The organism is Methanoculleus horonobensis (assembly GCF_001602375.1).
In the GTDB taxonomy this organism is placed as follows: domain Archaea; phylum Halobacteriota; class Methanomicrobia; order Methanomicrobiales; family Methanoculleaceae; genus Methanoculleus; species Methanoculleus horonobensis.
Window position 1 is genome coordinate 55,679 of the sequence record NZ_BCNY01000013.1, and the last position, 56,529, is coordinate 112,207.

Here is a 56,529-nt window from a genome sequence, read left to right on the forward strand (position 1 = left end):
CATGCATACCCCACACCGAGGATCCCGAACTGCAGCATCAAGGCATAGCTGGATCCCAGAAGCAGGATGAAGACGATGGCGCTGATAGCGATCAGGCTTTTCAGCCCGTACTGGACTTTCTTGATTGCAATAAATACCTCCGAAAACGAGACGAAAAAACTTGAAATCGCCAGAACCTTGACTAATTCGAGCCCTGCTACATAATCCGGACCGATCAAACCGAGGATATACTCTCCGAATACGAAGAGGCCCACAACCGCCGGAATGAGCAGCGCAAAAATCCCGGCGAGCGATTTCAGCACGTTTTTCTTCAGTGCTCCGCCGTGACTCCCCTCGACAAAGAGCGATGTCGTAAAAGACGTGGGGATGAGGAACAAGAACATGACAACTGCATACGCAATGAAGTACTGAGCGGCTTGTTCTGCACCGAGAATGTTCAACACGAGAATCGGGAGGAGCGTGCCCGGAGCCGCAATGAGTAATCCGGAAACGTAGTTCCCTGCAGAGAAGCGAAACGAATCGACCAAAAATTCCTGATCAAGGCCGGATAGACGAATTCCTGACCTGTAAAGCAGGAAGACCGAAACTATGAGAGCAATGACGAATGAGAGACCCAGCGAACAGAAGATTCCAAGTGCTCCGAGGAAGATCAGAGGAATGAGAATAAGGAGCCTTGAACCAAAAAGGAGGCTCTGAAGGAAGTAAAATTCGGATTTTCGCAGTGCAATGAACGCTGCGCCGATGAAGGCCGTTACGGAGTTGGCTATAAGAAAGGCGATGTAGAGGAGTGCATAGTCCTTGACCTGGTGCAACCCTGGCGACCAGATATCCACCGTAACTATGAACAGAACTCCCAGGACAAACCCGAATAGCGTCGTGACGATTATTGCCGTCCCGAGGACTTTGGATTTATCCCGTGTCGGAAAAAACCGTATGATCGATTGATCGAATCCGAGCTTCGATAAGAGGATCAGCATCCCCATGGATGAGATAAGGGCCGTCGCAACTCCTACGTCTTCTTGCGGGTAGAACCGTGCTGCAAGCATCCAGAAGATGAAACCAAAGCCTGCACTTGAGACTGATGTGATGATAATGAAAAACGTATTCCTGTACAGCGGGTCTACAAGATAGGCTTTCAGCTCAATGGGGCTTTTCGGGAACGCGTGCATTACCCCCCAATGGATGTATCGCATATATCAAATTATCCGTCCTGACGGCTCTCCTGCATCGGTATCGCCGTGTCAAGGGGTCTATTCTGGCAAAAGAAGGATCCAGAATGGTTGGCGTGCCCACGCATCCTTCTGTTCTGCGATAGGCGCGAAGTGCGGTTTCGCCGTAGCCCAAAAGAGAATAGGCCGTTACTGGCGACGGATCCGGGCATCCCCGGCTCAGGTGGAAAAACCCGTCCATAGTATGATCACGTACTGTACAGGTGTTACGGGGCGGCACCTGTGGCAAAACCCGGAGGAGAGGAGGGATCAACCACCCCTCCAGGTAGACGCTTTAGAGAGAAGAGGTTCTGCCGAAGAAGAAGTCGGCGAGCAGGGCAACATCCTTCCAGTCCACAGTGCTGTCTCCATTAATGTCGGCAGCGGGGTCGGACGGCGTTGTTTTCTGCGCCATCTCGGCGGCAATCGTCACGTCGGCCCAGTCGACGCTGCCGTCTCCGTTAAGGTCGCCCCTGACGGGAACCGGCAGACTTCCAACGACGATCTCTTTGCTCATGATGTTGTTTGCCTCATTCGACTCAGCGATCCGGTTGACGTCGTCGACGTGCGCCTTCACGGTGTGCGTGCCTTCCGCGGCCTTCCAGGTTGCACCGGCCGAGCCGCCGTTCGCGGTCACGGTGACCGATGCACCGGGGGCGAGGGCCGTGGCGTGAGTGTCGGACCAGACGCCGGGGCCGGCGGCACCGTCATCGAACGTGAAGAGGACGCCGTGCTTTGTGCCCGCAGGTGTGGGAGCGGTACCCTGGTTCTTGATCGTGGCCTTCACCGTCACCGCATCACCGGTGGCGGGGTTCGCCGGCGTCCAGGAGATGCCGGTCACCACGAGATCGGGCTTCCCGGCGGGTGTCGGTGTCGGGGTGGGGGTCGGGGTAGGCCCCGCCGCCGCCTTCGACACCTTGATCTGCTCGCTTCTGACGTTGTTTGCCTCGTTCGACTCAGCAATCCGGTTGACGTCGTCGACGTGCGCCTTCACGGTGTGCGTGCCTTCGACGGCCTTCCAGGTTGCACCGGCCGATCCGCCGTTCGCGGTCAGGGTGACCCATTCACCCGGAGCAATCGATGCCGTGTGGGCGTCGGCCCAGATGCCGGAGCCTGCCGCACCGTCATCGAACGTGAAGAGGACGCCGTGCTTTGTGCCCGCAGGCGTCGGGGCGTCGCCCTGGTTCTTGATCGTGGCCTTCACCGTCACCGCACTTCCGGGAGCCGGGTTTGCCGGCGTCCAGGCGATGTCGGTCACCACGAGATCGGGTTTCCCGGAGGGAACCGGGGTGGTGGGGACCGGTGTCGGGAGCGGAGTGCTGCCGGGCCTGACGACTGTACAGTCGGTGATCCTGACTGCTCCCGAGTTGACGCTGCTCGTCGTGATTCCCGACGAACCCACCGGAAGTGTATTCGAAACCGTCTTGATGCCTTCAACGACGACGTTGTTGGTTCCTCCTCCCGCTACGGTGAACGGCGTCGCCACATCGGATACAATGCTCCCGGTGAATTTCGAGTTGGAAGCACTGTTCACCGTGACAAGTTTGGACGCGCTGTTCCCTGAGGCATGGATGTCGAGGTTTGAAGAGACGAAACCCACTCCCAGTGCCGGGTCTCCTATCAGAGCGCCGACACCGTCGATGCCTCCCGGGTTGGTCATCGTGAAGTTCTTGACCTGGACGTAGTCAACAAGCGTTGCGTAGAGACCGCGACCGTGGGAGTTGATGCTCGCGCAGTTCTCCATGACTATCGAGGGGTTGGCATTCGTCAACTGCGACTGCACGATGAAGTACGATGTCGGCTTCACCGCCGAGTAGTCGGTCTTCCCCCGGCCCGTCTCGAGGTCGGTGCAGTCGTAGAGGTAGACGCCGTCGGGGTAACTGAAGAAGAACCCGTAGGCGCTGTTCCCTTCCGCGGTGCAGTTGTTGAACGTGTACGAGCCCTTCGGCGCGTAGTAGCCGGAACCGAAGTAGTCCTCGCCGCCCAGGCTGTAGGTCTTCGGGAACGGCTTCTGGCCGTTGTTTCTGCTGATACAGTCGGTGAAGACGATGTCTTTCTTGGTTGGAGCGTACTCGAAGTGGAACCCGGACTCAAGCGTGCCTTCGGCGACGCACCGGGTCACCCGCAGGGTCTCGATGTCGTTGAGTTCCGCAAAGTCGAACCCGGTAACCCAGGGGTTGTAGGCGCTGTATCGACCGCAGTCGATTGCCCTGCAGTCGGTATACCGTATGTTCTTGTGCACCTTGTAGTCGGTGCCCCATGAACTGTGGAGAAACCCGTAGGTTCCGGGGCTGTCTGCAACCACCCGGGTGAACTCGATGTCATCGATGTTCTTGTTGCCGATGCCGACGGAGCGCACATAGAAGAGCCCCTGGATGGTCCGGTCGGCAGTGCCGGTGACGTCCCGGACAGCGTTGTGCCCTGCCCGGATGTACACCACGCCGAAGTCGCGCGATGCGCTGTAGCCGGTGCCTTTGACGTGGAAGTTCTCCAGCGTCACGTACTCGGTATCGACCCGGAGGATCCCGTCGTTCGTGAACCGAATAAAGGTCTTATCGTCGCCCTGGCCGGAGAGGGTCGTATGCGCCCTGGGCAGAATGTTTCCGGCACAGTTGAACGTCCCTTCCGTCAGCCGGACGGTTCCGCCACTGGCGGGGAGGGTGTTGATGGCGTTCTGGATCTCCGCCTGATCGTTTGATCCGTCGCAGACATAGTCGGCCTGAGCCTTCGCTGTGCTGGTGCTGTCACTTGCGGCCACGGTTATCGTGGCCGTGCCGGGCTCAAGTGCTCCGACAAACGGCACCATGCCGAATACCAGGAATACTGCAATAATTAGCCTCGTTGTTCTTTTGACTATCACTAAGTCACCTCGTTCAGGCGATACCCAGTATCAGAAAATTGAGATATATAATAATATTTAAATTAATTAGAGATATATAATTCGAGATATTTTTAATCGGATTGATTATGAATGTCCTAAATCTAAAATACAATTAAATTACGTTTTTAATATATAAATAACATATTTATCCTGCTATTTAAACTATGAACATAGACAACGCGAACTCGCACGCGACCGTATGGCTGTTCGGAAGAACTGCCGGCGTGCAAAATAAAGCCAATGTGTAGGCCGATATCCATTTCATGCGTTCGAATAGGAGTGAAGATCCCGGGGCGATCACGTGCCCGCAACCGTCGTCACCGGACACCGTGCCCGCAGGTGTCGATCGGTTCTATCCCCGGCCGGTGAAAAGGCCGTCGGCCAGAAGAGGCGAAATAAATCCTGAAAGCGGATCCCGGACGACAGGAGCGATCAGGACGCATCGAACCCGGAGACCTATTATGCCGGAGAGGAGGAGTGCGGATGCGGCTCAAACAGATGCTCTGGCGACTCAACGGGCGATTCTGTCTGCCGAATAAGTGTCACGACTTCACGATCGTTACTGCACCCTCGGGTACATCCTGTGTCAACGATATGCCCGTTGAGCCGGCCGGTAAAATCTTCATGTCCTGCACCCGCACATTGCTGGTCCCGTATCCGTCGATAACAAACGGTTGCACCGCGTTTGAGTTTATCTGCCCGGTGTATACGACATTCCTGTTACCCATCGCGTATATCAGAGTAGAGACTCGATCCCCCGTTGCATGGATATCGATGCTGGAATCCACAACTGACGCTCCTCGCGATGAACCCCCCATCACGGCGCCCCTGCCGTCGATCCCGGCCGGATCGGTCAACCGGAAGTTGTTGATCCGTACGTGATCCATCAGGGCGATGTGCAGACCGTATCCGAAAGATTTGATGCTTTCACAGTTCTCCATGACGATCGAGGGGTTGGCGTTCGTCAACTGTGACTGTACGATGAAGTACGATGTCGGTTTCACCGCCGAGTAGTCGGTCTTCCCCCGGCCCGTCTCGAGGTCGGTGCAGTCGTAGAGGTAGACGCCGTCGGGGTAACTGAAGAAGAACCCGTAGGCGCTGTTCCCTTCCGCGGTGCAGTTGCTGAACGTGTACGAGCCCCGCGGCGCGTAGTAACCGGAACCGAAGTAGTCCTCGCCGCCCAGGCTGTAGGTCTTCGGGAACGGCTTCTGGCCGTTGTTTCTGCTGATGCAGTCGGTAAAGACGACGTCGTTCTTGGTGGGGGCCCATTCGAGGTGGAACCCGGATTCCCAGTTGCCTTCGGCGATACACCGGGTCACCCGCAGGCTCTCGATGTCGTTGAGTTCCGTAAAGTCGAATCCTGTGACCCAGTTATTGAACCTGGAATCCCGGCCGCAGTCGATTGCCCTGCAATCGGTATACTGGACATACCTATGTACCGTATAGTCGGTATCCTGCGAACTATGAAGAAATCCGTATGTTCCGGGGCTCTCGGCCACACAGCCGATGAACGCAATGTACTCGATATCCCTGGTATAGCCTTCGATGGACTGCACGTAAAACACAGCCTGGATGGACCTGTCAGCCGTGGCCGTGACGTCTTTGATCCACATATGGCTTGCAGTGATGTAGATCACACCCCTGTGAGCCGATTTCCCGGAGTAGCCGGAGCCAGTTGCCCGGAGCCCTTCCAGCGCGACAGAATCGTTTTTCATCCAGATCAGGCCGTTATTTGTAAAAACCAGGGTGGTACGGTCATCACCCTGTCCTTTCAGGGTTGTATAGGATCTGGGCAGAATGTTTCCGGAACACTTGAACGTCCCTTCCGTCAGCTGGACGGTCCCGCCGCGGGCGGGGAGGGTATCGATCGCGGTCTGGATCTCATGTTGATCGTCGATACCGTCACAGATATAATCTGCTCCGGCTTTCGATGCCGCACTGCTGTCGCTCGCTGCGACGATGATAGTGGGTTCTGTCACCGTCGGCACCACGGGGGTCGGTATTGCCGGCACCGGCGGGCCGGACGGATCCGGTTTCCACGGCTGAAGGTGCAGTGCCAGCACAATGGCGCACACGGCTGCTATCACGACGATTATGGCAATAAGTGTGCGTCCGCCTCTCTCTCGGGGATATGGTATCGCCGGCATAGTGTTCTCTTATCTATCGTCAGTCACTCAAAGATCGCCACCGAGCCGTAGCGCTCGCCAGCCTCCTCCCCGAGCCGAACCCGGGGTATCGGGATACGCCTGCGGTTGCCGGATCGCTGATGCCGGTCTGTGACCGGAAAGCAACTCCCTGCCGAAGGGGGAGGACCCGGATTCTGTTCCGCCGACAACGTTCGTCCCCCTCATCTTGCCAAAACCACGGCCGAGGCGTTCAATGCCGGAATACCGTCCCTCCCGCAGGGATCGGGTTAAAAGGCCCTGTACAACACCGCCAACCAGGCTCATACCCCTTATGATGCACAGGTACCATTTAATGATTTAGGGCGGAGGAGGCTGTTCTCTCTCTCTATGACGGGAAAACGGGGTATGGTCATTTCGGTTCACGGCGCCCCGGCAGGCCGACATGTGTCGGGGGATCGCTGTGTATTTTGGGAGACAATGGTCCGGTGCGCAGCTGGAAGTTGGCCCATGGCAGACAGGATGTTCGAGTCCCAAAACCGGCCTGGATCGGGTCGGAGCGACCGGGACGCAGACCGTTCCGGAGCCGGTGCGGGTCCGTGAGCGTGGGAGCAGTCGTCGGGATGCCCGCCTACAGGTGTCAGGCGACGCGGGGAAAGCCCTGTTCCGGGTGGGGATGTTCTCGAACTCCGTTCCTCAAAGATCTGTTCGGCCTGCGGGTACCGGAAGGCCGGCCTGACTCTCAAAGACCCGGGAGTGAAGACAGTAACTCATTTACTGTAACATTTTTTTGAGTTGCAGTTGTTTGCAGTAACTATGGATCTCGATATCTCTCGCCCTCATTAGCGATGGAGAATCCGAGCAACGGGGAAGCATCCCTGCCGTCCGGTTCGATATGAGCAGCCTTTTATCCGATTGATTGTGATATTCCTTTCTATGGCAGGCACGGATATCGAGGGCGGGGTCTCGGAGGTGGTGAGCGCGCTCCTGATGGTGGCGGTCGTGGTCATCCTCGCGGCAATCGTGGCATCGATGGTCTTCGGGATCGGGCTCCCGGAAGAGCCGAAGACCGTCGCGGTGACGGCCGTCCGGACGGGGGAGACGATCACGTTCACGAACTATGGCGGGATGGACATGGACCGGGTCACGGAGATCCGGTGCTGGATCGGGGGAGTGGATCCGGCGAACGACAACTTCACGCTCGATGCCCGGGCGGGGACGTCCGAGAAGCGCACCGTCTCCGAGCCGACGCGGGTCGTGGTCGTGGGGACGTTTGTCGGGAACGAGTCGTGGATCCTGCTTGATAAGACGGTTTGAGCGGGTTCCCCGCTGTGACCCCCGGTGATCGGCGTTTTTTCGGTTTTTGAGTGTGGTTATGCTGTTGCATGTGGGATTCTGCTCTACTGGCGAAATCACTTAGGCATTTTAGACGAGGAAAAAGCCGGTGCAGTGGACCGGGGGGGTATCGCCAGCACTGCCCCCGCCCCCTGGAGTGGGGTGCGACGGGCCGTAGAGCCGGAGCACGAGCACCGAAGGTGCGGAGGAGGAGCGCGAAGCGCGGGCGGGGTGGGGTTTACAAATATGCCCAATGCGATGGAGACAGGGGAGGGGGGATGCTCCCCTTCGCACCTATCGGTGCTCAAGCTCGCTTCGCTCGCACTCCGCACCCTCCGGGTGCTCGAGCTCCGGGCGTTCCGCCCATCGCACTCCCCGTCAGCCCCACTTCGCACCTAACGGTGCTCACGCTCACTGCGTTCGCTCCTCGCACCTTCGGTGCTCGAACTCCGCTCCTAGCGGAGCGTCGTTCCCCCAGTGGCGATAGTCGATGGAAAGCCGTTTACGGGATGTGTGATTGAGCGAACACTGTGATTTTGAGCGTTTTCCAACACGGGCAACCGGCGAGAACGAACAAAAAAGAGATTCAACCCACAACAAAAAGGGATGATTACTGTTCCTCTTCCATCCCTTCCCCGTATTCCTCCTCTTCTCCCTCATCCTCCAATACATCGTCCTCCTCTGCCGTCATGACGTACCCCGCGACGGCGAGGATGAGCGGCACCCCGACCGGGACGGCAAACCCCGCCGGGCCGTACAGGGTAGGGCCGTACTGGGCGACGCAGGAGAGGAGGTAGGCGACGGCGCCCCCGGCGACGAGGAGGGCGAGGGGTTTTCTGGCCGCCTCGTAGCAATCCTTCCGCCTGGCGGCGAAGTAGACGATTGCGGCGATGAGGAGGGTGGTGCCGAGGACCCAGAGGAGGATCGAGACGGCCGACCGGCCGCCGATGGTGCCGGAGGTGATGTAGGAGATCTCCCGCCAGACCGGGATCAGGGAGGTGCCGTAGGCGGTGTCCTGGTACAGGAACAGGGGGAAGCGGAGTCCGGCGCCGATACCGTTGCCGATGGCGTAGATGTTCGCCGGGAGGAGGAGGGCGGCGGCGAGGAGGGCAGGGAGGAGGGATCTTGTGGTAATGGGCATTCTGATATCTCCTTTTGGATGGGCGTTAGGTAAATCTTTGGTTGACTGGCTAAAAAAGACCGCTGGTGCGGTCCTGTAGATGTTCTGCAGTAAGATGTCCAGCCCTAAAATTACGGTTTAATCAGGTGCGTCATCTGCGTCATACCTCTCGCATTGGTGACTGATGGGCGAGGGTTGCGAGATAACTGCCGTTCCGGTGTTCTTACCGCTGAAAATCGTCTGCCTAACTGGGATTTCTTCTTTACGGTACTCAGGGAGAGTTATCCTGGCCTAAAAAAGATGATTTTAGAGTTGCCGCTCTAGAACGACCTGTGACGAACCGTCCTTGAAGTGCGCCACAACTACCGCATGGCAGTTTCCAGGCACAATTTCGTCATCGCTGGTGAAGGATCCACCAATCTTAGGAATATCTTGCGCCGCATCTCCTGGAGCCCCTAATGAATTAGTTTGGGACTCGCCGTTGATAGTCAGGTTTAGATAATCCACAGAGTTGGCATCAGCACCGCCCTGGAAGGTTACCACAACGAACTTTGAGTTATTCACGGACGCCGTAACCGCAACCGTCTTCGTCGTCTCGACGCTGCCGGTCATTCCGAACACGAACGCCGCAATAACAGCGGCGAGGATCACCGTGATGGCGACCATCAGGATAACGCCGATAACCGGCGACACTGCTTCTTCATTCTTGAAGTTCATCATACACACCTCTAGACTCCGTGCCCCGATGGGGCAGATAGTCGATAAAACAAACTGATTTTCCATGGTATATATAGATATCGTAGTGATCTTTTCCGGAATGATTTTATTTCCCTGCCGTCGGATCTGTGAAAATATCTTTCGGGATATAAATGAGTTGTTGAAAAGAACAAACGGGGCTAGAATGGTGTTTTGGGGATAATACGAATTCATTGCTTCATATATATAAAAAGAACCCCTCCGATACGCCCCCCGGGTGCGGGGGGGTGGGGGCGTTTTCGGCCCGGACGGACCGGATTTGAGGCGACGCGCACGCGCAACGCCCGTGGGAGGGATATCCGGGCGCCGTGGGGCGCAACGGCGGCATGGATCGCGCCGGCCGCCGCCCCGGGCGTTGCCGGACGGAGATGGATACCGATAAGGAGCGGGGATATGCCCAAACCCCAAACTCGCCGGCAAGAAACGCCCCGGATGCCCGGACAGTGATCCCCGGCAGCAGTTCCTCGATCCGGTCGCGGTCGCTCGGGATAGGTGTCGGTGAAAGCAGACCTCTTCCCGGATCCTGGAGACCCGCAGGAAGTACGAGTCCGGCACCACAGGGATATCCAGGTTTCGGCCGGGGCGCTCTCCTCTCCCCGGGGACGTGGGCATCGCAGTCCCCAGGGGCGGCAGGTGTGGCGGAGGGCCGGGGCGGCGGGGTCGTCCGCGTTCTTAACGGTAGATGCTGCTCCGGTGTCCTGCCTCGACCACAATCCGGAGCCGCTACTCCTTAGTCAAGGACAGGAGTTGTCTTTTCAGCGTCGGCAGGTCATCTTCGACCACGTTCCAGACCGCATCCCGGTCGATTCCAAAATAGTGGTGGATGAGGATACCCCTCACCCCGATGATGGGAGATGAGCGGATCACCCCGGACGCACAAAGCGATCCCGAACATCATCCGATACGCTCTTATTTCCGCATCAAACTCCGGAACGGATCTGTTCTTCAATAAAATCCTGCATTTCATCTTTTTTCGGCAGTTTTAGCAGATACCTGGATACGAAAAGGTTATTGTCCATGCCTGCCAGAGCGTATTCCGCCAGCGCCTGATTTTTATGGGTGCAGAGCAGAATGCCCACCGGCGGGTTATCTCCTTCAGTCATCATGTTCTCTCTATACCAGCTCACATAGGTGTTAAGTTGGCCAATGTTTTCATGACTGAAACCGTCCAGTTTCATCTCCACCAGTACATGGCATTTAAGAATACGGTGGTAAAAAACCAGGTCCACAAAAAAATGCTCGTCACCAACGAGTATGCGTTTCTGCCGGGCTTCGAAACAGAATCCGTGGCCTAACTCGAGAAGAAATGCTTCCAACCTCTTGAGGAGTTGACTTTCCAGATGTGATTCGCTCATTACTTCTTCAGGCTTGAGTCCCAGAAATTCGAAAATGTAGGGGTCACGGATAGCCAGATTAGGCTCGGCCTGATCCGCATTCTGCTGTGCCACCTCTGAAAGTTTCTTTTTATCGGTCGAGAGCCCGGAGCGTTCATAATATAGACTGTTAATCTGACGTTTCAACTCGCGCACCGACCAATTACCGCGAATGCACTCGACTTCATAAAAAGCGCGCCTGGTTTCGTCCTCCAGATTGATGAGCTCCGCGAGATGGGTAAAGGAGAGTCTGGAGATCAATATCTTCCCTGCAATGCGGGATTGTGGAGTCGCTGACTCCACAATCAGAGATCCGCTATCCTGGGAGTCAATCCCCGATCCAGCGAAAAGTCTCTGTCGAATCGATGCAATCAGGAACTGCGTCAATTGTGGAGGCACTGCCTCCACAATCTGTGGATAGGTGAGATAGAACCGCCGATATCGGTACAACTCCCGACGGTCGCAACGTGATATCCCCTGAGCCGTCAGGATTTCTGCAAGCCTGTCCATTAGCCTGTCTCCATAATCCGCACGATCAATGCCGGAACGCTCGTATTCCTCAATGTAGCAACCAATGAGCCAGTTTCTGAGCGTCAGGCTGATATTGACTGCACGACTGGCCTGAGTAACCAGTTCATCATGAAAGTGATGGATAGACCCTACCAGTCCATCAAAATTGAACAGCTGTTCTTCTGCACTCATCTGTGGTGCCTCATAATCTTAGATCATCCCCTGCAGATGATCGTTGAATCGCATGACGGGGAAGAGTCGCTCTTATGAATCCTCCCATCTCCTCATCTGTTCATATTTGCGTAGGATTACATAATCCATTTGATTAGCCAGCCTGGAGAACCGGATAAGATATTGGCAGGATCTCCTCGATCCGGCCGCGTTTTCCCTGGATATGGGTGGTGTCAGTGGTGACGAAGCATGTGGATCAGATAAAGCCGGGCATCCTTCACAGCGGAACGGCATCCGGAGAGATGCGGTCCCTGATATACCAGTGCAGTCCTCCCTCGGTCACCACGTCGACCTCGCGGCCGAGCAGGTCTTTTTAGTCCTGAGCGAGAGCGATGTGGTCGAGGAGACTCCTCCCCGGCTCGAACTCGACGAGGAGGTCGAGGTCGCTCTCCGGGGTCTCCTCGTCCCGGGCCACCGACCCGAAGACCCTGACCCTGCGGGCGCCGTGTCCGGCTGCGACTCCAAGGATCTCTTCCCGCCGCTCAAGCAGGTCGGCACACAAACTCAATCCGCCCCTCTCCTGTATCGGTCTTATGGACCGGGGGATATAAGAGTTCTCCTGAGAGTTTGGTAACGACCAGAGATGCGCTGATCTACCGGCAACGAAATGCATATCCTGCAGTGGGGCCACTACTGAATAGAGGATTGGCGTGAGCAGACTCCGGGGGATCAAAGGTCACGAGGCGGTGCGGGCCTTTGTGCGGGCAGGTGGGGTGATGCGGCAGGGAAAGGGCGATCATGTCAATATAAAAATGCCCTCCGGGGCGATCATCACATTGCCCTGGTCGAAGGAGTTAAAGATCGGGCTTCTCATGGCGGCAATAAAGAAGGCCGGTTTAACTGAGAAAGAGTTTCTTGAACTACTTTAAAATGGAGCGTTAAAATGGAGTTTACAGTTGTGATCCAGAAGGCTGAAGAAGGAGGGTTCTGGGCGGAAGTCCCGGCACTTCCCGGATGCTACTCCCAGGGAGAGACGGTCGAGGAGACGATGGAAAACATCAGAGAAGCGATCGAGGGGCACGTGGAAGCGCTGCGACAGGAGGGGCAGGGTGTTCCCCTGGAGGAAGACCTGATCATCGGCAGGGTCCGGGTCTCCAAAAGCGCGGCATGAGCAGGGCGTTCCGAAGCCTGTAGAGGTTCAGCGGCGGCCCGGTGAGGATCTCAAAAATCGCTCCCTGGCACCAGCGCTACGCTTCAGAATTTCTGTATCTCTCGTAGTTTATCCTGTGGGAGTAAAGTGGGGCGGAAGTTCCCCGTCCCGGTGAGCGTGGGGCAATTCGCCGATCTTACTCCTGCCACCTCGGCAGCGTCGAGAGGTACTGGCCGACCATCTCCTTCGCCTTCTCGACGGGCATCCCGAGGTTCTCGGCCATCATCGGCGCGTACTGCTCGACCGCCCCCTCCCGCGTCAGATCGGGCTCGATGAGCCCCCCGTCCCGGTAGCAGTAGGTGCAGTACCGCGTGCTCAGCGACCCGTCCGCCTCCGTCCCGGCGTCTTCGTCGCGGGCAAGGGGCATCCCGCAGCTCTCGCAGAGCGGGATCTCCCTCCCCGCCCACCGCTTCAGGCACGAGAGTTGCTCCTTCGCGAAGGCCACCGCCTTTTCGAGGGGAATCATGTACATCTGCGACATCATCCCTCCGCCGAGCTTCGCCATCTCGTCGATGGTGATTGCGGGGTTCGTAAAGGCCCCGTCCCGGTAGCAGTAGGTGCAGTAGTCCTTAGATGGTGTGCCGTCCGCTTCCGTCCCGAACTGTTCCTTCGCGCTCATCGGCATCCCGCAGCTCTGGCACGCACGTATCCCGTCTGTCAATTTACAATCTCCTTTTAGCGATTGGACGCTTTAAATAAACAAAATAACCGCAATGGTGATAAATATTTGCAAAAAAGTTCGCGAGAAACGCTGCCGCATCCCGCTGCTGCCGGAGGGCCGGCCGTCGCCTACTCGTTCCGGGGAGGGAACCGGATCGTCATCCTGCCGCCTCCGCCGTGCACGAGCACCGCGTCGCGCTGGAGCGCCCAGGCGTAGCCCTCAAGGTAGGGCTCGGCTACCCGGATATCCGCGAAGGCTTCCCGGACGGCCGTTGCCGCGCCGTCGACCGCGATAGCCACCCCACCGTCGGCAGCGTCCGTTGCTTCGCAGGGGATCCCCCACGTCAGCAGGAGCCCCTCCATCAGGGTCGGGGGATCGAGCTGCTCCTCTGCATGGGTGAGGAGTTCCGTCCCGCTCTCTTCACCAAGTCGCCTGGCGGTGGCGGCTATCCGCTCCGTGAGCCCGGGCGGAGCGTCCAGAAGGAGTTTCTGCACGAGCGATCCGATGACGTCGTGCCGCTGGAGCGACCGTGCCACCTTGATCAGCTGCCAGTCCCGGGCAAACGAAGTACCGGTGCGCATACTACCCTCTCATGATGCCGTAAGCCATCACGCAGAGGCCGAGGATCACCACAACGCGGGAGAAGATCGCCGACCAGGCGATGGTGAATTCATCGGGTGTGAAGACGCTCACGAGATCGGCGAACGTGATTCCCACGACCAGTGTAAACAGCCCGTAGATGAAGAGGAGCAGGGTTGGCTGCCTCACGATCCGGTAGGCATTGAAGATGATGCCGATGAGAAGCGCTCCTAAAAGAAGCGTCACTATCGCAAGCATCTGCTGTATGGTCTCAACTTCCATTCCGTTCATGTCTGTTCCTTGACCTTCCTCACCGAGATGATCGTCTGGATATCCCTTACCCCCGGAAGGCCGGAGAGGGGGACGAGCACGCTCCGTTTCAGCTCAGATATATTCTGCACCCGGACCTTGACGAAGAAGTCGCCGGGCTCGAGAACCTCGTAGAGTTCAAGGATGCTCGGGAGGCTCCGCATGAACTCTTCGACCTCCGGTTTCCCGTCGGGGTGAACCCTGACGTTCAGAAAAGCGACCAGTGTATGCTCGAAACACTTCTGGTTGATGACGATCGTGAACCGCTCGAGGATACCGGCGTTCTTTAACTTCTCGATCCGTTTAAAGACCGTCGACGGTGCGATGCCCAGCATTGAGCCGAGTTCTGCCATAGACATCCGCCCGTCTCTCTGCAGCTCCCGAAGGATCGCGTCGTCGATCTCGTCCATTCAGTACAATAGTTACAAGTTTTTAGTTATAAAAATTCCGCATTTGCTTTTAAATTATTGGTGGATTATTTTTCATTTCTGTCGGATAATGGGGGTGATAATAAGTTTAACCGGGGCTCGGCATGGTGATTAAATGCAAGTTTTTCGAGAGGCAAGAGGAAATAATGTCCGGATCCTTACAAAAATGTGGAAATATTGTTTCAAAGCCTGTGAAAGACCGTTCCTCCCGGATTGACGATCCTGACCTGCCCGGAATCTCCCGCTGCTTCCCGGATGGCCGTGTCGATGAACTCTCTTGCCGCGCGGAACCCCCCCTCTACGGGCATCCCCCGGGCGAGGCATGCCGCGAGCGCCGCCGAGAAGCAGCACCCCGACCCGTGCACCGCATAGGGGTATCGCTCCCCGGAGAGCCGTATCCCGCCGTCCCGGTCGACCAGGATATCGACCGCCGCACCGCCGGCGAGGTGTCCGCCCTTCACCACCACGGCACGGGCACCGAGGTCGAGGATTCGCCGGCCGGCGTCAGCCATCTCCTCGACGGTCGTGACCGGCATACCGGCGAGAACCTCCGCCTCCGGGATGTTCGGGGTGACGACCGCCGCCCGGGGGATGAGGAGTTCCGCGAGATCCCTGACGGCATCCTCCGCGAGCAGCCGGTGGCCCGACGTCGAGACCATCACCGGGTCGATCACGAGCGCGGCTCCCTCCGGCAGGGCCTCCGCGACCGCACGGACGTTTGCGGCGTTCCCGAGCATCCCGGTCTTCCACGCCCCGATCGAAAAGCCGTCCGCGACCGCTTCCATCTGCGCCCGGATTGCGTCGGCGGGGAGCATCCAGGTCCCCCGCACCTCGCGGGTGTTCTGGGCGGTCACCGCCGTAATGACCGTCAGCCCATAGACCCCGAGCGCCGTGAACGTCTTCAAGTCCGCCTGGATGCCCGCCCCTCCCCCCGAGTCCGAACCGGCGACGGAGCAGGCGGCGATCATCTCTCCACCCGTCATCCATCAGGTGTCGCCCGGGATCTGCTTGAATCTTTGCCTCTTTTTCGCCATTTCCTTTATCTCGTTCTGCACCGACCACTCTTACAATGGATGTAGAAGAGATCAGCCGCCGGCACCTCGCCGCCGGCACCCCTGACGACGAGATCGTGCGCTTTCTCTCCCGGGATATCCTCTCGATCAAGCACCACCGCGTAACACCCGCATACGCCGAGGCATTCGCCCGGGCGGTCGTTGCCGAAGCAAAGAACTCGACCGGGCTCTCCGGCGACCTCTTCACGTTCGAGCCATCCGGTTCGACGATGGGCGAGTTCGGCGTCGGCTCGCGGGGGTCGGGCGACTTCTTCGCCCACCGGCAGCTCGCCCGGATCATCGGCCGGACGGAGGCCGCGGTCGGCGTCGACGAGATGGACGACGCCGGCGCCGTCCGTGCCGGCGGGGACTACATCATCACCACCGTCGACGGGATGCACTCCCGCCTCTCCGACTTCCCCTTCCTTGCCGGGTTCCACGTCACCCGGGCGACGCTCCGCGACGTCTACGTCATGGGTGCAAAACCCGTCGCGCTCCTCTCCGATATCCACGTCGCCGACGACGGCGATGTGGCAAAGATATTCGACTACACGGCAGGCGTCTCCGCCGTCGGCGAGGCGATGGGCGTCCCGCTCGTCACCGGCTCGACCCTCCGGATCGGCGGGGACATGGTGCTCGGCTCCCGGATGACCGGGTGCGTCGGCGCCGTCGGCGTCGCGAACCACCTCACCGCCCGGAAGCAGATCGCCCCCGGCGACGTCCTCCTCATGACCGAAGGGGCGGGCGGCGGGACGATCGCCACCGCCGCGATCTACTCCGGGTTCCCCGAGGTCGTCGAGGAGACGATCAACCTCCACTTCCTCAAAGCCTGCGAGGCGCTGCTTGCGAGCAGTGTCCTCAATAGCATCCACGCCATGACCGACGTCACGAACGGCGGGCTCCGGGGCGACGCCTACGAGATGGCCGAGACCGCTGGCTGCCGGATCGTCGTCGTCGAGGACGAACTCCGCACCCTCGTCCGGCCGAAAGTTCTCGAGATGCTCGACGCGCTCGAGATCGACTACCTCGGCGTATCCCTCGACGCCCTCCTGGTCGTCGCGCCGCCCGAGGCTGCGCCGGAGATCCGGCGGGTCGTGGAGTCCGCGGGCGTCGCGATGAAAGAGATCGGCTACGTCGAGGTAGGAAAGCCCGAATCCGTCCTCTCGGTCGGCGGCGAGATCCGGGACTTCACTCCCCGGTTCCGGGAGTCGGCATACACCCCGGTCAAGAAGGTCGTGGACGAGGACAAACGGGACTTCGAGGAGATGAAGGTCGGGGTCGAGCGGGCGGCGGAAGCGGCGCTTGAAAAGAAGCTCCGGATCCTCTCCCGGCTCCGGTCTTCGTGAGGAGATCGGATGCATTCTCGATTGGCGGAAGGATATCTGTTGCCTTAAGAAGAGGGTTATCGTAAGAGATCGTAGACGTGTTCTTTCGTCATGCCCTCAAATTCTGCGATGTCGGTGACGATTGCGTTCAGTGTAGCTACATTAAGTTCGTCGTGAAGGGGTATGGTAACCCGAAGTCGTTTATCTCCAACAACTTTACGCATCTGGACGTGACTTCCGGCCTGCCGGAGAAAAGAAAATCCAAGTTTTTCAAGGACTTTGATAGTCTTGAAACCACTAACAACCGGGTGTCGCGGCAATGATATCGACCTTGTATTCGAAATTTGACGGGATCGGGCTCTCCTGTTCGTGGGTTTCGGATTTGTACCTGGTTACAATGGTGATTCGTTCTCCCGCTTCGAGCTCTTCCGTGTAATGGAGCGACGTTGCTTCCAGGATGTTGTCGATGAGTTCTCCGATGCTTTTGCCCTGGGTAAAGATGGCATTTTCAGGTGCATGTGCGCTGGCGCTCCACCATCCTTCGGCATACGTTACTTCAAATGTGACCAGCATGACGTTACACCTCTGCGTAATTGGGATATTGGGTTTTTCAGGGATAAGTTTGGTGGTGACATGGTTGCCACATCCAGATCACATTATCTGTCATCATCTTATCGGACGCGCACGACGGGGTCGGCGGTATCGGTATCCGCAGTCAGAGGAGATGCCGTTCCCCGCGCCTGCCATCAGGGTGGTGTTCTCGGCAACGCCCTCGTAGTCGTTAACCTGCTCTTTTCTCCTGTCTCCTGCAGGAGTATGCAGGTGGGCGAGTGCGATGGGCATCGGGATGCCGGATGGGAGGGCACCCTGCGCCCCCTCCCACGAACCGACGGAAGGGGGGAAAGAACGACCCCTTGTTCCCCCCTTCACGTGCCTTCGGGGTTGACGACCCTCCCCATGAAGAGGATCGCGCCTGAATCCTTCTCAGTGATGAGGAAGATAAACGGGTGGTCCGCACGGAAGACGGGTGCGGTCTCCGGACCTACAGCCCCCCCGCCCGCGATGATGACGGCGGTCGCCGCCGCTGCCTCGGTTCCCTCCTCGTTCACGTCGACGAACGCCTTGTGGACGACATCGCTGATGAAGAGCATATCCGTGCCGTCCATCCCCGAGAAGTTGGCCGCATCAGTGAACGCCGTCGGCATCCCCATCGCTGCGAGCGCCTGCGGGAGACTGTACTCCGTCTCAAGCGTGAACTTCGGGAAGACGACCCTGACGCGCCGGTCGGTCAGCGAATCCCGGATCCCGGTGAGCGTCCCGACGTCGAGAACCTCTTCTGCTGCCGTCAGGTTGTCTTCCTTCGGGAGGAGGACGAGCATCGAGAGTTCCGTTCCGTTCCCGTGCGCATACGGCATCCTGAGCACCTGGAGGGTCCCCGTCTCGGTATATCCGTATATGGCATCCTCGTCCGTCCGGTGCATCATCTGGACCTGCACTGTCTCGTCCTGAGCGATCCGGAACGCCTCCTCCGTCGTCTCGGCGGGATCGAACTGCTTGACCCAGGTACCCTTGAAGTAGATAGCGTTCGTGATCACGAGCCGGGTGAGGTCGTCGATCGAGTCGGCTGGGAGAAGGTCGCGGATTTTATCCTCGGTCTGCTCTTCCACCCACCGGTTGATCGTCTCCCGCGACCCCTCGGGGTCGTTGATGAAGTCGAAGTTCGTGACGTTCGCCCCGTACCAGCGTTCGGCAATCCCAGTGTAGTCCGGGAGGAACGAATAGGTCTCCTCCGCCCAGAGGGCGTTTGCGGTGCGGAGGGTGTAGTTGGCGCTCCCCCGATTGAGGCCGGCATCCAGCCAGGCAAACCCGGCTCTCCGGAGGGTCTTGTTCTCCGGAAGGTGCAGCACCGACCGGATCTCGTCGGCGGTCGTGCCGCGGGCGCCCTCGCAGGTGATCGCGAGGGCCGAGGTGATGCTGTAGGGCGAGAAGAAGAGGTTGTCTCCCGCATGCGCCGGCTCGGCCGCGAGGTGGCGGTAGAGGTCGACCGCGAACCGGTTGTTGCCGGCCGCCACACTATCGTCGGCTACGGATTCACCGGAGACCGAGGTCGTGTTCAGAGGTGCGGTCCCGCAGACAGCCAGTCCTGCAAGAATGAGCGCCAGAACCAGGATGCCTATTCCAGAGATCAATAGTCTTTTCATCGTTCTCTCCCGTGGATGGCATCGAGGTGGCCGGTGATCCGCGAACCGGGTAACTTCCGGGCATCCACACGGAGTCTTTCTGCAGGAAGACGATAATATCGGCGAAAGCGTTCGATCCCGGTCGAACGGGTTCAAAAACTATATCAGTCGCGTGGCTTCCCCACCCGCAGGATTGGGAGACTGCGTCGCTGCACGCATCTCCCGCCACCGGACGCAGGCATACGCCATGAGGACCCCCCCGATCACCGCGAGCGCGATCCCGGCAACGAGCAGTTCCACGGGAGGCCCCTCCGTGACCGGGAGGCCGCCGCCGCCTATTGGTCTCGGAGAGATCGGCCCTTCCCGGACCGGCGCGGTCAGGAAGGCCGCGAGGGCACAGACCCCTCCGGCGAGGCTTGCCAGTCCCGCAGCCAGGATTATCCGGATCCGGGCACCGCCGTGCGGCTGCAGGAGGGCCAGCCCCTCCGGCGTGAGCGCGTAGTACACCCAGGCGTGTCCGTCGTCGCCTGCGGCGACAAAACCGGCGTCGGCCAGTCTCTGCAGGTGGTGATGAACCGTGGATTTTGCCAGGTTGAGGTCGGCCGCAAGTTCCGTGATCGTCATCCTGCGTATATGCAGAGCCTTTAAAATATCAAGCCGGGTTTCGGATGCGAGAACCTCGAACGTATCCTTCGTCAGGATGATATCGGCCGGCTCCATAGGGGAGTAGTTCGGAAAGACGGGATATAACTATTCCGTTATCCCCACATCGCAAAAAAGAAGCCTCCTCATGCGGCCGGGTCGAGTGAGAGCAGGGAACGGCCCGTGCGTCCCCTCACAGACGTGACTTAACTCTCTGGTTTCTTCCCCGCCGCGCAGACGTTATACGCCAGGTACGGCAGTTTCTCCTCGACGATCGGCTCCACCTTCCGTGCGAGGTTGAAGACCGGATCGGCGAGGTTCAGGTGCGCAAACGAGCACCGGCCGACCGAGACGTCCGTAAAGCCGGCCTCGCGGAAGAGCCCCGCGATCTCGGCATTGGTGTAGTAGTGCTCGTCGAAGTGCCCGACGCCCACCTTCTTCAGGCCGACCTTCTCCCCCACCTGGTAGGCGATAGGGACGATGCTCGTGAAGACCGTCCTTGATAAGGTGCAGATCGCGATCCGGCCGCCGGGCTTCAAGACCCGGTAGCACTCCCGGAGCATCCCCTCCGGGTTGGGGACGTAACTGAAGGCGAGCAGGCTCGCGAGGGCGTCGAAAGTGCCGTCCTTGAACGGGAGGACGTCTGCCGTACCGACGCAGAACCCGCTCTCCGGGCACCGCTGCCGCCCGTGCCGAACCATCCCCGGGCTGATATCGAGCCCGAAGGCCCGGCCGCCTTCCGCGACGTAGCGCTGCACGAAGAGCCCGGTTCCGCACCCGACGTCGAGGAGGAACCCCCCCTTCGGGAGTTCGCTCATCACGTGTTCGGAGATGTGCCCGTGGTAATACTTCCCGCGGCTACCGTCGTAGCGCTCGTCGTAGATATCCGCGACCTCGTCATAATGTTGCTGTACTTTCTTCACTGAACACCTCCCGGGCTATCCGGGCAAGTAGTGCATTGATCTGCACAAAATCGTTTGCGTTGTGGGAGAGCCGGAGATCCGCGTCGGCGAGCGCGACGGCAAGGGCCGGGTGGTTGTACTCGCGCCGGGCCACCTGCCGGAGTTCGCCGACGACCTCCCGCGCCGAGAGTCCGTACTCGATCATCAGCGACTCGGCGATCCGGCGGGCGGCGTCGAAGTTGCCGTCCCGGAGGGCGACGAACGCCGACGTAGCGACGTTTGTGGTCTCGGAGCGCGAGATCTCCGCAAGATCGAACTCCTGCTCCGCTCTTGCGGCGATCTGCAGGTACATGATCGCACGCCGCAGGTCTCCCTGCGCGGCATACACGATCAGGTCGATGTCGTCGGCCGGAACCGCCGCCCCTTCCGCGGCCAGGATCTCCTCGAGCCGGGTCAGGACGAGACTGCTCTCGACCGGGGCGAAGAAGAGCGGCAGGCAGCGCGACGCGATGGCGGGGATGATCGCCGAGGGGCGGACGGTGACGAAGATGAACCGGCAGGTGGCGCTGTAGCGCTCCATCGTCCGGCGCAGGGCCTGCTGCGCCTCGAACGTCAGGCCGTGCGCGTCCTCGAAGACCATCAGCTTGAAGTCGGCGTCGAGCGGGCGCATCGAGGCGTACCACTTCACGATCTGCTTGAAGTTGACGATCAGGCTCCGGTCTTTGCGGTAGATCATGCTGAACCGCTCGTCCGTCTCGAGCGCGCTCCTCCCCCGCCCGAGAAGGTCGGTCGCGCTGAAGACGGTCGTGTTCGCCTTCCAGTTCTCGCCGTAGAGCCTTTTTGCGAGGCACTCGACGGCCGCGGTCTTCCCGGTGCCGTGCGGGCCGGAGATGAGCATGTGGGGCACGCTGCCGGAGTCCGAAAACGCCGTTAAATGGCGAACGACCTCGTCCTGTCCGATGATATCGTCGCACCGCGCCGGGCGGTAGACCTCACTCCAGAGCATGGGCCAGTCTCTCTCTCATCTCATCTATTGCCGCCCGAAGGAGATAGGCATTGTCCAGTGAGGCGACCAGTCGCTCGGCCTCGTCAGGCTCGAGGGAGGCACACGCCGCGGCGATGGCCGGAATGGCGCGCGTCACCTCGTCGACGATCGTGAGGCTCGCCGTGCGGGCTGTCCGGGAGAGCGGGTTTAGGTCGACGGTGATGACCGCTTTGCCCATCTCGCGGAGCGCGGCGCACCGGTCCCCGTCCTCGAGCGGCACCAGCACCACGTCGGCGTCCCCGATCCCCTCCGGCAGCGAGAGCGCCCGGTCGTGGGAGAGCGGGACGATCCGCTCCGGCGTACCCGAAAGAACGCGGACGCCGTGCTCCGTAAGAAGCCGGTTGATCCGCTCGATCCGCTCCTCCGTCCGGTGGAAGAGGTTCACCTCGACGTCCGCGCCGCTCGCCCGCTGGAGCGCTGCGATCTCCGCCGCCGCAAGCGCCGCGGTGTTGCCGTTCACCGATATCACCGCGTGCCGGGCGGAGAGCAGCATCGCCGCAGCCGTCCGCTCGGCGAGGGCGGCGCTCTCGGTCGTCTTCTCGCCGATCAGGTAGTCGAACGCTTCTCCGCGCCCATGGGCGGCGAGCCCTTCCGGTGCGACGATACCCTCGCGTGCGCACCGGGCCAGCTGTTCGCGGGCGACAAGGGATCGGTAGCGTGGATGGTCTTTTGGAATCATGGTTTCACCTCGATCAGGTATGCGCCGCGGCGGGCGACGCGGAGACGGTAGACCTCCCCGAACAAAGAGAGCACCTGCTCCGCCCCATCTCCTGCGGCAAAGACGCCGTTTCCAAGCATCGTCATGCTCGCCGGGACCCTCTCGGCGTCGCAGGCAACGAGCACCTGCCGCACCTCCGGTGCGATGAGCCCGCTCTTCTCGGCGAACCCCCGCGAGAGGAGGCAGAAGTCGGGGAGGTCGCGGGGGCAGCGGTCCGGGAACGCGTCGGCTATCCGTGCCATCGCCTCCGCCGACGAGAGAACCGAGGCGGTCGGGAGCGCCCCGAGGCTCACGGCGTAGAGGGGCTCTTCCGGATAGATGCGGGTGATATCCGCGTGAATCCCCGCTCCCTTCCGGCAGACGACCCCGCCGGAGATGCTCGCGGCGACGTCCCCGAGTCCGGTGCGGTGGAGAACCTCGGCCTCATGCGCCCGTGCGGACACGTCGTCCGCGGAAAGATCGAGATCGAAGAGATGGTTCACCGCCGTGAGCGTCGCAAGAAGCGCCGCCGCCGAGAGCCCGAACCCGGCGCCGATGGGGAGCCGGCATTCCGTCGTGACGCGGGCCGTGACCCCCAGCCGTTCGAGGGCGTACTCGATCGGCGGCGACCCGGCGCTCGCGTGACCCTGCCGGACGACCCGGACGCTCGTCTCCGGGGCCTTCTCGACCGTCGAGCGCACCCCTTCACTGATGACCACGCCGGCCCCGACGCTCCCGGTATCTTCCGGCCCGATTCCTTCGACGCGCCGGAAGTAGCCGGAGATGTGTCCGGGGGAGAAGGCTACAGCAGTTCGGACCATATCGCCCTGGCGACCTCCTCTTTGCTCCCGGAGACGTCGCGCGTCCCGCCGGCGGTCATGATCCGGAACGATCCTTCGGCCGCGCCCATCGTCGGGGGAGCGTTCACGACGACAACGCTTGCGCCCTCTTCAAGCATCGCTCGCGCCCGCTCCTCCTCGTCCCAGCCCAGTTTGAACGCCACCGTCACGGGACTGCATGCCGCCGCCACCGCGCCGATCACCTTCGGGAGGGGGTCGAGCCGGACGGTCAGCGGCGAACCGCTCGGGATCTTCCCCTCGTGCCGTTCGGGGGCAAAGTCCGATATCGCGGCCGCGCTGACGTAGATGTCGACCCCCTCGTCGCGGCAGACCGAAATGACCGCATCCCGCATTTCGGCCGCGGTCGTGGCACGGATGTTTTTGACGCAGGGGATCGACCCCGCGTGCACCACCGTCACGTCCGCCCCGAGCCGGAAGGCCTCGAGCGCGAGCGCCCTCCCCATCCGCCCGGTCGACCGGGTGGTGAGAACCCGGACGTCGTCGAGGGGTTCCGCGCACGCCCCGCTCGTGATCAGCACCCGTTTCCCCGCGAGCGGCCGGCCCGAGACCGCACGCTCCGCGTGGAGGACGATCGTATCGGTATCGGCGATCTTCGCCTTCTCCTCCTCGATCCGGGGGTCGATGACGTCGATGCCCCAGGAGCGGAGCCGTCCGAGGTTCTCCGCGACCCCCGGGTGGCGGTACATGCTCTCGTGCATCGCCGGGACGACCACCACCGGCATCCCCCGGCCGAGCGCCGTCGTCGCGAAGGTCGTGACCGTTGTATCGTCGATCCCGCAGGCGATCTTACCGATGGTGTTTGCCGTAGCGGGCGCGACGAGCAGGAGGTCGGCCTCCCCGCCCTCCCCGCAGTAGAGGACGTGCTCCACCAGGCCGGTGATCCGGCTGATCGCCGGCCGCCCCGTCGCGTAGGTCAGGGCGTCGGGGTGGATTATCCCCGCTGCCGCCTCCGTCATCACCGCCTGCACCGTCGCGCCCCGGCGGCGCAGGGCATGGGCGAGTTTCACCGTCTCGACGGCCGCAATGCTCCCCGTCACGGCAAGCACCACCGTCTTTCCCGAAAGCATCTTCACGATATCGTCACATCCTGCACCATATGCCACGCGTGCGGGCCGTATTTCTTCACCCGGCGCGAGATCACCGTTGCCGAAAATCCAGCGCCCGCAACCTCTTTTTGGATCGTCTCGCCCGCGTCCCCGATACTGTGGACGTGGAGCACGCTCCCCTCCCGGACGTGGGCGAGGGCGTCGGCGAGCATCGAAGGCGCGTCGAAATGCCCCATCAGAACCCGATCGTAGACCCCGGAGAGGAGGTCCCGGCAGTCGCCGAGTTCTCCCGTGGCCCGGTCTGCAACGTGGTTTGCCATAATGTTACGTTGCAGGTATTCAAAGGCTATTGGGTTGATCTCCATCGCGTGGACCCGTGCACCGCTCATGGCAGCAGGTATGGTGAAGTAGCCGATCCCGGCGAACATATCCGCGGCCCGCTCGCCGGGCCGGACGAGGGCGGCGATCTTCGCCTTCTCGTTGCGGTTTCCCTGCGCGAACATCACCCTTGTCGGGTCGAGGAAGAACGTGTAGCCCTGCTCGCGGTGCCGCACCTCGCCGGCGGTGCCGTAGAGGATCTCGGCCTCCGGGATGCGCATCGCGTCGATAAACCCCTTCACCCGGACGACGCCCCGGGGACGGCACTGCTCCACGATCGCGGCAAGTTCCTCATCCGTCGGCGCGTCGCCGTGGAGAATCGCGACGTCGCCGACGAGATGGTAGCCGCGGCCGCGGTAGGTCTCCCGCTCGGGAAGATCCGTATCGGCAGAATAGCCCTCCCTGACCGGAACCCAGGCGACGCCGCCCTCGATATACGGCCGTCGGGAGGTATCCACCCACTCTTCGTCCGCGATATCGGCGAGGGCGGCCGCCGGCACCTTCCGCGCACGCATGCCAGGACTCACCCGACGATGACCAGCCGGTCCTGCTCCTCGTCGCGGAGCACCCGGATCGGCTCCCCCTCTACCGGGAACGTCCACGAGACCATATTGAGTTCCCGCGTCTGGTAGGTCTTCGGGTCCATCAGCCCCACGACGCCCGGTTGCGTGAAGACGACGAGCGCGGACTCGGCCTCGCGGACGTTCCCTAAACGGCGCTCGATCTCGCCCTCGGTAAGCGTCCGGGCAACGCCGGCCGTGAGATCGAAGACCCGGAGACGGTGCCCGTCGATATCGCGCACCTCGAAGTAGTTGCCATGGGAGACCACCACGTCGCCTTTCTGGTAGAACGGCAGCCGGAGAGAGTAGGTGATCCGGTAGAGCGCTTTTCCGTCTTTCTCGCCGACCAGCTTCGGGTGGGTCGTGAACCGCCCGCCGAGCGCCCCCGTGATCGCCCTCGATATCTCCTGGCCGAGGTGCTGCGTCCCGACGGTGATATCGACGCCGTCCTTCGTCTCATCGAGATCCGATATGAAGGAGAAACGGTCGCCCCCCTGCTGGAGCGACTCTTCGGCCTGCTGTGCAAGGCTCGTGGCGACCTCGCGCTCGTAGGCGTTGATCTTTCTATTGGTCGCCCGCACCTGGACGATACCCTCGTAGTAACCTCCGGAGATGCGGCTGCACCGGTCGCAGGACTCCCTCTGCCAGCGGATCTCGGTTCCGCAGGTTCCCCTGACCGGGACACCGTAAATGGTCGCCTCCACCTCGACGGTGCAGGCTGTCCTGTTCGTCGCGATCTCTTCCGAACGGACGGTGACCCGGATATCCTTCGCATCCTCGTGGATGCTGACCGCCGAGACCGCCAGCTCGGTGATCTGGTCTTCCCGCGGCATCTGCAGGTCAGACCAGGTCTTGCCGCGTTTCTGCGACTCGCAGACCGGACAGTAGATAGCGGTCACGTACGGCTCGCAGGTCAGCAGCCGCACGTCCGCGGCCCGGCACTCCGGGCAGACTCCTTCCTCGCTCGGTTTCCCGCAGCGGGGGCAGATGCTCGTCTGGATGGTCATGGATCAGATCCTGAATATCTGGACGTGGGGCACGTCGCCGATCATGATACACTCGTTCTCGGCGACGAGTCCCATGGCAACGGCGAGGGCTACAACGCGCTTGCCGATGATATTGGCGTTCTCCGCGCCCGCGAGCGCTCCCCGGACGTCCTCTTCGCCGGCGCGCTCGGTGCCGTAAAAACCCCCGGTGATGCAGACCTCGACGTCTCCGTGCATCAGGGTGACGTCCATGAGTTCGGCGTCGCAGGCAGCCACCACTTCACCGGCGCCCGGTATGCGGTGCACTTTCAGGTACATCACATACCGTTTGACGGGAGTCGTCAAAAAGGTGCGCAGTTCCGTTAAGGAAGCGCGATATCCACGCCGTAGGTGCGCGACGGGGTCTCTCGATGGATGCGCCAGGCGTCCTCTTCGGTGATCAGCCCTTCTTCGAGGTACCGGCGCGTGAACCGCGGCACCGACTTCGGCCCGATGACCGCGCCGGGCCGGGAGTTCTCGTCCATGTAATCGCTCTCCATGGTGAACCGCCGGCCCGACCGGGCGAGCGCGGGGATCTCCTCGTGCCGCGCGATGAATGAGGGCATGAGCGGGGTGTCGGGTGTCGCGAAGTGTTTGACGACCCGCTCGACCGGGATGCCGGCCCGCTGTGCCATATCGACGACGTCGGTGCAGGGCCCGCTCTCGGCGTGGAGCTGGACGGCACAGCTGCAGTCGGCGGCAAGTTCGAGCGCGTGGAAGAGGACCGCGTTCGAGGCGGCAAGCACCTCCGGCGCGACCTCGTAGTGGGGCCGGCCGCTCTTGAGGGCGACGGCCTGTCCGCCCTCGACGTAGCGGGCGGCGAGGTCGAGCCCGGCCATCATCACGCCGGCGGCCGCTTCAAGGCTCATCCGCGCCGTAAGCCGGCCTATCTCCGCGGGGTGGACGCCGAGGACCGGGTAGACGACGAGCCCGGTCTCGCGGACCATCTCCGCCACCCGGAGCGTGGCGTCGAAGACCTCCCGGTAATCCTCGCCCGACGAGGGTTCGACTCCAAGCGACCAGGAGGGTTTCGCGACCAGGAAGATGTGCGTCCCCCCGCTGCGGCGAAAGTCCTTTGCGGCCTCGACGCCCCGGCCGTTTGCCGGGTCGATGTGGATATGGTCGTCAGTGATCGGTATCGCGGGGAGTTTCATGGAACTCGACGATCTCCATCATGGGGTAGTCGTCCTCGAGGTGCAGCCGGGCGCGGCAGACGGTCGTCCCGACCTCGGTCGTGATAGCGGCGTCGAACATCTTCCCGGCAAGTTCCGAGTAGCCGAACCGGTTCGAGACCATCATCTCGCGGTTCAGCCGGACGGTGATGTTCGTCACATAGGGCTGCAGGCCGACGGCCTGCTCGATGGCGGTCTCGACGGCGGCGGCCGTCTCGCGGGCGATCGGCGTCCCGACGAACTGGTGGTAGAGGGCGCCGAGCTTGATCCCGGCTTCGAAGGCCGCTCTCTCGCGGTCGGTGATCATGGTTAGTAGGTTTGTGGGTATGGGAGTAAGAAGGTGCGCCCCCCCGGAGGGGGTGAGAAAGAAGGGGTTCTGTTTTACACGCGCTCATAAACACGCAAGAACTCTTCTCGAGAGATACCTGCCTGCGTGCAGATGGTTCGGAGGGTCGGGCCTTTGATTTTGGGGTGATTCGGCATCGTGAGCGGCGTCGTTGTGCCGTCCGGATTGCTGCGGATAAGCGCGATAGGGTTGCCCGTCCTGACGATCTGAAAACCGAGCGCCTCCAGCGTTTTCAGCACCTTCCGCTGGGGCGCATCGTGCGGGAACTTCATCTATACAGCGACTTCGGCGACGAAGGTCTCCATGATGTCGTTGTTCTCGAACGCATCGTTCCCGAAGGTCTCTATGTGAAACTGTATGGCGGATTTCACCTCGGCAAGCGCCTCTTCGTAGGTATCCCCCTCTGCAACGACGACACCCTTCAGACCCAGGGGGTAGGCGACATAGCCGTCAGGATGCTTCTCGACGATGATTTTCAAGGTTTTCATGGACACTTATCTCTCCTGCATGTAATCAGAGTAGAGGCGATCAGTGTGATATTCAACTCGTTTGGCGATATACTTTAGCCCGGCTTCTCCACCGGCGAAGGTTGTTGATTCATCTTTCGTTTTCGGTATTGATAGTGCTTCTTCCTGTTGCCGGGTTCACACTCCCCGGCTCCAGGTTTTCCAGAAGAACACTCCGAGAATCAGCATGAAGACGTAGCCCCCGGCGACGTAATAGGGATACTCCACGGCAACCCCGGAAACCTCCAGAGCCGCCAGCACGAGGAGCCACAGGAGGAAACCCGAGGCCGAGGCCGCAAGCCCTGCCCTGCCCAAAAGGCGTTCCGCTTCAGGCATCGTATCGCGGGCAAACAGGTGGTAGCCGAGGGTGATGAAGACCGGCAGCATTCCTGCACTGAGCCAGACCTGCACCATCTGCGAGAATTCGACTATGAATGCTCCCATGGCGTTCGGTTCCGCGAAGAACGTGAAGAGGATCGCCATGAGCACGGCGATCCAGACGTAATACAGGAATAAGCCGAAGAGCGCGCCCAGAACGCCCACGATCCTGTCCGGCTTTTTCTCTGTTTCTGTGGTCATTCCATGTTACCCTCTTCTCCGGTGTTCGGGCGGCACGATTTGTTTCCTCTCTGTGATATCCACCGATTAACAGGCGATCGACCGCGCCACCCGGATCAATTCGTTGCGGTCAAGCGACCCGCGCACGTAGTATGTAGCGTTCCCGGCCGCCGTCCAGGCGATCAGCCGTTCCTCTTCGGTCTCGTAGATCCGCCCCGTATACCCCCTGATATCAACGGGTTTTGGTTCTCTGTCAACGATCTGATCTATTGCGCAGGGGTTGTACCCGTATCTGCTCCAGGTGATTTCGAGCAGCGTCATATCGGTAGTCCACGATGCGTTCTGCATTGTATCGTTGCGTGCGTAGCGCAGAGTCTCGCCGACCGTTGTGTAGTGGCTGCAGGTCTCGTTCCAGACAGTGGCTATCAGGAGGCCGTAGAGAGTATACTCCCCGGGGATGTATGACGGCGGGGGGAAACCCGTGTACTCGGCGGGGTCCTCCCATTCCTCGATCCTGATGAAGGCTGAATCCCGGAGTGATGGTGCATTATCGGGGGGGAGTTCGGTTGTGGCGTCCATTATGGGTGGCGGCGTAACCCCTGCGGGATCGGTGGCCACGGGCTCGATGCACCCCGCGGTGAGGAGAATAAAAAAGAGTCCTATCGCGATATTACGGATCTTCATGCGCTTTCCTCCCATGATAGGGACCAGCCTTCAAAAAGCCGCTTATCCCGGCACAGACGAGCAGAGTTCGGGGAAATGTGATCCGTAGAGAACGATATCCTCATCTGACGGAATCACCCCTGCTCCGCGTCCACCCGAGGCTTTCTCCGCATTACGCTCCAGTCCCACGCCAGGTACAGAACGAGAATCGTAAGAAGACCCCCCACCCCGTTGGTCTGATAAGGGATGGCGTAGCCAGCGAGATACAGAACCCCGAGAACGGCGAACCACAGCAGAAAACCCAGGAAGTTGCTCTTAAGCCAGATCACGCTGCGAACGGTCTCGATTCCGCCCAGTTTTCGAGTGTAGAGCAGGTAGTTACCGGCATATGCGACGAACGGGATGAGACCCAGGGTAAACCAGGCCCTGAACGGATTTTGCGTGAATACCTGGCGTGGGAAGAGAGCCTGTCCGATGAGAAACAGCAGAGCAATCCAGATGATCACTAACAGAACCCCAAATATGGCCCCTAACTCTCGATCGTATTTATCCGGGCCCGGCTCCGTCATACAGGAACCTGAACGTGAGGTTATTTATAAATTCTGTCCCGTTGCTCTACGCGTCCGGGGCACTGCTGCAAAAGGAAGCGGAACGAAACGCTCGCTGGAAGAATAGAGCCGGGGGGTGGCGTAGGACGGGAAGGAAGAGCCCGGAGTGCCGGGGGAGGAGGCGCTCCTCCTACCCGATCAGCTTCACCAGCCCGTGCCGGGGCTCGAGCACCTCGCCGCCCCGTTTCAGCTGCTCGAGGGTGTGCTCGATCTTGTCGCGGGAGAAGCCCTGCTGCACCAGGATCTCGATAACCTCGTCGACCCGTGCCTGGCCGCCGGAGTCACCCGAGACGTTCCGGATCGCCTCCTTCACCGACCGGATGATGTCGCGCTGCGACTTCGTGACCCCGGTCACGAGCTTGTCGATGTCGAAACTCCCGCTCTCGGCGTCGTAGGCGACCTGCCGAAGACAGGCGTCCACGATCTTCAGGATCCGGTCGGTATCCTCCGTATCGACGGTGTTCGAGAGCCGCATCCGTGCGCTCGCCTCTGCAAGCCGCACCAGCGCCTCGAGCTGCCGTGCGGTGACCGGGACGGGCTTGTTCCCGCTCGCGAGGTTTCTGAGGCGCATGTAGTAGGCGATCAGCGCCTCCTTCGCCCCGTCGGAGAGGATGGGGAAGCACGTCCGTTTCGCGTAGGCGATGTACTTCCGTAAGAGCTTCGGGTCGATGTCGGGAATGACCGGCGCAAGCGCCTGCTCGATAAATTTGTCGTCGACGTCCGGCAGCGGTTCGTACGCGTGCTGCTTGATCAACTCGCCCACGCTGTGGGTCTTGATGATGTGCTGCGCAATCGCCCCGTCCCGTTGAACCTCCGGCTGATCGGTCATCACGAAGATGAGGTCGAACCGGGAGAGGAGCGACGGCGGCATGTTGATCTGCTCGCCGATCGGGACGAACTGGTCGAACCGCCCGAGTTTCGGGTTCGCCGCGCCGAGGAGGGCGCACCGGGACTTCAGGGTCGCGGTGATGCCGGCTTTTGCGACCGAGATCGAGTTGCCGCACCAGACCGGGATGCCGTTCCGCCGGACGTAGAGGATGTGGTTTGGGACCTCGAGGCAGTAGATCGTGCCCTTATACGGCCGCTTCTCGATATGCTCCTTTCCATTTGTGTTGATGTTCGGCTCGTTCTGACCGTCGCGGATGAAGGTCACCTGGAAGATGTCGTGGGTCGCCGTCGAGGTCCCGCCCCGCGGGTTTGCGGCGACGGTTCCTGCCTCCCGCCTGAGGTAGACGTTCCCTGACCATCCCTTCTTCAGCAGGAGCTCGGTGACGTCGTCGGCCAGTCTCCTCGACGAGGTGGTGTATATCGAGACCCCGGTCGTCTTATTGACGTAACCGTCCCCGAGCATGAGCGCATCGAGGAGTATCTCGATCTGCTCCGGCGGGAGGCTCTTCGCGTAGTCGGGGACGTGCTTCTCGTGGCACTTGCCGAACGGTGCAAGGTGCTCCGCGAGTTGCTTTGCGTTGATCGAGAAGTTCTTGCCGTCGTAGGAGAAGTTAAACGGCAGTCGCTCAAGGCACCGCCGGATCGTTTCGGCAGACTCCGGGTTCGTCTGCGATATGATCACGCGATAAGGAACCCCGGTCTGATGGTGCCGCTGAACCGAGCCCTCGGAGAGGAAGTAGCCCAGGAACTCAAGCCAGTCGTCCATCCCGACCGTGATGGGCTCGGTGAGTTTCCCTTCGGCGTTCTGGTTCGCGAACTTGACGACGGGCGGGATCACGTAGGTCTCCTGCCGCTCCCCTGTCCATGCGGCGTTCTTCTTGAACCGCATCCGCTTGTGGATGGGAAGTTCGTCCATGCGGACGAGCCGGAACCCCTCCCACTCGTCGGCACGCCGGTTCAGGTTGACGTACATCCGGTGGTTCGGCGTGACCGCGAGGTCGACCTGCCGCGACTTGACGTAGTACATCTCTCCGTCATACTCCGATGCCACGAAGTTGGACGGGGGTGCGTACTCGAGCCTGCCGTCGGCAGAGAGCGTCGCGACACGGTCGCCCGCGGTCACGTCGCGGAAGAGTTTCCACCCGCTCTCCGTGAGGACCTCGGTCTCGTCGTCGTAGCACTGCTGTTCCATCGCCTCGTGCAGCGCGCTCCGGTCCTCTTTCTGCATCTTGTCCATCTCATCGACGGCGGCGATCCCCATATCCGCGAGAACCAGCGCACCGGCCTCGAGCGTCCACCGCCCGTCGCCGAACTCGTCCTTGACCGCCGTCGCCGTCAGACCGGCGGATGTCGACGACTTGCCGCTCGTGTAGATCCCGCGGGGCGAGAGTTTCACGACGTACCGCAGGATCTGACTCTTTGCGATACCCGGGTCGCCGACCAGCAGGACGTGAACGTCGCCGCGGAGACGGGAGCCGTCCGGCATATCCTTCGCGATACCGCCGAAGAGCTGGAGCGCGATCGCCTCCTTCACGTCGTCGGTACCGTAGATCGTCGGCGCGATCGACCGGGCGATCTTCTTGTAGACCATGGGGTCGCGGGCGAGCGCCATGATATTCGCCTCGTCCTCCTCGGAGATCGAGACCTCCTCGAACTCCTTCTCGGCGACCTCGATGGAGTTGCACTCGAGATAGATGTCAAAGAGCGTGCTCTTCTGGCCGTAGTTGACCCTCTGCACCGACCGGAGGATGCCGTTCAGCACCACCCGGTCGCCCGGCGAGACCATGCCGGTCAGGTCGTCGGTGACGTCGATATCGAGCGTCTGGGGCTGCTCGCCGCCCCGGAGGCCTTCCGGGGACTCCTGGATCCGGAGTTTCTGGGCGTCGACGAACCGGCACCGGTTCATCACCAGGTCGAGACGGGTCTTCCTCTCGCAGTTCGGGCAGAAATCGGGCTCGTCGAACCGCCCGTAACCCTGCGGAACCGGGTCGGTGTTCTTGCCGCAGGTGCGGCACCGGAAGACCGCGCTGACGATCCGGGGGCGCACCTCGGTGGTCTTTCGGAGAATTCCCTCGAGGGCGACGAAAGTGTTGATCTGGTCGGCCCGGATGTCGCGGACGTCGGTCTTCTGCGGCAGGTTCGTGAACCGGATATTGATGAGATCCGGGTCCTGGCCGTCCTTCAGTTTGAGAAGTTTGTTCTGGACGATCGCGTCCCGGATATCTCCGAGAACCTTTCCGGGGCTCCTCAGAAGTTCGAACGCGAGTTTGTTATTCAGGATCTTGCGGTAATCGATGAGGAGCGAGTGCTTGTGGGGGTACTCGCGGGAGAGTTCGGCAAGCTCGCGCTTGTACTGCTTCTTCAGGAACTTCGTCCACTCACCGACGTTGTCGGTAACTTCGACGGTTATCTCTTCGGTCAAGACAGAATCCTCAGCGGTGCTGCTCTGCGGCGAGGACGAACCGTGCGAGCAGCGCCTCCATCTGGATATCGCTGCTCGCCCCTTCCGAGAGGCGGAAATCGGTCTCGCCGAGGGCGTCGATCAGTTTCACTTTGAGCGTCCGGTCGATATCGCGTTTGACCAGCGCACGGTAGCACTGGTTGATCAGCTCGTTCGGGGCGATGCCCCGGACGCGGGTCAGTTCGATGAGCGCCTGCTCCGCCTCGTCGAACTTCCCCGCTATCGAGAGGTCGAGGAGTTCGTCGATCTCTTCCGGGCGGGCGGTCGCGGTGATCTCGTAGACCGTCTCCTCGTCGATATCCGTCCGGAGGATGGCGGCGCCCTGCAGGGCGTTGATCGCCTTCCTCATATCCCCCGAGGCGACGTAGACGATGGCGTCGAGCGCACCCTCCGTGACCGTGAGACCTTCGGCCGCGGCGATCCTCCGGGTCTCCTCGATGACCGCCTCTCTATCAAGCGGCCTGAACCGGTAGATGGCGCACCGGCTCTGGATAGGGTCGATGATCTTCGAGGAGTAGTTGCACGAGAGGATGAACCGGCAGGTTCGGGCGTAGGTCTCCATCGTCCGCCGAAGGGCTGCCTGCGCGTCCGTCGTCAGCGCATCCGCTTCGTCGAGGAAGAGGATCTTGAACGTCGCCCCGGCAAGCGGCGACGTCCGGGCGAACTCCTTGATCTGGTTTCTGACAACATCGATGCCGCGCTCGTCGGAGGCGTTCATCTCGCGGAAGTTCGTCTGCCAGGAATCGCCGAAGAACTCCCGGGCGAGCGCCACGGCGGCGGTGGTCTTGCCGATCCCCGCGGTGCCCGTGAAGAGGAGGTGCGGCAGGTTGCCGGTCTTCACGTAGGACTGGAGGCGCACCACGATCTCCTTCTGTCCGACCATCTCGTCGAGTCTTCTGGGCCGATACTTCTCTATCCAGATGGTGTGGTTGCCGTCCATTTGCATAGGTGTTGGTGCTCGTCCATCGTAAAAGGATCGTCATCCGTTCCGGTGATCCTTTTTAGAGGGTTGAGGGTGAACAGATGAGTACGGAATCGTTATGGAAATACCGGGAGTTCGCGTGGAGATCCGGCAGGTTCTCCCACCCCGGCATATCCGCACCCCCTTCCTCGAACGGACGGATTTATGGAACCGGCAGAACGGGTATTTGCGCAGGACTTCTCCGCCGCGCGGCACACGGCGGACGCCGGCGACGGCCGGGGCGGCCTGTACGTGGTGACGCCCACTGGTGCCTGGTGTCGCCGCCTCTTCATCATCGGTGCCCTCACCGAGAAGAGGGGGAGCGGCGACGTCATGCAGGCCCGGCTTGCCGATCCCACCGGCGCGTTCCAGGTCTCGGTCGACTGGCAGAGCCCGGACGCGGTCGAGACGCTCGGCTACATCGAGCCGCCTGCGTTCGTCGCCGTCACCGGTCGGGCAACGCTGACCGGATCCGGTGAGAGGGCATGCGCGACGGTGGAGGCCGAAGCGCTCTCTGTGGTGAACCGCACCGCCCGCGACCTCTGGGTGCTTGCGACCGCCGGCGCGACGCTCGACCGCCTCGAAGCGCTCCAGGAAGGCGGCGACGAACGGGCCGCGACCGCCCGCCGCCTCTACGCGACCACGGACGAGGATATCCGCGGGATGGCCGCGGTGGTGCGTACAGCCCTTGCAACCGTCCGCCCGGAGATCGCCGTCGGCGAGATCGCGCCCCTCGTCGCCCGCGACCTCCTCCTTGACGCCCTTGAGGGAGAGGGCGGCGCCCGGGGTGTCGAGTTCGAAGACGCCGTCGCCGCCGGGGTGCGCTCGGGCCTCTCCGCCCGGGAGGCACGCACCGCGCTCGAGGAACTCCTCGCCGCAGGGGAGTGCTACCAGCCCGCATCGGGCATGATAAAACTGATCTGACACGATAATGCACCTTCATTTCATCGAGAACGGCCCTGCCCTCCTGGTCGAGAGCGACCGGCGGGTGCTGGTCGTCGCCGACCTGCACATGGGCATCGAATCGGGCCTCGAACGTCACGGCGTCCATATCGCGAGCCGGAGCGCCGCCCGGGCCGACCGGGTGATCGCCTGCATCGAAGAGACACAGCCCGACCTCCTCCTCCTCCTCGGGGACGTCAAGCACAACGTCCCGACAACGAGCAGACAGGAGTACCGGGAACTCCCCGGCGTCCTCCAGTCGTTCCGGGAGTGGGTGCCGATCGCCGTCGCCCCGGGCAACCACGACGGGGGTATCGGGCGGTTCCTCGAGCCCGGGGAACTCCTGCCCGCCGACGGCACGCTCATCGACAGCGTCGGCTACCTCCACGGCCACACCCATCCCGCCCCCGAACTCCCCGGCCACCTCGTCGTCGTCGGCCACCACCACCCGGTCGTCTCGCTCGTCGATACCGTCGGGTGCGCCGCACGCGCCCGGCCGGCCTACCTCTACTCGACGGTCGAAGAGCCGTCCGGGGAGCGCACCCGGCTCCTCTTCGTCCCGGCCTTCAACGAGTTCGCGGGCGGCATCGACGTCGGGAGATTGCGGGAGAGCGGGCTCGGCCCCCTCTCCCGGTGCATAGACCCAAATTCAGCGGAGGTGTTCTTGGCAGATGGTACGTACGTCGGCTCCCCGGCCACGCTCTGCCCCGCAGACGACCGCTGACCTCCTCGACCCGCGGGTGCAGGAGGTTGTTTGGAGGCGCGGGTTCACCGGGTTCTCGGCAGCGCAGGAGCAGGCCATCCCGCGGCTTCTTGCGGGAGAGAACCTGGTCCTGGTGGCACCGACCGGCACGGGAAAGACCGAGAGCGCGATGCTCCCGGTCTTCGACCGGCTCCTCGAAACCGTCGGCGCGGGGTTCAAGGCGCTCTACATCACCCCCCTCCGGTCCCTGAACCGGGATATCCTCAACCGGATGGAGTGGTGGTGCCGGGAGCTCGGTCTCTCGGTCGGTGTCCGGCACGGGGACACGCCGCAGAACGAGCGGCGGAAGCAGGCGCTCAACCCCCCCGACCTGCTCATCACCACCCCGGAGTCGCTGCAGGCGCTCTTCATGGGCAAACGCCTCAGGGAGCACCTCAAGAACGTGAGATACGTCGTCATCGACGAGATCCACGAGCTCGCCGACAGCAAGCGGGGAGCGCAGCTCGCGGTGGCGATTGAACGCCTTGCCGAATACGCGGGAGAGTTCCAGCGGATCGGCCTCTCGGCGACCGTCGGGAACCCCGGCGATATCGGCCGGTTCCTCTGCGGAGCGAGACCGTTCTCGCTCGTCGAGGTGCCGGTCGCGAGCAGCCTCGATATCGGCGTCCGGTTCGCCGGGGAAGACTTCGGCGCCCAGGCGCGTGCCGTCGGGAAGTGCCTGGACTCCCCCGGTTCCACCCTCGTCTTCGTCAACACCCGGGTGACCGCCGAGGCGCTCGGCCACCACCTCTACTCCCGCGGGGACGTCGAGGTTCACCACGGTTCGCTCTCGCGGGACGTCAGGGTCGATGCCGAGGACCGGTTTCGGAAGGGCGAGGTCCGGACGCTGATCGCCACGTCCTCGATGGAACTCGGGATCGACATCGGGCACATCGAGCACGTCGTCCAGTTCGGCTCCCCCCGGCAGGTCTCGCGCCTGGTGCAGCGGGTCGGCCGGGCCGGCCACCGTCTCGACGCCGTATCGCGCGGAACCGTCCTCGCGACGGGGTTTGACGACCTGTTGGAGTCGCTCGTGATCGCGCGGAGGGCGAAGGCGAACGAGTGCGAACGGATCGTCCCGCCCGCCGGCGCCGCCGACGTCCTCGCGAACCAGGTTGCGGCGATCGCGGTCGAGTATGGCGAGATCGAGGTCTCCCGCGTCCGCGAGATGATCGAGCGGTCGAACGTCTTTACCGGCTCCGGGTCGCTCCTCGACGACGTCTGCCGCCAGATGGCCGAGCACCGGCTGATCCGGCTTGACGGGACCCGGATCGTCCGGACGGGCCGGGCGCGGCGCTACCTCATCGAGAACCTCTCGATGATCCACGACGAGAGGAAGATGGAGATCTTCGATATCGTCTCGCGCCGCACCGTCGGGACGCTCGACGAGTCGTTTGTCCTCGGGTGGATGCACACCGGCGCGGTCTTCATCACGAAGGGCCAGCTCTGGCGCGTGCTCGAGATCGAGGGCACGAGGATCACGGTCGAGCCGGCCACGAAGGCAAAAGGAGAGGTCCCGTCCTGGGAAGGCGAGCAGATCCCGGTGCCGTTCCCCGTCGCCCGGGAGGTCGGGGCGCTCAGGAGGACCCGGGCGTTCGGCCGCTACTCCGATATCCCGGCGGCGATCGCCTACGCAGAGCGGTTCATCGGCCGGATGGACGAGGGACGCTACCCCGTCCCCTCGGACACCCTCATCACCCTCGAGAACGCGGACGAAGGCGTGGTCTGCAACGTCTGCGGCGGGCACAAGGCGAACGAGGCGCTGGCCCGGGCGCTCTCGGTCCTCCTCTCCGCCCGCTACGGGACGACCGTCGGGATCGAGGTCGGGGCCTACCGGTTCCTCCTGCGCCTGCCGCCGGAAGTCCGCTCGCTCGAGGTACAGGAGACCCTTGCGGCGCTCGAACCCGAACACCTCCCCGGGATCCTGAGACTCGCCCTGAAACGGACGGCGCTCTTCAAGTGGAAACTCGTGCAGGTGGCGAAGAAGTTCGGCGCCATCGACGCCGACGCCGACTACGAGCGGTTCAGCATCCACCGGCTCATCGACCTCTTCGACGGCACGGTCATCGCGGCCGAGGCCTACCGCGAGCTCTTCAGCACCTCCATGGACACGGACGCGGCGCAGGAGATCCTCACCGCCGTCCATGACGGCCGCATCGCCGTCGCCACGGGACGGCTGAGCCCGCTCGGGAGCGACGTGCTCTCGTCCTCGCGGGACATGATCCCGCCGCCGATGGTCGACCAGGCGGTTATCGGGACGCTCATGCGCCGCCTCGAGAAGGAAGACGTCGTCCTCTTCTGCATGAACTGCCGGAAGTGGAAGAGCCGGACGGTCGTCGAACGTGTCCCCGATAGGCCGCAGTGCCCCCTCTGCAGCGCCCGCCTCGTCGCGGCGCTGAAACCCTGGGACGAAGACCTGATCCCGGCGGTGAAGAAGAAGAACAAGTCCGAGGAGGAGCGGGCGATCGAGATCCGGTTCCTCCGGAACGCAAACATCGTCCTCTCCAGCGGGAAGAAAGCGGTGACCGCCCTCGCGGCCAAAGGTGTCGGCCCGGATGTGGCCTCACGGATTCTCGCGACCCTCTCCGAGGGGGACGCCTTCTACCGGGAGATCTTGAAGGCCGAGCGGAACTATGTGAAGACGCACAGATACTGGTAAAGGGGGATCACGGGGATGTTGGACGTGAGGCGCACCTTATCGGTGGGCTGAGTATAGTCTGTGGCTGGAAGGCGGCATAGCTAGTGGACCGTGGGTGTATCGCCATGACTGCCCCCGCCCCTTGGGGCGGGGGAGGAGGCCGAAGGCCGGGTGGGGTGGGGGTTGCAGAGATCAGGTTACGAGTGGAGACAGGGGAGGGGGGCGTGCCCCCCTCCCCGTCAGCCCCACCCCCAATGGCGATGCCCACACGGAAGCCGTGCATGTGAATTGCGTGCAAGAACAGCACTCTTGTGTAGGATCGACGGCGCACACTTGACGGCACAAGTCCCCTCGATGCGGCCACCGAAGAGATCCACTTCAGGTCAGGATACTCCGCCGGCACATGCGGGCAGGCTCTCCCGGCAACCAGACCGCAACCGCAAAAAAAGAACGGAGGCTCCTGCCGCTCTTCTCCTGATAAAAAGAATGTGACAGAAAAAAGTTACATAATATTTTCGAGCCGCTGCTCCAGGAAATCAAGCCCTCTCTTGATATCCTCGATATTTTTCCCGCCGGTCAGGATGATCTTGCCGGAACTGAAGAGAAGGGCGACGATCTTCGGATCGTCGATGCGGTAGACGAGCCCCGGGAACTGCTCGGGTTCATACTCGATGTTCTCGAGGTTGAGGGTGATGACCACCTTGTTCAGGTTGATGTACCTGCCCATGTCGTACGAGCAGACCATATTCGTGATCGCAACCTGCGGCACATCGTAAGTCTCGACGCCGGCATCCCGGAGCGACTGCATAATAATCTCCAGGCCCGGGCGGAGGTCGGATTTCTTCCTGATACCGGTGAGCACCACTTTTCCCGAGGAAAATATCAGGGATGCGATCTTTGGATTTTCGATGCGGTAAACCGCCCCGGGGAACCTCTTCGTATTCAGTTCGCAGTTTTTTATTTTATCTGATACGTTTTCGAGGTCGATCGCGTCGGCAATCACCCCAGAGGCAACGATGTTCTCAATTTTCAGTGACTCGTATCCCTTCTCAGCCATCGATATGAGTATCATTTTTTGAACCATAATACTAATGGGTAATCTTTATGCCTATTCCGGATACGGAGGCCGTTTCAACTTCGTGAATGCTTTAAACCATAAACGCGCAACTTTTAACGGATCGCGTTATGGCAGATGAAGAGCAAAAACCACCGTCCTACGACGACCTATGCGCCAGGTTCAAGATAGACGTCCCTGAATACTATAACTTCGGCTTCGACGTGATCGACGCATGGGCGAAGAAAGACCGGAACAAGCTGGCAATGATCTGGGTTGACCAGAAGGGAAACGAGAAGAAGTACACGTTCTTCGACCTCATGCGCCTCTCGAATCAGGCCGTCAACATCTGCCTGAAGTACGGGATCAAGAAGGGCGACCGGGTCATGCTGATGCTCCCCCGGACACCCGAATGGTGGATCTTCACCATCGCCCTGATCAAACTCGGCGCGGTCTACTGCCCCGCGACGACGATGCTGACCCCGAAAGACCTGAAATACCGCATCCAGGCGGCCGATATCAGGATGATCATCACCATGGCCGAGCACGCCGATAAGGTCGAGGAGATCCGCGAAGAGTGCCCCACGCTCGCCGTCCGGCTCATGACCGACGGCGTGCGGGACGGGTGGGTCAGCTACCCCGTCGAGCTCGACTACCCCGCGCCCTGCTCGCACAAACTGGTGAACCTCCCCGGCATGCACCGGACGAAAGCGACCGACCCGCTGCTGATCTTCTTCACCTCCGGCACCACCGGCGAGCCGAAGATGGTGGTTCACGCCCACTCCTACCCGCTCGGGCACCTCGTCACCGCGCAGTTGTGGCACGACCTGCACCCGAACGACCTGCATCTCACGATCTCCGATACCGGCTGGGGAAAGAGCGCGTGGGGGAAACTCTTCGGCCAGTGGATCGTCGGCGCCTGCATCTTCGTCTACGACATCCGGGGCCGGTTCCACGCCACCGAGATCCTCCCCCTGCTGGAGAAGTACGGGGTCACGACGTTCTGCTGCCCCCCTACCATCTACCGGATGCTGATCCTCGCTGACCTCGACAAGTTCGATCTCGCCGACATGCGGCACTGCTGCAGCGCCGGCGAAGCCCTCAACCCCGAGGTGATCCGGGCATGGGAGGAGGGAACCGGGCGGACGATCTACGAGGGCTACGGCCAGACCGAGACGGTGCTCTGCATCGGGACGCTTCCCGGCATGAAGACCAAACCCGGCTCAATGGGAAGGCCGATGCCGGGCTGGCAGATCGAACTCCTCGACGACGACGGCAACCCGGTGGGCGTCGGGGAGGAAGGGCGGATCGCGATCAGGGTTGATCCCCGGCCGGTCGGGCTCTTCTCCGGGTACCTGAACAACGGCGACGAGAACCACAAGGTCTTCTCGAATGGATTCTACTTCACCGGCGACAAGGCCTACGTGGACGAGGACGGCTACTTCTGGTTCATCGGGCGCGACGACGACGTCATCAAGTCCTCCGGCTACCGGATCGGACCGTTCGAGGTCGAGAGCGCCCTCATGGAACACCCGGCTGTCCAGGAGGCGGCGGTCGTCGGGTCGCCCGACGTGCTCCGCGGGCTGGTCGTCAAGGCCTTCATCGTCTTGAAGCCCGGGTACCGGCCCACGGAGTCGCTCGTCAAGGAGATCCAGAAGCAGGTCAAGCGCGTGACGGCGCCCTACAAGTATCCGCGCCTGATCGAGTTCGTCGAGTCGCTCCCGAAGACCATCTCCGGCAAGATCAAGCGGCACGAACTGCGCGAACTGGAGATGAGGCGGTTTATGGACAACAACTCCCGCGACTCTCCGGGCATCGGAGAGGGCGGGGAGTAATTACCTTTATTTTGTTGGAGATACTACAGTATTAGGCGCGAGGAACGCCGGGACACGCCAACGGCGGAGGTTCGCTACACATTCGCGCGAGAGTTGCCAAGCCAGGTCAAAGGCGCCAGGTTCAGGGCCTGGTCTCGTAGGAGTTCGCCGGTTCGAATCCGGCCTCTCGCATGCACTTTTTCAGGATTGATCCGATCACGGGATACGTTCAGCGCCGTCGTCCGGGGAGTTTGAAAACGGCGCTCAGTAAACGATCGTATTGTCCGGTTTCGGCTCTTCGTTCTCCTGCTTCCGTGTGATGATGAGATCGTCCGCGTCCCAGCAGAACCTGTCCGCGGGGTTCGGCATCTTCTTCTTCGTCTCGTCTGCCATATCGGCTACTCCTCCTGTCGGGATCTTCACATTGGGGCATTCGGTGATTCTTCTGTATATTCTTATGGAAAACCGCCTCATGACATCTCCGCCCACACCCCGGCCGGCAGGACGGTGCCGCAACCCTCCCCCGGGAGAGACTCGAGCTCTTTTAGTCCTCCTGTGCCAACCCTTGAACCAGGAGAGGCTACCGTTATGGATACGCGCACCTTCACTGCAAAGGCGGTCGGCATCGTGCATGCCGACAACGAATCGTTCTCGATCGAGGTTGCCGGGCCGTTCCGGCCCGCGCTCCAGGAACTGGAGGGGTTCAGCCATATCGTCGTGCTCTGGTGGGGAGACCGGGTCGATACGCCGGAGCGCCGGAACGAGACGGTCTGCAAAAAACCCTACACGAGGGGTCCGGAAACGATCGGGATCTTCGCCACCCGGTCGCCCGCCCGGCCGAACCCGATCGCGCTCTCGGTGGCTCCGGTCATCGATATCGACATCGCATCGGGCATCATCAGGGTCGCGTATATCGATGCCGACGACGCGACGCCGGTGCTGGACATCAAGCCCTACTTCCCGGTCACCGAACGGGTTCGGGACGTGAGCGTGCCTGCCTGGTCGTCTCACTGGCCGCAGTGGTATGAAGACAACGGAGAGTTCGACTGGGCGGCGGAGTTCACCTGCGAAGAATGAGGGATACAGAGAGTCGCGACTGACCTTGCGGCGCAAAAAAAAGTAGGGTTATTTGACCCTGCCGAACTCCTGGCTCACGTCTGCTGCGGACTGGAAGGACTTGTCCTGGAACATCTCGAGAACCTGGATCACCGCGTCGGGTGCGTTGTTCTTCCGTGCGTGGCTGATCAGGTCCTGTTTGCCGGCCGGATAGTCCATGCCGCTGAGGAACTTCTGGAATGCGGATGCACTCAGATCCCGGACGGAAGATGCCTGTGCTGCAGAGGCCATTCCGCCTTTAACTGAAGGTCGCTCTTCTGCCATGGTTCTCACCACCTTTTTTGCCTGCATCCCGCATCGCGAGACACAGGCCGCCACCATAGCTCGGATAAAATAAAAAGGTTGCTGTCGCGTATGGCGAAAATACCTGCAATCCGGCGAGAGAACGTTTCGGGCCGGGAGTGGTGACGGCTGTGTCGGGCGGGGTAGGGCACTCCACCTCCCACACAACCCTCGCGGAGACAGTCTCCTGACGGTAGAAAGGCGATACCTCAGAGCCGACGCGGGTCGAGTACGGCGAAACGGCGCACAGGCCGGAACCAGGAACAGGATCGTCCATACCGGACAATCAGAGATGAGGTTCGCATGAACCCCGGCTCTTCAAAAATGTGGGATATTCGGAATACTGTTCTTCGGAGATATGCCTAGTACCGCCGGAAGTCGCTTCTTGGTCTCGGGGGCCGAGCCTCATCGATCTTCATGGTCCGGCCTTCGAATACGGTGTCGTTCAGGGCTTCCTTTGCTGCCTCAGCCTCTTCGGGGCTGGACATCTCGACAAACCCGAAGCCTTTGCGCTCGATGACTCTGACGTCGTTTACCGTCCCGTACTGGCTGAACAGTTCTTTCAGTTGCTCTTCATTTACCGAGTAGGTGAGGTTGCCGACGTACAGCTTGTTGCTTTCCATTCAAAGATCCTCTTCACACATGTACGCTCAAACCTTAATTATTCTTCGGAAGAAAAACCGGAGAGCGGTTTGGGGTCAGCTCTCCCGGCAAGGGTCACACCCGCTACCGGGATCATGCACCCCCGGTATAGATGCGGCATCTCAAAGACCCGATCCATGGTGTGACACCTCCGAACCGGAAGGCGTCCACCCCCGCGGGATCGCGGTTGTGGGGATCATCCCCGGGATAGATACTTTAATAGTGACCCGGGTCATTGATATACACTCCCAGTAACATATGGGCGGGATGCGCCGCCGCCTTTTACGGAGTTGATTAACTGACAAATACAAGAGGAACACACAATAACGGAAGCGAAGAGATCGTACGCGTACGGTTACCGAAGAAGAAGAATCGCGAGATCTTCGCCCGGGCCGACCTGATGCTCGGGGCAAACCACATCCGTGTCCGCTGCGAGGACGGCGTCACACGCACGGGAAGGATCAAGGGCAAGATCAAGAAGCGGCTCTGGATACGCGAAGGCGACCTCCTGATTGTCGTCCCCTGGAGTTTCCAGGACGAGAAGTGCGATATCGTCTACCGGTACATCAAGCCTCAGGTAGACTGGCTCAAGAAGCACAACTATCTCAGCCAGTAACTTCCGCATTTTGCGCGCCGGGGTTGAGGCAGCGTCGCCTGTCTCCGGCAGGGCCCCGCACCTGATCGGGATTGAACTCAATCCGGCTTTTGTTCTTTTCGGGCATCGTTAGCGATAGCGCCTGAGATATCCGCCATGGTATCGGTATGCACCAGTACAAACGTTCTGCTCACCGACGTCGTTACGCTTGCCGCTATCTGCATGGTGAGCATGATGAGACGCAACGCATCCCGGATCGTTCCCCCTTCCCACATCCCCTGGATACACTGGTCGGCGACTCTCTTCGTGATCTCGTTTCCCAGCACCACGAAGTTGCTCGCTCTCCCTTTCTGCGTCACCTGCAGCCGGGACTCGACGACCTCGGCGATCGCATAGTTCCCCTTCGTAGCATAAAGCCTCTTTCTTGAGGTCTTCGCCCCCTCCGTCTCGGTCACCTCGCCGACGAGCATCCCGTCCCGCTGCGAGACCTTGGCTTTGTCGTCCCGGACACGGATTGCCACTCCGATAGCGTCCGCCCGCTCCGCGAGGTCTCTGTCGGAGGCGATCGAACCATCGTAGAGTTCGCGTTCCAGCTCCTCGATGAGGGAATCGTCCCCTCCGAATGCGATCTCCCGCATATCCCCTGCCATTACGGCGCCCTGTTTTCCGATGAAGGCAATCACAAGCGTCATACTATGAACCCTCAACCCCCGGCACGGGGCGGGGAGTTGCGCTCATCCCAACTCCTTCGTATCCGTATCAATCTGTCGATGCCCCTTCGGATAGCCGTTTCATGCCTCGCCTGCCGCGGTCTGAAGATCGTCCCCCGGCAAGATGCCGGGCGGACCTCTGCGTGAAAAACATTCACTGATTGCAGCGAGCATATGAATGATATTCACGTGTACATATATACTGGAATTCAAGGACGGCATGATTTCCGGGAATTCTGGATATTATGTTTAAATGTGCATAAAAATGCCTGAAATCGCGGATCGGCTATTTAGATCCATTAAAATCTGATATTTTGGACGAGTATCATTTTTTTGTCAATGGGTAGATTAATATATTAAAATGAGAAACTATTCTCTCATGGCTGAATCCTTCTCGCAAGATATCGGGGTATTCCAGGACGGCCTCACCATCCAGATCCCGATGTTTTACAAACTTATGGCGAGCATGCTCACCGTTGCAGTCATCCCCATCTTCCTGCTCGGGATCGTCTCGGCAGGGGACACCGGGAGTGTCATCGCCACGCTCGGCCTGCAGAACAGCATCATCATCATGACCCTGCTCACGGTTCTCGTGGTCTTCATGTGGAGTTTCTTCCTTGCAAAGAGCATCACGAACCCCATTGAGCAGCTCTCGAAGGCCGCGACCAGTGCAAGCCAGGGCGATCTCACGAACGTCGAGATCACGGTGACGAGCAACGATGAGATCGGCGAACTCGCAGTCGCGTTCAACCGCCTGATCAACTCCTACATGATCCTCGACACCCTTGCCAAGGACGACGCCGAGTAGGGGAAACGGGCGGTGAGGACGCTTGTTTTCGACACATTGGATGCGTTCGGGCAGGATTGTAAATGACGGATAAAATGCCGGAGGGAACGGCCATCGGGGAGATGCAGGCGCCGCTCCGGTGGATCTTCTCCCATACGACCCGTTTTTCCGGGATGGTACGGATCAGGATGCAGGACGGAGAGGGGTTCATGCTGGTGCGGAAGGGCGAGCCTCTCGCCGCACAGTTCATGCACCCGCTGAAGTCCCTGAGCGGGCCGTCGGCATTGAAGTACTTCGGCAGCCAGCCGATCCTCGACTTCGGCCTCTTCCGGTACGAGCCCGGGGAGATGCAGGAGGCTCTCGCCGTATCAGTAGAGATGCAGGCCCTCGTGCAGCCCGGCAATGGCTCTTCCATGACCGGCCGGTCTGCAGAGAATGACAGGCCGGAGGATATCGTGGCCGAAACCGTGGAGCACGAAGACGCCGTACCCCACGATGCAACGTTCGGGCAGGAACCCGATCAGTTCGGGGCGTTGCTCCGGCATCCCGGGGTGACCGCCATCGCCTGTTTTGCCGACGGCCTCTGCACCTCATCGTACGGGAAGATCGATGCCGACTATACCGTTGCCGTCGCCGAGGATCTGCTCCGGTGGGTGCTCCGCCTGCAGTCGGCTGTGCCGTCAAACGGGGAATTTGTACAGATGACACTCTTCTACCGCGGTGGAAACATCATCATCGCTCCCTACGGCGATGAACATCTCTGTATCTTTACCCGGCCGGAGGTGCAGTTCGGCCAGGTGCGGCGGATTATCAGGGAGATGCAGGGCGGGGTAGGATCCTATCCTGCACGGATCCCCTGAAATACCCATCCGTTTCGCCGTGTCGTCCTGCCTGATTCGGTAGTGTTTTGCTGTTTTGACGGTGGAATTACCCTTTTATAGTCGATGCCCCATTCACCCGCACCTCATGGTGAGAGACGGATGACGGCAGGAGAGAGCGTGATGGGCGGGGCAGGGGCCCGCCGGTATCGCCCATCTCACGAACAGGTAAAACCCAATCGGCCGCGCGGAAGAGAACGGCGCGCCGGGCGGGGGTATCCCCGGCCTGCAGCGGATGCAAGAGGCGCCCGTTGAGACAGATGATCGGGGGATGACGGTATGACCGGAAAGAAGGGATTGGCAAAACGAGGTCTTGCATCGGCCAACAAAGCGACCCGGCAGCGGGTCGCGAGAATCGGCGGGATGGCGGCGCACACCGAACGGGGGCTTCAGGCTGCAAGTATTGAGACCCGGCAGAGGGTCGCGAGTGCCGGGGGCAGGGCACCGCACACCGAGCGGGGACTTCAGGCCGCCGACGAAGCGACCCGGCAGCGGGTTGCGCGGGCCGGCGGAAGAACCCCGCATGTGAAGCGGGGCGCAGGGGAGGGCCGAAGGAAGGGGGGCCGTAAGGGCAACCGCTCCGGGATCGCCCCGGAGGTCTCCCCATAGGAGGCCCCGGCGTCTCACGTGCTCACGGGGAGAAGAGATCGTCAGCTTCTTTTCCCTGTACCTGCGGGTTCCAGACCGGCGATTGCCGGGGTTTCACCGTCGCCGGGTTTGGAGCGTATGCCGCCCCCGCGGCCTTCAGGAGCGACGGGTAGTACCGGCCGACGTACTCCTTCACCATCCGGCGGGATGAGAACCGGGGGCCGTTGCTCTTGATCGCCTCTTTCATCATCGTTACCCAGCCGTGAGGGATATCGTCGATGGAACGGTCGTAGTAGAGCGGGACGACCTCGTTCTCCAGGAGGTCGTAGATCGCCGCGGCATCGACGCCGTCTCTTGCCTCGCAGTCGGCTGCCGCTTCCCCGAACGCCCATCCGTTTCTGCCGTTGTAGCCTTCAATCCACCACCCGTCCATGATGGAGAGGTTCAGCACCCCGTTGAGCGACGCCTTCATCCCGCTCGTGCCGCTCGCCTCCATTGGGGGCAGGGGGTTGTTCAGCCAGACGTCGACGCCGTGCACCAGGTACCGGGCCACCTGATCGTTGTAGTCCTCGATGAACACAACCCGTCCTCCAAACGCTGGATCCTGCGTGTAGCGGTAGATCTGCCGGAGTACTTCCTTGCCCTCGTTATCGGCCGGGTGCGCCTTGCCGGCGAAGATGATCTGGACGGGGCGCCAGGGGTTGTTCAGGATGCGTTTCAACCGCTCCAGGTCCTCGAAGACGAGGTATGCACGCTTGTAGGTCGAGAACCGCCGGGCAAACCCGATCGTCAGGACGGAGGGGTTGAGGAACGCGCCTTCGATTGCTGAGTTCGGCACCCCGCCGGGGCGCGTCGTCCATCGGAGCCGTTCGCGTTCACGGAGCCGGTTGATCAGTTTCGCCTTCAGCCAGAGATGCAGTTGCCAGAGTTCGGCGTCCGGTATCTCGTCGATGAGTTCCCAGATCGCCGGATCGTCGTGCTCCGGGAGCCAGTCAGGAGAGATCGGCCCGATATGCCGGTCGTAGAGAGCCTTCATCCGGGGGTTCAGCCAGGTCGGCACGTGGACGCCGTTCGTGACGTAGTCGATGGGCGCCGCCGCTTCCGCGGCCCCGGGCCAGAGGCACCTCCACATGTCGGAGGCGACGGCCCCGTTTGCGCGCGAGACGCCGTTATGGTGCGCCGACGCACGCAGGGCGAACGCAGTCATGTTGAACCCCGAGGCGGGGCTTTCCGGGTGGACGCCGAGTTGCAGGAACCTCGTCCGGTCGATGCCGAGCGCCGCGTAGTAGGGCGCGAAGTAGCGGTCGATGAGGTCGACGGAGAAGACGTCGTGGCCTGCAGGGACGGGCGTATGCGTGGTGAAGACGGAGGTCGCCCGCACCTCGCGGAGCGCCTCCTCAAACTCCATCCCCCGGTCGACCCGCTCGCGGATCCGTTCGAGCAGCGCGAACGCCGGGTGGCCTTCGTTCAGGTGCACCGCCGCGTACTCGATACCGAGGGCGTGGAGCACCTTCCGCCCGCCGATGCCGAGGACGATCTCCTGCCGGAGCCGCTGCTCCCGATCGCCGGCATACAGCCGGGACGATATGCCACGGTTTTTGGGGTCGTTACAGGGGATATCCGTATCGAGGAGATAGAGCGGGATCCTGCCGACCTGCACCTTCCGGACGGCGACGTAGATGGGCGGGTCGATGTGGGGAACCCGGACCAACAGGTCTTCGCCGTCGGCATCGAGCACGGGGGTTACGGGCGCCGCATCGCGGTCGAAGGGCTCGGTGACGTCCTCCTGCCAGCCGTCGTGGTTGACCTGCTGGTGCAGGTAGCCCTGCGAGTAGAGGAACCCCACGGCGACCATCGGGAATCCGAGGTCGCTTGCCTCTTTCAGGTGGTCTCCGGCGAGGAACCCGAGCCCCCCCGCGTAGATGGGAAGCGAGTGGTGGAGCCCGTACTCCGCCGAGAAGTAGGCGACGGGGAGCGGGGGCCGGTCGCCGTACTCTTCAGCGAACCAGGTTCCGGCGGCGCTCATGTACTTCCTGAACCGGTGCATGACGATATCGTAGCGGTGGCAGTAGGCGGGATCCTCCGCCGCCCGGTTCAGGAACTCGACCGGGATCTCGGATAGCATACGAACCGGGTTGTGGACGCTTGCTTTCCAGGCCTGGTTGTTCAGTTGCTTGAAGAGTGTCCGGGCTTCCGCGTTCCAGCTCCACCAGAGGTTGTATGCGAGGTCGACCAGCCCGGAGAGCCGCTCCGGGACATGATCGAATTGATTGGGTATGGAGTATTCCATGAATCCTGTCCCCTTTTGGTTGGAGTACTCTCCCTGTTTATTATTATATATGTTTCCATATTTCATCAAAATGGTGAGAAAATAAAAAATAAAAGTTAATATGCTGCTTGTTGAGGGGTGTCAGGGTCTGGACGGGTGCCGTGGTGAATGGTGTGGCGGGGGTCTGTAGGACGCTCTGAAAGGAAGAGAAGGAGGTCTGGGGTGCAAGGTGCTCGCCACTTCCTGGTGTGATCCTGCCTCAGGGCGGTCTGGCGACGATGTAGGGTGGGTTTAACTCCCCTGTTGATTGCTTCGCTCTTATCTGTTGCAGAGGTCATCCCGAAAAAATCCTGAACGTTCTGCATCCCCTGATCGGAACACTCAACTCCGAGGTTTCTCCCATCTGTTCTATATCCCGAGCAAGGGGGGGTGAAACGGCTTCCCATCGGGTATCGCCACTTGGGTGAGGGATCGGGGAGGTGCGACCGAAGGGAGCTTGAGCACCGTCAGGTGCGAAGTGCGAGTGTAGCGAGCATGAGAAGCCATCAGGCTTCGAAGGGGTGTCCCCCTCCCGGCAAAGAGGTTTTGGGACAACTTCGCGTATAGTGTGCACGGATTTCCGCTGGATATCGCCGCTCGGGGTGGGGCTGACGGGGAGGGGGGCGCAGCCCCCTCCCCTGTCTCAACCGCAGAAGGCCCTACCTGTGACCCCCACCGCCCGCGCTTCGCGCTCCTCCCGCCCCCATGGGGGCGGGCAGTGCGTGGCGATAGGTGACTGACCGAAGGTACCCAGCCTCGCAATCCCGCGCGTCAGGCTCTGTCATCGTTTTCTGGCTGGTGCGTCTATCTGCGCTCGAAATTTATCTTTCGAACCCCAACGCCCCTTCATCCCCTCCCGTAGATCCCCGTCACCTCGGCGAACTCCCGCATGCCCTCTTCTCCCGCCTGATCCGGCCGGAGCCGCCACTCCCAGTTCCCCTCCGTCGTGCCCGGCCGGTTCATCCGCGCCTCCTCCCCGAGACCGAGGACGTCCTGCATCGGGACGATGACGGTATCGGCAGGGGAGAGCATCGCGAGACGGATGAGGATCCGGTGTATCTCATCGCCGCTCACCGGCCCTCCGATGTAGCGGAAGAGGAGATTCTTCTGCTCCTCGGAGGTCTCGCGCTCGAACCATCCGCGGACGGTGTTGTTGTCGTGCGTCCCCGTGTAGGCGACGGAACCTTCCGTGATGTTATGAGGCGCATGGGGGTTGTGCGCGACGTCGCCGGCAAAGCCGAAGGTCAGGATCTTCATCCCCGGGAACCCGAAGTACGCCATCATCTCGTGGACGTCGGGAGTGATGTGGCCGAGGTCTTCGGCGATGATGGGAAGGCACGGCCTGCTCCGTGCAAGCAGGGTGAAGAGATCCCTTCCGGGCGCGTCGACCCAGCGCCCGTTCCGTGCGGTCTCTTCCCCGGCCGGCACCTCCCAGAACTGCACGAACCCCCGGAAATGGTCGAGGCGCAGCCGGTCGACGAGAGTGAGGGTGCGATCGATCCGGCTCTCCCACCACCCGAATCCCCGCTCCCGGTGCGCATCCCAGTTGTAGACCGGGTTCCCCCAGAGCTGCCCGGCATCGCTGAACATATCCGGCGGCACGCCCGCGACGGCGGTCGGTTTCTTCTGCTCGTCGAGCTTGAAGAGCCCGGGGTTTGCCCAGAGGTCGACGCTGTCGTAGGTGAGGTATATGGGGATATCCCCGATGATCTGGAGGTGGCGCATGCGGCAATGGTTCTTGAGCGTCTCCCACTGGCGGTCGAAGACGTACTGGAGGAACTTCTCCCGGAAGATCCGGTCAGCAAGTTCCGCGCCGTGTTTCCGCAGCGCCTCCTCGTGCCGGTCCCGGATCCCGGCCGGCCAGTCGCCCCAGACCCTCCCGGAGAACCGCTCCCTGAGAGCCATGAAGATAGCATAGTCGTTGAGCCACGACGTGTTGTCGGCCGCGAAATCCTCGTAGCGAAAATCCGAGCCGCGCTCCTTGAACCGTTCGAACGCCGTATCGAAGAGACCGTTTTTGTAGTCGAGAACCGCACGGTAGTCGACCCGGTCCACAGGAAAGTCGGGCGGGTCTGCGATATCCTCGGGGGCGAGGAAGCCGTCCGCGACCATCTGCTCGGGGCTGATGATCCAGGTGTTTCCGGCGAACGCCGAGGTGCTCTGGTAAGGCGAGTTGGCGAACTCCGGGCACGTCGGGTTGAGCGGGAGGATCTGCCAGTAGCGCTGCCCGGCACTGCTGAGGAGATCCGCGAACCGGTACGCCGCGGGCCCGAGATCGCCGATCCCGTACGGCGACGGGAGCGACGTTATGTGCAGGAGAACCCCGCTGCTCCGCTTGTTCATACCCGGATCACGCTCACGTCACCCGCACGCCGAGGCATGCCGCCGCTCTCCTGAAGGCCTCCGCCCATCGTTCTGCACCCCCGTCACCCCTGCCGGCGCGCTCCCGCACCTCCGCATAGTGCCCGCGCATCCCGACGCAGATGTTCTGGCTCTCCCATAGAGCGAGCGGCAATGGAAATACCTTTGCACACCCGACGATGCGGGAGACCTCTTCGAGCGGGGCAGGATCGTTCGGTCGGGCCGATGCCGCCCGGAGAGCAAGCGTGATCCGCCTGCTCGCCGCCTCTCCGAGGGCCGCGAGATCGGGTTCGATGCTCTCTCCCCGCACCTCCTCCGCGAGCACGTAAAACCGCTCCGGGTCGGTGCATCCCTCTTCGAGCATCGCGAACAGCCATTCGGCGCGGGCGTGCGCCAGGAGACGGGCGACTGCCCCTGGTAAGGGGATCGCGAGGTCGTCAAGCGTCCCGATCAGCGCCGCCGAATCACGATAGACCCGGGAGACTGCGTCCCCGATACCGGGCGCGATCTCGCGGGCGATCGTCCACCGCTCCTCGTCGGAGAGGTCGGGCGCGGTGTAGACCCGGGAGAAGGTTCCGGCTATCGCTCCGGCCGGATCGGAACCCTCCCATACCGTCCTGAACGTCTCGCCGCCCCCGGGTTCGCGCACGCCGATGACGACCCGGTCAAGCCCGTCGAAGCACGCGGCCGCATCGAAGAGCGCCTCTTCCCCCGTCGCCCGCGACCGCACCCGGACGGTCCCGAGAAGACGTCGTTCTTCCGCGTTCAAGCGGTACGGCCAGTCTCCATGAACGGCGTACATCCCCGACGCGGCCGCGGGATGCTCGAGGCCGAAGAGCGCGTAGAGAGCGGCCCCGGCCGCGATCCGGGAGAGATCGACCGCCGCCGTTCGGACGAGGGCCTCGTAGACCTCCGCGCCGGTCGCGTACCGCGGATCGTTCACCGGAGCACGGCGGAGGATCTCGACGAACGCCGCCTCGATGTCGAGGTCGAGAACCTGCCGGGCAAGATCCATAGCCCGTTTCGCGTGACGCATCACCTGAACGCTCCCCGGTTCCGTGATGTCGTCGAAGAACCAGCCGCAGCTCGTCTGCATCAGCATCGCCTGCCGTTCCAGCTCAAGGAGGGAGAGCACCCGCCGCCGCCCTTCGGCATCGATGCCGCCGGGCGCGTGCCGGGAGAAGAACGCCGCCACGCTCTCATCCGACCACCGGCCGAGGACGAGATCGGCGGCGGCGTCGCGGACACCGGCCGCGAGCGCCTCCTCCGTCCGAGGAGCGAGAGCGTCCCTGACCATGACGATCGCCTCCCGGAGCGGGCACCGCCACGCCTGCGACCACCCGGGCTCTCTCCCGGTACGGCACCCGCACTCCCCCCGCCACCGCTCGACGCCGTGGGCACAGCTCCACGACGTCCCTTCACGAACCAGTGCCTCGTGCGTGGGCGGATGGCCGTCGAGGTACTCGCCGTAGACCGTGAGGCGAACGTCGCTCTGCGCCTCGATGACGCGGAGACAGCGGGCGAGCGCCATCTCCCCGAACGTGCGGTGATGGCCGTAGGTCTCTGCATCGGTTGCGATATGCACGAGTTCCGGGCGGCCTCTCTCCCAGGAGAATGCACCCAGCAACCGGTCGGCGAACCGCCGCCCGTCGGAGAGCAGGTCGCCGAACGCGACGTCCCGGGCGATTGTCCCGTTGTAGAAGAAGACCGTGATGCTCCGCCCGGACGGGAGGCGGCAGAGGTAGGGCATCCTCGTCTCGACCCGCCCGCCGGAGACGTCCGTCCAGCCCTCCTCCCCGATCACCCGCACGCCTGCGGCCTGGTGAGGGGCGAGGATGGTGTACCGGATTCCTGCTGCCGCCATCAGGTCCAGGGACTCGATATCGACCGCTGTCTCCGAAAGCCAAATCCCTTCGGGTTCCCGGCCAAATCGTGCCGTGAAATCGCGCACACCCCAGGCGACCTGGGCCCGTTTGTCCCGCCGGGTCGCAAGCGGCATGATGGCATGGCTGTAGCAGCAGGCGATCGCAGAGCCATGGCCACCGTAGCGCTCCCGGCTCGCGCGGTCGGCATCAAGGATCGCGCCGTAGATATCCGGACGGTGGCGCTCGAGCCAGGAAAAGAGCGTCGGTGCGGCCGTGAAACTGATCCGGGAACAGGTGTTCACGAGTTCCTCGATCAGCCCGTCGTCATCGAGGATGCGTGCGGCGGTGTTCGGGGCGTAGCACTCCGCGGTCACCCGCTCGTTCCAGTCGTGGTACGGGGCGGCGGAACGCTGCACCCCGACCTCCCCGAGCCAGGGGTTCTCGCGCGGGGGCTGGTAGAAGTGACCGTGGATGCAGACGGCATGTTTCACCACTCACGCCCCCTCGGGACAGAATATCACCGCCCCGAGCGGGGGCAGGGTAAGCGGGAGCGAACACGGCCGGCCGTGAACCGGAACCCGTTCCGCCTTCACCCCGCCGAGGTTCCCGACACCGCTCCCGCCGTACTCGACCGCATCGCTGTTGAGCACCTCCTTCCAGAACCCGCCGAACGGTATGCCGACCCGGTAGTCGTAGCGCGGCACCGGGGTGAAGTTGCAGACGACCAGGATGACGTCGTCGGCCGACCGGCCCCGCCGCAGGTAACTGACGACGCTCTTCTCGGCGTCCGAGAAGTCGACCCATTCGAACCCCCCCCGATCGGAGTCCCGCTCGTGGAGCGCGGGCTCCCGCCGGTAGAGGCGGTTTAAGTCGGCGACCCACCGGAGGATCCCCTGGTGCGGGGCATACTCCAGGAGGTGCCACTCAAGTCCGGTCTCGTGGCCCCATTCCGACCACTGCCCGAACTCCCCGCCCATGAAGAGGAGTTTCTTGCCCGGGTGCGTGAACATATACCCATACAGGAGTCGGAGATTCGCCCGTTTCCGCCACTCGTCGCCGGGCATCTTCCCGATGAGCGAACTTTTCTCGTGAACGACCTCGTCGTGCGAGAGGGGGAGGACGTAACGCTCGGAGAACGCGTACCATATGCTGAACGTCAGGAGATCGGGGCGGTACTTCCGAAAGACCGGGTCGAGCGTGAAGTAATCCAGCGTATCGTGCATCCAGCCCATGTTCCACTTCAGGTCGAACCCGAGCCCCCCGGTCGCGGTCGGGGCGGTCACCCCCGGCCAGGCGGTCGCCTCCTCGGCGATGACGAGGACGTCGGGGAAGTTTGCGTGGACGGTCTCGTTCACCTTCCGGAGGAACGCCATCGACTCGAGGTCCTCCCGCCCGCCGTAGGCGTTCGGCGTCCACTCCCCGGCGCTCCGGGCGTAGTCGAGGTAGAGCATCGACGAGACCGCATCCACCCGGAGGCCGTCCGCGTGGTAGCGTTCGAGCCAGAAGACGGCGCTGCTCGTGAGGAACGACCGGACCTCGTTCCTCGCGAGATTGAAGACGTAACTCTTCCATTCCGGGTGGTAGCGCCGGCCGGGGAGGGCGTGCTCGTAGAGGTAGGTGCCGTCGAAGTAAGAGAGGCCGTAGCCGTCGGAAGGGAAGTGGGACGGCACCCAGTCGAGGATCACCCCGATCCCGCGGTGGTGGAGATGGTCGACGAGGTGCATGAACTCCTGCGGGGTGCCGTACCTGCTCGTGGGGGCGAAGTAGCCGAGCGTCTGGTAGCCCCAGGAGGGATAGAACGGGTGCTCCATCACCGGAAGGAACTCGACGTGGGTGAACCCCGTCTCAAGCAGGTGGTCGGCGAGTTCGGTTGCGAGGTCCCGGTAGTTATTGCACCGCCGTTCCCCCTCCTGCATCCGCCACGAACCGAGATGGACCTCGTAGACCGATATCGGGGCGTCCGGTGTGTTCACCTCCTCCCGGCAGCGCATCCACGCCCGGTCTCGCCAGGCGTAGGAGAGATCCCAGACGACGGACGCGGTCTTCGGCGGAACCTCCCAGAAGCGGGCGAACGGATCGCCTTTCTCCACGCAGTAATCGCGGTACCTGCTCCGGATATGGTATTTATAGAGCGCCCCGTGACCGATATCCGGGACGAACCCCTCCCAGATGCCTGAGTCGTCGCCCCGCACCGTGAGCGGGTCTTCTCCCGCCCTCCACCCATTGAAGTCCCCGATGACCGAGACTTCGGCGGCGTTCGGCGCCCAGACGGAGAAGAACGTCCCCTGCACACCGTCGGCGACGGCGAGATGTGTCCCCAGCTTCTCGTAGAGGCGGGAGTGGTTCCCCTGCCGGAAGAGGTAGACGTCGTAATCGGTGACGAGGCTCCCGGTCTTCGTGATATCGGGCAACGCCTGCTGCACGCTCTCACCCGACCCGGTGGTCTTCGTCGCGGTCCGTCCGGATGACCTCCGCGTAGACGCCGAGCATCCGTTCGCTGACGACGCTCCACCTGAACCTCTCCATCACTTTCCTCCGCCCGGCTTTCCCGAGTCTCTGCATGGAGGCCGGGTCGTCGATGAGGTGGCAGATCCCCCAGGCGATCGAGTCCGGCCGGACGGGAACTTTGATACCGTTCCTGAAGTTATCGATGTTCTCGGCGAGCCCC

At 61.8% G+C, this 56,529-nt stretch carries 57 protein-coding genes and 1 tRNA gene (2 of these 58 only partly in view); 14 read left to right on the forward strand and 44 right to left on the reverse strand.

The features are described 5' to 3' along the window. The 3 genes from MCUHO_RS03345 to MCUHO_RS03355 all read right to left on the reverse strand — a co-directional run. On the reverse strand, positions 1–1,169 hold the 5' portion of the coding sequence (locus MCUHO_RS03345; protein ID WP_067074449.1) for an oligosaccharide flippase family protein. 67 nt of this gene lie to the left of the window's left edge; only the first 1,169 of its 1,236 coding nucleotides appear in the window; the start codon lies at positions 1,167–1,169; its stop codon lies off the left edge, out of view. A gap of 334 nt (positions 1,170–1,503) precedes the next feature. Continuing rightward, the gene (locus tag MCUHO_RS03350; protein ID WP_153019996.1) at positions 1,504–4,068 is read right to left on the reverse strand and encodes a CARDB domain-containing protein; all 2,565 of its coding nucleotides are present in this window, start codon (positions 4,066–4,068) and stop codon (positions 1,504–1,506) included. A 563-nt stretch (positions 4,069–4,631) separates the two neighbouring features. After that, a complete protein-coding gene (locus tag MCUHO_RS03355; RefSeq protein ID WP_235808145.1) occupies positions 4,632–6,068 on the reverse strand; it encodes a glycoside hydrolase family 55 protein in 1,437 nt (478 codons plus the stop codon). Between the two features lie 1,080 nt (positions 6,069–7,148). On the opposite strand from MCUHO_RS03355, the gene MCUHO_RS03360 reads away from it, so the two are divergent. Beyond that, positions 7,149–7,529 carry a type IV pilin N-terminal domain-containing protein gene (locus MCUHO_RS03360; RefSeq protein WP_067073354.1) on the forward strand — a complete coding sequence of 127 codons (381 nt, stop codon included), beginning with the start codon at positions 7,149–7,151 and terminating at the stop codon, positions 7,527–7,529. Between the two features lie 628 nt (positions 7,530–8,157). Here MCUHO_RS03360 and MCUHO_RS03365 read toward each other — a convergent pair. From MCUHO_RS03365 to MCUHO_RS12965, 5 genes are all read right to left on the reverse strand, one after another. After that, the gene (locus MCUHO_RS03365) at positions 8,158–8,688 is read right to left on the reverse strand and encodes a hypothetical protein (protein ID WP_067073356.1); all 531 of its coding nucleotides are present in this window, start codon (positions 8,686–8,688) and stop codon (positions 8,158–8,160) included. Positions 8,689–8,973: 285 nt separating this feature from the next. Beyond that, on the reverse strand, positions 8,974–9,387 hold the full coding sequence (locus MCUHO_RS03370) for a type IV pilin (RefSeq protein WP_084385931.1): 414 nt from the start codon (positions 9,385–9,387) through the stop codon (positions 8,974–8,976). Between the two features lie 759 nt (positions 9,388–10,146). Further along, on the reverse strand, positions 10,147–10,290 hold the full coding sequence (locus MCUHO_RS03375) for a HepT-like ribonuclease domain-containing protein (RefSeq protein WP_153019997.1): 144 nt from the start codon (positions 10,288–10,290) through the stop codon (positions 10,147–10,149). Between the two features lie 53 nt (positions 10,291–10,343). Beyond that, on the reverse strand, positions 10,344–11,498 hold the full coding sequence (locus MCUHO_RS03380; RefSeq protein WP_067073360.1) for a PDDEXK nuclease domain-containing protein: 1,155 nt from the start codon (positions 11,496–11,498) through the stop codon (positions 10,344–10,346). Positions 11,499–11,850: 352 nt separating this feature from the next. After that, complete coding sequence (locus MCUHO_RS12965) at positions 11,851–12,039, reverse strand: nucleotidyltransferase family protein (RefSeq protein WP_235808146.1); 189 nt, start codon at positions 12,037–12,039, stop codon at positions 11,851–11,853. 148 nt (positions 12,040–12,187) lie between these two features. On the opposite strand from MCUHO_RS12965, the gene MCUHO_RS12305 reads away from it, so the two are divergent. Both MCUHO_RS12305 and MCUHO_RS03390 read left to right on the forward strand, forming a co-directional pair. Next, positions 12,188–12,406, forward strand: coding sequence for a type II toxin-antitoxin system HicA family toxin (locus MCUHO_RS12305; protein WP_153019998.1), 219 nt, complete (start codon positions 12,188–12,190; stop codon positions 12,404–12,406). Positions 12,407–12,420: 14 nt separating this feature from the next. Continuing rightward, the gene (locus MCUHO_RS03390; protein ID WP_067073362.1) at positions 12,421–12,648 is read left to right on the forward strand and encodes a type II toxin-antitoxin system HicB family antitoxin; all 228 of its coding nucleotides are present in this window, start codon (positions 12,421–12,423) and stop codon (positions 12,646–12,648) included. A gap of 175 nt (positions 12,649–12,823) precedes the next feature. Here the strand turns inward: MCUHO_RS03390 and MCUHO_RS03395 are convergent, their stop codons facing one another. From MCUHO_RS03395 to thiD, 5 genes are all read right to left on the reverse strand, one after another. Further along, positions 12,824–13,348 (reverse strand): zinc ribbon domain-containing protein, encoded by a 525-nt coding sequence (locus MCUHO_RS03395; RefSeq protein ID WP_268872786.1) that lies wholly within the window; start codon positions 13,346–13,348, stop codon positions 12,824–12,826. A gap of 128 nt (positions 13,349–13,476) precedes the next feature. Next, the gene (locus MCUHO_RS03400; protein ID WP_067073367.1) at positions 13,477–13,929 is read right to left on the reverse strand and encodes a hypothetical protein; all 453 of its coding nucleotides are present in this window, start codon (positions 13,927–13,929) and stop codon (positions 13,477–13,479) included. A gap of 1 nt (position 13,930) precedes the next feature. Then, the gene (locus MCUHO_RS03405; RefSeq protein WP_084385901.1) at positions 13,931–14,218 is read right to left on the reverse strand and encodes a hypothetical protein; all 288 of its coding nucleotides are present in this window, start codon (positions 14,216–14,218) and stop codon (positions 13,931–13,933) included. Beyond that, complete coding sequence (locus MCUHO_RS03410; protein ID WP_067073369.1) at positions 14,215–14,646, reverse strand: Lrp/AsnC family transcriptional regulator; 432 nt, start codon at positions 14,644–14,646, stop codon at positions 14,215–14,217. The genes MCUHO_RS03405 and MCUHO_RS03410 overlap by 4 nt, the downstream gene beginning before the upstream one ends. A 200-nt stretch (positions 14,647–14,846) precedes the next feature. Continuing rightward, the gene (gene thiD, locus MCUHO_RS03415; RefSeq protein WP_235808148.1) at positions 14,847–15,647 is read right to left on the reverse strand and encodes a bifunctional hydroxymethylpyrimidine kinase/phosphomethylpyrimidine kinase; all 801 of its coding nucleotides are present in this window, start codon (positions 15,645–15,647) and stop codon (positions 14,847–14,849) included. A gap of 86 nt (positions 15,648–15,733) precedes the next feature. Between thiD and MCUHO_RS03420 the strand changes: the two genes are divergently transcribed. Next, positions 15,734–17,062: an AIR synthase-related protein gene (locus tag MCUHO_RS03420; protein WP_067073372.1), complete on the forward strand. Its 1,329-nt coding sequence runs from the start codon at positions 15,734–15,736 to the stop codon at positions 17,060–17,062. A gap of 56 nt (positions 17,063–17,118) precedes the next feature. Here MCUHO_RS03420 and MCUHO_RS13150 read toward each other — a convergent pair whose 3' ends face one another. From MCUHO_RS13150 to MCUHO_RS03520, 21 genes are all read right to left on the reverse strand, one after another. After that, a complete protein-coding gene (locus MCUHO_RS13150; protein ID WP_084385902.1) occupies positions 17,119–17,361 on the reverse strand; it encodes a type II toxin-antitoxin system HicA family toxin in 243 nt (80 codons plus the stop codon). Further along, positions 17,339–17,614 (reverse strand): hypothetical protein, encoded by a 276-nt coding sequence (locus tag MCUHO_RS03425; protein WP_067073374.1) that lies wholly within the window; start codon positions 17,612–17,614, stop codon positions 17,339–17,341. Before MCUHO_RS03425 ends, MCUHO_RS13150 begins: the two co-directional genes overlap by 23 nt. A 353-nt stretch (positions 17,615–17,967) precedes the next feature. After that, positions 17,968–19,242: a serpin family protein gene (locus MCUHO_RS03430; RefSeq protein WP_067073377.1), complete on the reverse strand. Its 1,275-nt coding sequence runs from the start codon at positions 19,240–19,242 to the stop codon at positions 17,968–17,970. A 138-nt stretch (positions 19,243–19,380) separates the two neighbouring features. Next, on the reverse strand, positions 19,381–19,941 hold the full coding sequence (locus MCUHO_RS03435; protein WP_067073380.1) for a winged helix-turn-helix domain-containing protein: 561 nt from the start codon (positions 19,939–19,941) through the stop codon (positions 19,381–19,383). Between the two features lie 128 nt (positions 19,942–20,069). Continuing rightward, positions 20,070–20,786 (reverse strand): class I SAM-dependent methyltransferase, encoded by a 717-nt coding sequence (locus tag MCUHO_RS03440; RefSeq protein WP_067073383.1) that lies wholly within the window; start codon positions 20,784–20,786, stop codon positions 20,070–20,072. Next, a complete protein-coding gene (locus tag MCUHO_RS03445; RefSeq protein ID WP_067073385.1) occupies positions 20,761–21,771 on the reverse strand; it encodes an AAA family ATPase in 1,011 nt (336 codons plus the stop codon). The genes MCUHO_RS03440 and MCUHO_RS03445 overlap by 26 nt, the downstream gene beginning before the upstream one ends. Then, the gene (locus MCUHO_RS03450) at positions 21,758–22,489 is read right to left on the reverse strand and encodes a 4-phosphopantoate--beta-alanine ligase (RefSeq protein ID WP_067073387.1); all 732 of its coding nucleotides are present in this window, start codon (positions 22,487–22,489) and stop codon (positions 21,758–21,760) included. The genes MCUHO_RS03445 and MCUHO_RS03450 overlap by 14 nt, the downstream gene beginning before the upstream one ends. Then, positions 22,486–23,328: a pantoate kinase gene (locus tag MCUHO_RS03455; protein WP_067073389.1), complete on the reverse strand. Its 843-nt coding sequence runs from the start codon at positions 23,326–23,328 to the stop codon at positions 22,486–22,488. The genes MCUHO_RS03450 and MCUHO_RS03455 overlap by 4 nt, the downstream gene beginning before the upstream one ends. Then, positions 23,310–24,440: a bifunctional phosphopantothenoylcysteine decarboxylase/phosphopantothenate--cysteine ligase CoaBC gene (coaBC, locus tag MCUHO_RS03460; RefSeq protein ID WP_084385903.1), complete on the reverse strand. Its 1,131-nt coding sequence runs from the start codon at positions 24,438–24,440 to the stop codon at positions 23,310–23,312. Before coaBC ends, MCUHO_RS03455 begins: the two co-directional genes overlap by 19 nt. Next, complete coding sequence (locus tag MCUHO_RS03465) at positions 24,437–25,306, reverse strand: class I SAM-dependent methyltransferase (RefSeq protein ID WP_067073395.1); 870 nt, start codon at positions 25,304–25,306, stop codon at positions 24,437–24,439. Before MCUHO_RS03465 ends, coaBC begins: the two co-directional genes overlap by 4 nt. A gap of 8 nt (positions 25,307–25,314) precedes the next feature. After that, positions 25,315–26,358 (reverse strand): 60S ribosomal export protein NMD3, encoded by a 1,044-nt coding sequence (locus tag MCUHO_RS03470; protein ID WP_067073397.1) that lies wholly within the window; start codon positions 26,356–26,358, stop codon positions 25,315–25,317. Between the two features lie 3 nt (positions 26,359–26,361). Beyond that, positions 26,362–26,655 carry a DUF424 domain-containing protein gene (locus MCUHO_RS03475; RefSeq protein ID WP_067073400.1) on the reverse strand — a complete coding sequence of 98 codons (294 nt, stop codon included), beginning with the start codon at positions 26,653–26,655 and terminating at the stop codon, positions 26,362–26,364. Between the two features lie 44 nt (positions 26,656–26,699). After that, positions 26,700–27,530: a TatD family hydrolase gene (locus tag MCUHO_RS03480; protein ID WP_067073403.1), complete on the reverse strand. Its 831-nt coding sequence runs from the start codon at positions 27,528–27,530 to the stop codon at positions 26,700–26,702. Further along, complete coding sequence (locus MCUHO_RS03485; RefSeq protein ID WP_067073406.1) at positions 27,502–27,855, reverse strand: dihydroneopterin aldolase family protein; 354 nt, start codon at positions 27,853–27,855, stop codon at positions 27,502–27,504. Before MCUHO_RS03485 ends, MCUHO_RS03480 begins: the two co-directional genes overlap by 29 nt. Before the next feature lie 74 nt (positions 27,856–27,929). Then, the gene (locus MCUHO_RS03490; protein ID WP_067073408.1) at positions 27,930–28,166 is read right to left on the reverse strand and encodes a type II toxin-antitoxin system HicA family toxin; all 237 of its coding nucleotides are present in this window, start codon (positions 28,164–28,166) and stop codon (positions 27,930–27,932) included. Beyond that, a complete protein-coding gene (locus MCUHO_RS03495; protein ID WP_048114158.1) occupies positions 28,167–28,382 on the reverse strand; it encodes a type II toxin-antitoxin system HicB family antitoxin in 216 nt (71 codons plus the stop codon). It abuts the gene before it with no gap. 156 nt (positions 28,383–28,538) lie between these two features. Further along, positions 28,539–28,979, reverse strand: a complete 441-nt coding sequence (locus MCUHO_RS03500) for a hypothetical protein (RefSeq protein WP_067073412.1) — start codon at positions 28,977–28,979, stop codon at positions 28,539–28,541. 66 nt (positions 28,980–29,045) lie between these two features. Further along, a complete protein-coding gene (locus MCUHO_RS03505) occupies positions 29,046–29,642 on the reverse strand; it encodes a DUF4367 domain-containing protein (protein WP_161485877.1) in 597 nt (198 codons plus the stop codon). 113 nt (positions 29,643–29,755) lie between these two features. Beyond that, positions 29,756–30,190, reverse strand: coding sequence for a hypothetical protein (locus tag MCUHO_RS03510; protein WP_067073416.1), 435 nt, complete (start codon positions 30,188–30,190; stop codon positions 29,756–29,758). A 169-nt stretch (positions 30,191–30,359) separates the two neighbouring features. Next, positions 30,360–33,539: an LAGLIDADG family homing endonuclease gene (locus tag MCUHO_RS03515; protein ID WP_067073419.1), complete on the reverse strand. Its 3,180-nt coding sequence runs from the start codon at positions 33,537–33,539 to the stop codon at positions 30,360–30,362. Positions 33,540–33,549: 10 nt separating this feature from the next. Next, the gene (locus MCUHO_RS03520) at positions 33,550–34,518 is read right to left on the reverse strand and encodes a replication factor C small subunit (RefSeq protein ID WP_067073422.1); all 969 of its coding nucleotides are present in this window, start codon (positions 34,516–34,518) and stop codon (positions 33,550–33,552) included. Positions 34,519–34,704: 186 nt separating this feature from the next. Here MCUHO_RS03520 and MCUHO_RS03525 point away from each other — a divergent pair, with 186 nt between their 5' ends. The 3 genes from MCUHO_RS03525 to MCUHO_RS03535 are packed head-to-tail and all read left to right on the forward strand — an operon-like array spanning position 34,705 to position 38,882. Continuing rightward, positions 34,705–35,463 (forward strand): hypothetical protein, encoded by a 759-nt coding sequence (locus MCUHO_RS03525; protein ID WP_067073424.1) that lies wholly within the window; start codon positions 34,705–34,707, stop codon positions 35,461–35,463. A gap of 7 nt (positions 35,464–35,470) precedes the next feature. After that, positions 35,471–36,205 (forward strand): metallophosphoesterase, encoded by a 735-nt coding sequence (locus MCUHO_RS03530; RefSeq protein WP_067073427.1) that lies wholly within the window; start codon positions 35,471–35,473, stop codon positions 36,203–36,205. Next, entirely contained in the window at positions 36,153–38,882 is a 2,730-nt protein-coding gene (locus MCUHO_RS03535; RefSeq protein ID WP_067073429.1) for a DEAD/DEAH box helicase, read from the forward strand. Before MCUHO_RS03530 ends, MCUHO_RS03535 begins: the two co-directional genes overlap by 53 nt. Positions 38,883–39,363: 481 nt before the next feature. Here the strand turns inward: MCUHO_RS03535 and MCUHO_RS03540 are convergent, their stop codons facing one another. Then, a complete protein-coding gene (locus MCUHO_RS03540; RefSeq protein ID WP_201786416.1) occupies positions 39,364–39,918 on the reverse strand; it encodes a TATA-box-binding protein in 555 nt (184 codons plus the stop codon). Between the two features lie 128 nt (positions 39,919–40,046). Between MCUHO_RS03540 and MCUHO_RS03545 the strand changes: the two genes are divergently transcribed. Together MCUHO_RS03545 and MCUHO_RS03550 are read left to right on the forward strand one after the other, a co-directional pair. Beyond that, complete coding sequence (locus MCUHO_RS03545; RefSeq protein ID WP_067073433.1) at positions 40,047–41,750, forward strand: AMP-binding protein; 1,704 nt, start codon at positions 40,047–40,049, stop codon at positions 41,748–41,750. Positions 41,751–41,836: 86 nt separating this feature from the next. Beyond that, positions 41,837–41,921 (forward strand) — tRNA-Leu (locus MCUHO_RS03550). A 72-nt stretch (positions 41,922–41,993) separates the two neighbouring features. On the opposite strand, the gene MCUHO_RS13050 is transcribed toward MCUHO_RS03550, so the two are convergent. Continuing rightward, on the reverse strand, positions 41,994–42,122 hold the full coding sequence (locus MCUHO_RS13050) for a hypothetical protein (protein ID WP_268872787.1): 129 nt from the start codon (positions 42,120–42,122) through the stop codon (positions 41,994–41,996). Between the two features lie 195 nt (positions 42,123–42,317). Here MCUHO_RS13050 and MCUHO_RS03555 point away from each other — a divergent pair, with 195 nt between their 5' ends. Continuing rightward, entirely contained in the window at positions 42,318–42,806 is a 489-nt protein-coding gene (locus tag MCUHO_RS03555; protein WP_067073436.1) for an SAM-dependent methyltransferase, read from the forward strand. A gap of 48 nt (positions 42,807–42,854) precedes the next feature. On the opposite strand, the gene MCUHO_RS03560 is transcribed toward MCUHO_RS03555, so the two are convergent. Both MCUHO_RS03560 and MCUHO_RS03565 read right to left on the reverse strand, forming a co-directional pair. After that, positions 42,855–43,109, reverse strand: a complete 255-nt coding sequence (locus MCUHO_RS03560; protein WP_201786417.1) for a DUF2795 domain-containing protein — start codon at positions 43,107–43,109, stop codon at positions 42,855–42,857. Between the two features lie 380 nt (positions 43,110–43,489). Beyond that, positions 43,490–43,750, reverse strand: a complete 261-nt coding sequence (locus MCUHO_RS03565) for an RNA recognition motif domain-containing protein (protein WP_067073442.1) — start codon at positions 43,748–43,750, stop codon at positions 43,490–43,492. Between the two features lie 317 nt (positions 43,751–44,067). Here MCUHO_RS03565 and eif1A point away from each other — a divergent pair, with 317 nt between their 5' ends. Beyond that, positions 44,068–44,385 (forward strand): translation initiation factor eIF-1A, encoded by a 318-nt coding sequence (eif1A, locus tag MCUHO_RS03570; protein ID WP_084385904.1) that lies wholly within the window; start codon positions 44,068–44,070, stop codon positions 44,383–44,385. A gap of 77 nt (positions 44,386–44,462) precedes the next feature. Here the strand turns inward: eif1A and MCUHO_RS03575 are convergent, their stop codons facing one another. Next, positions 44,463–45,056: an MJ0548 connectase family domain-containing protein gene (locus tag MCUHO_RS03575; RefSeq protein WP_067073447.1), complete on the reverse strand. Its 594-nt coding sequence runs from the start codon at positions 45,054–45,056 to the stop codon at positions 44,463–44,465. A 397-nt stretch (positions 45,057–45,453) separates the two neighbouring features. Between MCUHO_RS03575 and MCUHO_RS03580 the strand changes: the two genes are divergently transcribed. The 3 genes from MCUHO_RS03580 to MCUHO_RS03590 all read left to right on the forward strand — a co-directional run bounded on the left by MCUHO_RS03580 (position 45,454) and on the right by MCUHO_RS03590 (position 47,348). Next, on the forward strand, positions 45,454–45,882 hold the full coding sequence (locus MCUHO_RS03580) for a HAMP domain-containing protein (protein WP_067073449.1): 429 nt from the start codon (positions 45,454–45,456) through the stop codon (positions 45,880–45,882). Positions 45,883–45,944: 62 nt separating this feature from the next. Then, positions 45,945–46,721, forward strand: a complete 777-nt coding sequence (locus MCUHO_RS03585) for a roadblock/LC7 domain-containing protein (RefSeq protein WP_153019999.1) — start codon at positions 45,945–45,947, stop codon at positions 46,719–46,721. Between the two features lie 297 nt (positions 46,722–47,018). Further along, the gene (locus tag MCUHO_RS03590; protein WP_067073454.1) at positions 47,019–47,348 is read left to right on the forward strand and encodes a hypothetical protein; all 330 of its coding nucleotides are present in this window, start codon (positions 47,019–47,021) and stop codon (positions 47,346–47,348) included. A 22-nt stretch (positions 47,349–47,370) separates the two neighbouring features. Here the strand turns inward: MCUHO_RS03590 and glgP are convergent, their stop codons facing one another. From glgP to MCUHO_RS03615, 5 genes are all read right to left on the reverse strand, one after another. Then, positions 47,371–49,617: an alpha-glucan family phosphorylase gene (gene glgP, locus MCUHO_RS03595; protein WP_067073457.1), complete on the reverse strand. Its 2,247-nt coding sequence runs from the start codon at positions 49,615–49,617 to the stop codon at positions 47,371–47,373. An 864-nt stretch (positions 49,618–50,481) separates the two neighbouring features. Beyond that, on the reverse strand, positions 50,482–51,978 hold the full coding sequence (gene malQ, locus MCUHO_RS03600; RefSeq protein ID WP_067073459.1) for a 4-alpha-glucanotransferase: 1,497 nt from the start codon (positions 51,976–51,978) through the stop codon (positions 50,482–50,484). Between the two features lie 13 nt (positions 51,979–51,991). Next, entirely contained in the window at positions 51,992–54,355 is a 2,364-nt protein-coding gene (locus MCUHO_RS03605) for a DUF3536 domain-containing protein (RefSeq protein WP_235808149.1), read from the reverse strand. Beyond that, entirely contained in the window at positions 54,356–56,284 is a 1,929-nt protein-coding gene (gene glgB, locus MCUHO_RS03610; protein WP_067073461.1) for a 1,4-alpha-glucan branching protein GlgB, read from the reverse strand. Positions 56,285–56,288: 4 nt separating this feature from the next. Then, positions 56,289–56,529, reverse strand: partial view of a glycosyltransferase family 4 protein gene (locus MCUHO_RS03615; protein WP_067073463.1) — the final stretch only. The gene runs 932 nt beyond the window's last position; 241 of the gene's 1,173 nt are visible here — the last part of the coding sequence; the start codon falls outside the window, past its right edge; its stop codon occupies positions 56,289–56,291.

Bases quoted from the DNA above. Each gene is read 5' to 3' on its own strand.
- MCUHO_RS03360 (WP_067073354.1), top strand. From the start codon at position 7,149: ATGGCAGGCACGGATATCGAGGGCGGGGTCTCGGAGGTGGTGAGCGCG.
- MCUHO_RS03575 (WP_067073447.1), bottom strand. From the start codon at position 45,056: ATGACGCTTGTGATTGCCTTCATCGGAAAACAGGGCGCCGTAATGGCA.
- MCUHO_RS03400 (WP_067073367.1), bottom strand. From the start codon at position 13,929: ATGCGCACCGGTACTTCGTTTGCCCGGGACTGGCAGCTGATCAAGGTG.
- MCUHO_RS03445 (WP_067073385.1), bottom strand. From the start codon at position 21,771: ATGCTCTGGAGTGAGGTCTACCGCCCGGCGCGGTGCGACGATATCATC.
- MCUHO_RS03530 (WP_067073427.1), top strand. From the start codon at position 35,471: ATGCACCTTCATTTCATCGAGAACGGCCCTGCCCTCCTGGTCGAGAGC.
- MCUHO_RS03470 (WP_067073397.1), bottom strand. From the start codon at position 26,358: ATGACCATCCAGACGAGCATCTGCCCCCGCTGCGGGAAACCGAGCGAG.
- MCUHO_RS03425 (WP_067073374.1), bottom strand. From the start codon at position 17,614: ATGCTGGTCACATTTGAAGTAACGTATGCCGAAGGATGGTGGAGCGCC.
- MCUHO_RS03410 (WP_067073369.1), bottom strand. From the start codon at position 14,646: ATGGACGAGATCGACGACGCGATCCTTCGGGAGCTGCAGAGAGACGGG.
- MCUHO_RS03500 (WP_067073412.1), bottom strand. From the start codon at position 28,979: ATGACCACAGAAACAGAGAAAAAGCCGGACAGGATCGTGGGCGTTCTG.
- MCUHO_RS03520 (WP_067073422.1), bottom strand. From the start codon at position 34,518: ATGGACGGCAACCACACCATCTGGATAGAGAAGTATCGGCCCAGAAGA.
- MCUHO_RS03490 (WP_067073408.1), bottom strand. From the start codon at position 28,166: ATGAAGTTCCCGCACGATGCGCCCCAGCGGAAGGTGCTGAAAACGCTG.
- MCUHO_RS03580 (WP_067073449.1), top strand. From the start codon at position 45,454: ATGGCTGAATCCTTCTCGCAAGATATCGGGGTATTCCAGGACGGCCTC.
- MCUHO_RS03510 (WP_067073416.1), bottom strand. From the start codon at position 30,190: ATGACGGAGCCGGGCCCGGATAAATACGATCGAGAGTTAGGGGCCATA.
- MCUHO_RS03505 (WP_161485877.1), bottom strand. From the start codon at position 29,642: ATGAAGATCCGTAATATCGCGATAGGACTCTTTTTTATTCTCCTCACC.
- MCUHO_RS03485 (WP_067073406.1), bottom strand. From the start codon at position 27,855: ATGATCACCGACCGCGAGAGAGCGGCCTTCGAAGCCGGGATCAAGCTC.
- MCUHO_RS03455 (WP_067073389.1), bottom strand. From the start codon at position 23,328: ATGGTCCGAACTGCTGTAGCCTTCTCCCCCGGACACATCTCCGGCTAC.
- malQ (WP_067073459.1), bottom strand. From the start codon at position 51,978: ATGAACAAGCGGAGCAGCGGGGTTCTCCTGCACATAACGTCGCTCCCG.
- MCUHO_RS03560 (WP_201786417.1), bottom strand. From the start codon at position 43,109: ATGGCAGAAGAGCGACCTTCAGTTAAAGGCGGAATGGCCTCTGCAGCA.
- MCUHO_RS03380 (WP_067073360.1), bottom strand. From the start codon at position 11,498: ATGAGTGCAGAAGAACAGCTGTTCAATTTTGATGGACTGGTAGGGTCT.
- MCUHO_RS03535 (WP_067073429.1), top strand. From the start codon at position 36,153: ATGGTACGTACGTCGGCTCCCCGGCCACGCTCTGCCCCGCAGACGACC.
- MCUHO_RS03405 (WP_084385901.1), bottom strand. From the start codon at position 14,218: ATGAACGGAATGGAAGTTGAGACCATACAGCAGATGCTTGCGATAGTG.
- MCUHO_RS03450 (WP_067073387.1), bottom strand. From the start codon at position 22,489: ATGATTCCAAAAGACCATCCACGCTACCGATCCCTTGTCGCCCGCGAA.
- MCUHO_RS03585 (WP_153019999.1), top strand. From the start codon at position 45,945: ATGACGGATAAAATGCCGGAGGGAACGGCCATCGGGGAGATGCAGGCG.
- MCUHO_RS03430 (WP_067073377.1), bottom strand. From the start codon at position 19,242: ATGAAAAGACTATTGATCTCTGGAATAGGCATCCTGGTTCTGGCGCTC.
- MCUHO_RS03465 (WP_067073395.1), bottom strand. From the start codon at position 25,306: ATGCGTGCGCGGAAGGTGCCGGCGGCCGCCCTCGCCGATATCGCGGAC.
- MCUHO_RS03475 (WP_067073400.1), bottom strand. From the start codon at position 26,655: ATGTACCTGAAAGTGCACCGCATACCGGGCGCCGGTGAAGTGGTGGCT.
- MCUHO_RS03545 (WP_067073433.1), top strand. From the start codon at position 40,047: ATGGCAGATGAAGAGCAAAAACCACCGTCCTACGACGACCTATGCGCC.
- MCUHO_RS13050 (WP_268872787.1), bottom strand. From the start codon at position 42,122: ATGGCAGACGAGACGAAGAAGAAGATGCCGAACCCCGCGGACAGGTTC.
- thiD (WP_235808148.1), bottom strand. From the start codon at position 15,647: ATGACGGGTGGAGAGATGATCGCCGCCTGCTCCGTCGCCGGTTCGGAC.
- MCUHO_RS03365 (WP_067073356.1), bottom strand. From the start codon at position 8,688: ATGCCCATTACCACAAGATCCCTCCTCCCTGCCCTCCTCGCCGCCGCC.
- MCUHO_RS03565 (WP_067073442.1), bottom strand. From the start codon at position 43,750: ATGGAAAGCAACAAGCTGTACGTCGGCAACCTCACCTACTCGGTAAAT.
- MCUHO_RS03540 (WP_201786416.1), bottom strand. From the start codon at position 39,918: ATGGCTGAGAAGGGATACGAGTCACTGAAAATTGAGAACATCGTTGCC.
- MCUHO_RS03390 (WP_067073362.1), top strand. From the start codon at position 12,421: ATGGAGTTTACAGTTGTGATCCAGAAGGCTGAAGAAGGAGGGTTCTGG.
- glgP (WP_067073457.1), bottom strand. From the start codon at position 49,617: ATGGAATACTCCATACCCAATCAATTCGATCATGTCCCGGAGCGGCTC.
- MCUHO_RS03420 (WP_067073372.1), top strand. From the start codon at position 15,734: ATGGATGTAGAAGAGATCAGCCGCCGGCACCTCGCCGCCGGCACCCCT.
- MCUHO_RS03370 (WP_084385931.1), bottom strand. From the start codon at position 9,387: ATGATGAACTTCAAGAATGAAGAAGCAGTGTCGCCGGTTATCGGCGTT.
- MCUHO_RS03435 (WP_067073380.1), bottom strand. From the start codon at position 19,941: ATGGAGCCGGCCGATATCATCCTGACGAAGGATACGTTCGAGGTTCTC.
- MCUHO_RS03555 (WP_067073436.1), top strand. From the start codon at position 42,318: ATGGATACGCGCACCTTCACTGCAAAGGCGGTCGGCATCGTGCATGCC.
- MCUHO_RS03525 (WP_067073424.1), top strand. From the start codon at position 34,705: ATGGAACCGGCAGAACGGGTATTTGCGCAGGACTTCTCCGCCGCGCGG.
- MCUHO_RS03590 (WP_067073454.1), top strand. From the start codon at position 47,019: ATGACCGGAAAGAAGGGATTGGCAAAACGAGGTCTTGCATCGGCCAAC.
- MCUHO_RS03480 (WP_067073403.1), bottom strand. From the start codon at position 27,530: ATGAAACTCCCCGCGATACCGATCACTGACGACCATATCCACATCGAC.
- MCUHO_RS03495 (WP_048114158.1), bottom strand. From the start codon at position 28,382: ATGAAAACCTTGAAAATCATCGTCGAGAAGCATCCTGACGGCTATGTC.